Source organism: Vibrio sp. Vb0304 (genome assembly GCF_033338995.1).
GTDB classification, from domain to species: Bacteria; Pseudomonadota; Gammaproteobacteria; order Enterobacterales; family Vibrionaceae; genus Vibrio; species Vibrio alginolyticus.
Window position 1 is genome coordinate 57,672 of record NZ_JAWOTT010000012.1, and the last position, 57,231, is coordinate 114,902.

61 protein-coding genes (1 of these 61 cut by a window edge) are annotated in these 57,231 nt (G+C 44.5%); 41 read left to right on the plus strand and 20 right to left on the minus strand.

What is annotated here, in order from left to right:
• From sctC to R7P35_RS15355, 16 genes are all read left to right on the plus strand, one after another.
• Positions 1-479, plus strand: the 3' end of a protein-coding gene (sctC, locus tag R7P35_RS15280; RefSeq protein ID WP_411978883.1) for a type III secretion system outer membrane ring subunit SctC. It extends 1,396 nt beyond the left edge of the window; only the last 479 of its 1,875 coding nucleotides appear in the window; its start codon lies beyond the left edge, outside the window; it ends in the stop codon at positions 477-479.
• A 5-nt stretch (positions 480-484) separates the two neighbouring features.
• A complete protein-coding gene (sctD, locus tag R7P35_RS15285) occupies positions 485-1,786 on the plus strand; it encodes a type III secretion system inner membrane ring subunit SctD (protein WP_017821344.1) in 1,302 nt (433 codons plus the stop codon).
• Positions 1,773-1,976 carry an EscE/YscE/SsaE family type III secretion system needle protein co-chaperone gene (locus tag R7P35_RS15290; protein ID WP_005377198.1) on the plus strand — a complete coding sequence of 68 codons (204 nt, stop codon included), beginning with the start codon at positions 1,773-1,775 and terminating at the stop codon, positions 1,974-1,976. Before sctD ends, R7P35_RS15290 begins: the two co-directional genes overlap by 14 nt.
• An 18-nt stretch (positions 1,977-1,994) precedes the next feature.
• Positions 1,995-2,243, plus strand: a complete 249-nt coding sequence (gene sctF / locus R7P35_RS15295; RefSeq protein ID WP_005377199.1) for a type III secretion system needle filament subunit SctF — start codon at positions 1,995-1,997, stop codon at positions 2,241-2,243.
• 3 nt (positions 2,244-2,246) lie between these two features.
• On the plus strand, positions 2,247-2,606 hold the full coding sequence (locus R7P35_RS15300) for a YscG family type III secretion system chaperone (RefSeq protein ID WP_005377200.1): 360 nt from the start codon (positions 2,247-2,249) through the stop codon (positions 2,604-2,606).
• On the plus strand, positions 2,603-3,238 hold the full coding sequence (locus R7P35_RS15305) for a YopR family T3SS polymerization control protein (RefSeq protein WP_064353988.1): 636 nt from the start codon (positions 2,603-2,605) through the stop codon (positions 3,236-3,238). Before R7P35_RS15300 ends, R7P35_RS15305 begins: the two co-directional genes overlap by 4 nt.
• An 8-nt stretch (positions 3,239-3,246) precedes the next feature.
• Positions 3,247-3,591 carry a type III secretion system inner rod subunit SctI gene (gene sctI / locus R7P35_RS15310; RefSeq protein WP_005387149.1) on the plus strand — a complete coding sequence of 115 codons (345 nt, stop codon included), beginning with the start codon at positions 3,247-3,249 and terminating at the stop codon, positions 3,589-3,591.
• The gene (sctJ, locus tag R7P35_RS15315) at positions 3,591-4,337 is read left to right on the plus strand and encodes a type III secretion system inner membrane ring lipoprotein SctJ (protein ID WP_086012989.1); all 747 of its coding nucleotides are present in this window, start codon (positions 3,591-3,593) and stop codon (positions 4,335-4,337) included. Before sctI ends, sctJ begins: the two co-directional genes overlap by 1 nt.
• Positions 4,330-4,995, plus strand: coding sequence for a SctK family type III secretion system sorting platform protein VscK (vscK, locus tag R7P35_RS15320; RefSeq protein WP_054728547.1), 666 nt, complete (start codon positions 4,330-4,332; stop codon positions 4,993-4,995). Before sctJ ends, vscK begins: the two co-directional genes overlap by 8 nt.
• A complete protein-coding gene (locus R7P35_RS15325) occupies positions 4,974-5,612 on the plus strand; it encodes an HrpE/YscL family type III secretion apparatus protein (protein WP_213896123.1) in 639 nt (212 codons plus the stop codon). Before vscK ends, R7P35_RS15325 begins: the two co-directional genes overlap by 22 nt.
• Positions 5,613-5,794: 182 nt before the next feature.
• Positions 5,795-6,226 carry a type III secretion system chaperone gene (locus R7P35_RS15330; protein WP_104979261.1) on the plus strand — a complete coding sequence of 144 codons (432 nt, stop codon included), beginning with the start codon at positions 5,795-5,797 and terminating at the stop codon, positions 6,224-6,226.
• Positions 6,227-6,229: 3 nt separating this feature from the next.
• A complete protein-coding gene (locus R7P35_RS15335; RefSeq protein ID WP_062730560.1) occupies positions 6,230-7,393 on the plus strand; it encodes a VopS family T3SS effector adenosine monophosphate-protein transferase in 1,164 nt (387 codons plus the stop codon).
• A 255-nt stretch (positions 7,394-7,648) separates the two neighbouring features.
• Positions 7,649-8,095, plus strand: a complete 447-nt coding sequence (locus R7P35_RS15340; RefSeq protein ID WP_021707758.1) for a type III secretion system chaperone — start codon at positions 7,649-7,651, stop codon at positions 8,093-8,095.
• A 10-nt stretch (positions 8,096-8,105) separates the two neighbouring features.
• Entirely contained in the window at positions 8,106-9,083 is a 978-nt protein-coding gene (gene vopR / locus R7P35_RS15345; RefSeq protein WP_238972256.1) for a type III secretion system effector VopR, read from the plus strand.
• Between the two features lie 230 nt (positions 9,084-9,313).
• Positions 9,314-9,772, plus strand: a complete 459-nt coding sequence (locus R7P35_RS15350; RefSeq protein WP_005387141.1) for a CesT family type III secretion system chaperone — start codon at positions 9,314-9,316, stop codon at positions 9,770-9,772.
• A gap of 9 nt (positions 9,773-9,781) precedes the next feature.
• Entirely contained in the window at positions 9,782-11,260 is a 1,479-nt protein-coding gene (locus R7P35_RS15355; protein ID WP_151514830.1) for a CesT family type III secretion system chaperone, read from the plus strand.
• A gap of 89 nt (positions 11,261-11,349) precedes the next feature.
• Here R7P35_RS15355 and R7P35_RS15360 read toward each other — a convergent pair whose 3' ends face one another.
• From R7P35_RS15360 to vscN, 10 genes are all read right to left on the minus strand, one after another.
• A complete protein-coding gene (locus R7P35_RS15360; protein ID WP_373417447.1) occupies positions 11,350-12,252 on the minus strand; it encodes a DMT family transporter in 903 nt (300 codons plus the stop codon).
• 106 nt (positions 12,253-12,358) lie between these two features.
• Positions 12,359-13,069 carry a helix-turn-helix domain-containing protein gene (locus R7P35_RS15365; RefSeq protein WP_021707757.1) on the minus strand — a complete coding sequence of 237 codons (711 nt, stop codon included), beginning with the start codon at positions 13,067-13,069 and terminating at the stop codon, positions 12,359-12,361.
• Positions 13,070-13,171: 102 nt separating this feature from the next.
• A complete protein-coding gene (vscU, locus tag R7P35_RS15370; protein ID WP_005387129.1) occupies positions 13,172-14,221 on the minus strand; it encodes a SctU family type III secretion system export apparatus subunit VscU in 1,050 nt (349 codons plus the stop codon).
• A gap of 15 nt (positions 14,222-14,236) precedes the next feature.
• Positions 14,237-15,022, minus strand: a complete 786-nt coding sequence (sctT, locus tag R7P35_RS15375) for a type III secretion system export apparatus subunit SctT (protein ID WP_031778955.1) — start codon at positions 15,020-15,022, stop codon at positions 14,237-14,239.
• A complete protein-coding gene (gene vscS / locus R7P35_RS15380) occupies positions 15,019-15,285 on the minus strand; it encodes a SctS family type III secretion system export apparatus subunit VscS (protein WP_005377227.1) in 267 nt (88 codons plus the stop codon). The genes sctT and vscS overlap by 4 nt, the downstream gene beginning before the upstream one ends.
• A gap of 13 nt (positions 15,286-15,298) precedes the next feature.
• A complete protein-coding gene (vscR, locus tag R7P35_RS15385; protein WP_005377232.1) occupies positions 15,299-15,949 on the minus strand; it encodes a SctR family type III secretion system export apparatus subunit VscR in 651 nt (216 codons plus the stop codon).
• Positions 15,946-16,914, minus strand: a complete 969-nt coding sequence (vscQ, locus tag R7P35_RS15390; RefSeq protein WP_025768125.1) for a SctQ family type III secretion system cytoplasmic ring protein VscQ — start codon at positions 16,912-16,914, stop codon at positions 15,946-15,948. Before vscQ ends, vscR begins: the two co-directional genes overlap by 4 nt.
• Positions 16,911-18,116 (minus strand): type III secretion system needle length determinant, encoded by a 1,206-nt coding sequence (locus tag R7P35_RS15395; protein ID WP_213908120.1) that lies wholly within the window; start codon positions 18,114-18,116, stop codon positions 16,911-16,913. The genes vscQ and R7P35_RS15395 overlap by 4 nt, the downstream gene beginning before the upstream one ends.
• A gap of 9 nt (positions 18,117-18,125) precedes the next feature.
• Positions 18,126-18,587 carry a type III secretion protein gene (locus tag R7P35_RS15400; RefSeq protein WP_025768127.1) on the minus strand — a complete coding sequence of 154 codons (462 nt, stop codon included), beginning with the start codon at positions 18,585-18,587 and terminating at the stop codon, positions 18,126-18,128.
• Positions 18,584-19,906 carry a SctN family type III secretion system ATPase VscN gene (vscN, locus tag R7P35_RS15405; protein ID WP_017821332.1) on the minus strand — a complete coding sequence of 441 codons (1,323 nt, stop codon included), beginning with the start codon at positions 19,904-19,906 and terminating at the stop codon, positions 18,584-18,586. Before vscN ends, R7P35_RS15400 begins: the two co-directional genes overlap by 4 nt.
• Positions 19,907-20,091: 185 nt before the next feature.
• On the opposite strand from vscN, the gene sctW reads away from it, so the two are divergent.
• The 13 genes from sctW (at position 20,092) to R7P35_RS15470 (ending at position 30,931) form a co-directional block, all read left to right on the plus strand.
• Positions 20,092-20,985 (plus strand): type III secretion system gatekeeper subunit SctW, encoded by an 894-nt coding sequence (gene sctW / locus R7P35_RS15410; RefSeq protein WP_017821331.1) that lies wholly within the window; start codon positions 20,092-20,094, stop codon positions 20,983-20,985.
• Entirely contained in the window at positions 20,966-21,250 is a 285-nt protein-coding gene (locus tag R7P35_RS15415; RefSeq protein ID WP_005377239.1) for a TyeA family type III secretion system gatekeeper subunit, read from the plus strand. Before sctW ends, R7P35_RS15415 begins: the two co-directional genes overlap by 20 nt.
• Positions 21,237-21,611 carry a type III secretion chaperone SycN gene (gene sycN, locus R7P35_RS15420; protein WP_005377240.1) on the plus strand — a complete coding sequence of 125 codons (375 nt, stop codon included), beginning with the start codon at positions 21,237-21,239 and terminating at the stop codon, positions 21,609-21,611. Before R7P35_RS15415 ends, sycN begins: the two co-directional genes overlap by 14 nt.
• Complete coding sequence (vscX, locus tag R7P35_RS15425; protein WP_005377246.1) at positions 21,608-21,985, plus strand: type III secretion system protein VscX; 378 nt, start codon at positions 21,608-21,610, stop codon at positions 21,983-21,985. Before sycN ends, vscX begins: the two co-directional genes overlap by 4 nt.
• Positions 21,986-21,990: 5 nt before the next feature.
• On the plus strand, positions 21,991-22,332 hold the full coding sequence (gene vscY, locus R7P35_RS15430) for a type III secretion system chaperone VscY (RefSeq protein ID WP_005377248.1): 342 nt from the start codon (positions 21,991-21,993) through the stop codon (positions 22,330-22,332).
• A complete protein-coding gene (gene vcrD, locus R7P35_RS15435; RefSeq protein WP_086013853.1) occupies positions 22,316-24,442 on the plus strand; it encodes a SctV family type III secretion system export apparatus subunit VcrD in 2,127 nt (708 codons plus the stop codon). Before vscY ends, vcrD begins: the two co-directional genes overlap by 17 nt.
• A complete protein-coding gene (locus R7P35_RS15440) occupies positions 24,442-24,855 on the plus strand; it encodes an LcrR family type III secretion system chaperone (protein ID WP_005377252.1) in 414 nt (137 codons plus the stop codon). The genes vcrD and R7P35_RS15440 overlap by 1 nt, the downstream gene beginning before the upstream one ends.
• Positions 24,856-24,915: 60 nt before the next feature.
• Complete coding sequence (locus tag R7P35_RS15445) at positions 24,916-25,200, plus strand: LcrG family type III secretion system chaperone (protein WP_005377254.1); 285 nt, start codon at positions 24,916-24,918, stop codon at positions 25,198-25,200.
• Positions 25,201-25,210: 10 nt separating this feature from the next.
• Positions 25,211-27,034, plus strand: coding sequence for a virulence-associated V antigen (locus tag R7P35_RS15450; protein WP_272870541.1), 1,824 nt, complete (start codon positions 25,211-25,213; stop codon positions 27,032-27,034).
• 12 nt (positions 27,035-27,046) lie between these two features.
• The gene (gene vcrH / locus R7P35_RS15455) at positions 27,047-27,532 is read left to right on the plus strand and encodes a SycD/LcrH family type III secretion system chaperone VcrH (RefSeq protein WP_005377258.1); all 486 of its coding nucleotides are present in this window, start codon (positions 27,047-27,049) and stop codon (positions 27,530-27,532) included.
• A gap of 7 nt (positions 27,533-27,539) precedes the next feature.
• Positions 27,540-28,739 (plus strand): type III secretion system translocon subunit VopB, encoded by a 1,200-nt coding sequence (vopB, locus tag R7P35_RS15460; protein ID WP_005377260.1) that lies wholly within the window; start codon positions 27,540-27,542, stop codon positions 28,737-28,739.
• Positions 28,740-28,749: 10 nt separating this feature from the next.
• Positions 28,750-29,754, plus strand: a complete 1,005-nt coding sequence (gene vopD, locus R7P35_RS15465; RefSeq protein ID WP_005377262.1) for a type III secretion system translocon subunit VopD — start codon at positions 28,750-28,752, stop codon at positions 29,752-29,754.
• Between the two features lie 205 nt (positions 29,755-29,959).
• On the plus strand, positions 29,960-30,931 hold the full coding sequence (locus tag R7P35_RS15470; protein WP_005388171.1) for a TAXI family TRAP transporter solute-binding subunit: 972 nt from the start codon (positions 29,960-29,962) through the stop codon (positions 30,929-30,931).
• Between the two features lie 293 nt (positions 30,932-31,224).
• On the opposite strand, the gene R7P35_RS15475 is transcribed toward R7P35_RS15470, so the two are convergent.
• The 5 genes from R7P35_RS15475 to R7P35_RS15495 all read right to left on the minus strand — a co-directional run bounded on the left by R7P35_RS15475 (position 31,225) and on the right by R7P35_RS15495 (position 36,122).
• The gene (locus R7P35_RS15475) at positions 31,225-31,995 is read right to left on the minus strand and encodes a sulfite exporter TauE/SafE family protein (RefSeq protein WP_005388172.1); all 771 of its coding nucleotides are present in this window, start codon (positions 31,993-31,995) and stop codon (positions 31,225-31,227) included.
• 81 nt (positions 31,996-32,076) lie between these two features.
• A complete protein-coding gene (locus tag R7P35_RS15480; RefSeq protein WP_042523759.1) occupies positions 32,077-32,592 on the minus strand; it encodes an adenylate kinase in 516 nt (171 codons plus the stop codon).
• A gap of 279 nt (positions 32,593-32,871) precedes the next feature.
• Complete coding sequence (locus R7P35_RS15485; protein ID WP_042523757.1) at positions 32,872-34,398, minus strand: tripartite tricarboxylate transporter permease; 1,527 nt, start codon at positions 34,396-34,398, stop codon at positions 32,872-32,874.
• A 19-nt stretch (positions 34,399-34,417) separates the two neighbouring features.
• Positions 34,418-34,912: a tripartite tricarboxylate transporter TctB family protein gene (locus R7P35_RS15490; protein ID WP_005388179.1), complete on the minus strand. Its 495-nt coding sequence runs from the start codon at positions 34,910-34,912 to the stop codon at positions 34,418-34,420.
• Positions 34,913-35,150: 238 nt separating this feature from the next.
• A complete protein-coding gene (locus R7P35_RS15495; protein WP_213904983.1) occupies positions 35,151-36,122 on the minus strand; it encodes a tripartite tricarboxylate transporter substrate binding protein in 972 nt (323 codons plus the stop codon).
• A 266-nt stretch (positions 36,123-36,388) separates the two neighbouring features.
• Here R7P35_RS15495 and R7P35_RS15500 point away from each other — a divergent pair, with 266 nt between their 5' ends.
• The 10 genes from R7P35_RS15500 (at position 36,389) to R7P35_RS15545 (ending at position 49,881) form a co-directional block, all read left to right on the plus strand.
• Positions 36,389-36,787, plus strand: coding sequence for a GFA family protein (locus R7P35_RS15500; RefSeq protein WP_017633774.1), 399 nt, complete (start codon positions 36,389-36,391; stop codon positions 36,785-36,787).
• Positions 36,788-37,051: 264 nt separating this feature from the next.
• Positions 37,052-37,765, plus strand: coding sequence for a GntR family transcriptional regulator (locus R7P35_RS15505; protein WP_042523755.1), 714 nt, complete (start codon positions 37,052-37,054; stop codon positions 37,763-37,765).
• A gap of 12 nt (positions 37,766-37,777) precedes the next feature.
• Positions 37,778-38,674 (plus strand): methylisocitrate lyase, encoded by an 897-nt coding sequence (prpB, locus tag R7P35_RS15510; protein ID WP_005388185.1) that lies wholly within the window; start codon positions 37,778-37,780, stop codon positions 38,672-38,674.
• A gap of 132 nt (positions 38,675-38,806) precedes the next feature.
• Positions 38,807-39,949 (plus strand): 2-methylcitrate synthase, encoded by a 1,143-nt coding sequence (gene prpC / locus R7P35_RS15515; RefSeq protein WP_033906152.1) that lies wholly within the window; start codon positions 38,807-38,809, stop codon positions 39,947-39,949.
• Positions 39,950-40,105: 156 nt separating this feature from the next.
• Complete coding sequence (gene acnD / locus R7P35_RS15520) at positions 40,106-42,697, plus strand: Fe/S-dependent 2-methylisocitrate dehydratase AcnD (protein ID WP_169629147.1); 2,592 nt, start codon at positions 40,106-40,108, stop codon at positions 42,695-42,697.
• Between the two features lie 9 nt (positions 42,698-42,706).
• On the plus strand, positions 42,707-43,903 hold the full coding sequence (gene prpF / locus R7P35_RS15525; RefSeq protein WP_158159669.1) for a 2-methylaconitate cis-trans isomerase PrpF: 1,197 nt from the start codon (positions 42,707-42,709) through the stop codon (positions 43,901-43,903).
• A gap of 77 nt (positions 43,904-43,980) precedes the next feature.
• Positions 43,981-45,858, plus strand: a complete 1,878-nt coding sequence (locus R7P35_RS15530) for a propionyl-CoA synthetase (RefSeq protein WP_213904985.1) — start codon at positions 43,981-43,983, stop codon at positions 45,856-45,858.
• Between the two features lie 189 nt (positions 45,859-46,047).
• Positions 46,048-46,527, plus strand: a complete 480-nt coding sequence (locus R7P35_RS15535; RefSeq protein WP_005377290.1) for a GNAT family N-acetyltransferase — start codon at positions 46,048-46,050, stop codon at positions 46,525-46,527.
• 191 nt (positions 46,528-46,718) lie between these two features.
• Positions 46,719-48,050: a trypsin-like serine protease gene (locus R7P35_RS15540; protein WP_042523747.1), complete on the plus strand. Its 1,332-nt coding sequence runs from the start codon at positions 46,719-46,721 to the stop codon at positions 48,048-48,050.
• Between the two features lie 385 nt (positions 48,051-48,435).
• A complete protein-coding gene (locus R7P35_RS15545) occupies positions 48,436-49,881 on the plus strand; it encodes a bifunctional NUDIX hydrolase/phosphatase PAP2 family protein (RefSeq protein ID WP_042523745.1) in 1,446 nt (481 codons plus the stop codon).
• 160 nt (positions 49,882-50,041) lie between these two features.
• On the opposite strand, the gene R7P35_RS15550 is transcribed toward R7P35_RS15545, so the two are convergent.
• Positions 50,042-50,851 carry a Cof-type HAD-IIB family hydrolase gene (locus R7P35_RS15550; RefSeq protein WP_017821691.1) on the minus strand — a complete coding sequence of 270 codons (810 nt, stop codon included), beginning with the start codon at positions 50,849-50,851 and terminating at the stop codon, positions 50,042-50,044.
• Between the two features lie 216 nt (positions 50,852-51,067).
• On the opposite strand from R7P35_RS15550, the gene queE reads away from it, so the two are divergent.
• Positions 51,068-51,718, plus strand: a complete 651-nt coding sequence (queE, locus tag R7P35_RS15555) for a 7-carboxy-7-deazaguanine synthase QueE (protein WP_005377296.1) — start codon at positions 51,068-51,070, stop codon at positions 51,716-51,718.
• A 310-nt stretch (positions 51,719-52,028) separates the two neighbouring features.
• Here queE and queC read toward each other — a convergent pair whose 3' ends face one another.
• The 3 genes from queC to eamB all read right to left on the minus strand — a co-directional run bounded on the left by queC (position 52,029) and on the right by eamB (position 53,987).
• Positions 52,029-52,685, minus strand: a complete 657-nt coding sequence (gene queC / locus R7P35_RS15560) for a 7-cyano-7-deazaguanine synthase QueC (protein WP_042523743.1) — start codon at positions 52,683-52,685, stop codon at positions 52,029-52,031.
• Between the two features lie 67 nt (positions 52,686-52,752).
• Positions 52,753-53,094, minus strand: coding sequence for a helix-turn-helix domain-containing protein (locus tag R7P35_RS15565; protein ID WP_025768136.1), 342 nt, complete (start codon positions 53,092-53,094; stop codon positions 52,753-52,755).
• Positions 53,095-53,402: 308 nt separating this feature from the next.
• Positions 53,403-53,987: a cysteine/O-acetylserine transporter gene (gene eamB / locus R7P35_RS15570; RefSeq protein ID WP_318092313.1), complete on the minus strand. Its 585-nt coding sequence runs from the start codon at positions 53,985-53,987 to the stop codon at positions 53,403-53,405.
• Between the two features lie 112 nt (positions 53,988-54,099).
• Here eamB and R7P35_RS15575 point away from each other — a divergent pair, with 112 nt between their 5' ends.
• Entirely contained in the window at positions 54,100-54,999 is a 900-nt protein-coding gene (locus R7P35_RS15575; RefSeq protein WP_318092315.1) for a LysR family transcriptional regulator, read from the plus strand.
• Between the two features lie 1,233 nt (positions 55,000-56,232).
• On the opposite strand, the gene R7P35_RS15580 is transcribed toward R7P35_RS15575, so the two are convergent.
• Positions 56,233-57,162, minus strand: a complete 930-nt coding sequence (locus R7P35_RS15580; RefSeq protein WP_042523739.1) for a LysR family transcriptional regulator — start codon at positions 57,160-57,162, stop codon at positions 56,233-56,235.
• Positions 57,163-57,231: the final 69 nt, after the last annotated feature.

Here is a 57,231-nt window from a genome sequence, read left to right on the forward strand (position 1 = left end):
CCTTAGCGACGGTTAAACAAGGGCAAAGCTTACTTATCGGTGGTGTGTACCGAGATGAAGTGAGCCATCAGTTACGTAAAGTGCCATTGCTAGGAGACATCCCATATTTAGGCGCGCTGTTTAGAAGTAATACCAATACTAAGCGCCGCACAGTACGAATGTTTATTTTAGAACCTCGAATTGTTGTGGATGGTATTGGCGATAGTGTGTTGATTGGCAACGAATATGACTTGCGACCAAGTATAGGCAGGCTTAACAACATCTCCAACAATAGCGCTGAATTTCAATCGGTAGTGGAAGTATATAGCTGCACATCGAGGGTTCAGGCCGAGCGCTATCAACAAGACTTATTGTCCCAGAAAAAGTCGTCTCAATTAACGCAGTGCCAATTACCAACAGGGCAAAAGGGTTGGCGGGTGAAAGTATTGGAATGTGATGACTCACAAAGTGAGTGTGTGCGCCCTTCAGAGGAGTCTTAACCGCGATGCAGCAATGGAAAATTCGTATTTTATCAGGCGTGCATACCGGAGTAGAAGTCACCTTACCTGAAGGTGCTCTCGTGCTTGGCAGTGACGACTTTATTGCTGATCTTGTACTGTCTGATGCTGGGGTCGAAGCGAACCATTTCACCCTCGTTTGCCAGCAAGACTCGGTCATTTTACGAGGTTGCGAAGAGGCAAATATTAACAGTGAAGACATCGCTGTTGCAGGTGATGGTATCGAGTTGTCACGCCATGCTGTTGTCTCGGTCGGCGTTGTGAAGTTCGCTCTGGGATACGCGGAAGATGCGTTAATTGTGAGTAACGTCAGCGACGAATCTAGCCAACAGAATACACCTGTGGTTGCTGTGCAACGCTCTAGCTGGAAAAAAACAACGCTCATCGCTTTGCTTTGTAGTTTTGTCCCGAGTGTCATTTTTGCCGGTATGTGGTACAGCCAAGCTAACGGAAACAACAATGAAATTGTTACAGAAGCAGAACCCATTGTTTTGGTACGTAACATCTTAGGCGAGCTCAAACTTAGCGACGTTCGTGTGGAATGGAATGCCGCCGCACGCCAAGCAGTCCTAGAGGGTTATGTTGAAGACCGAACACAGAAACTCGATCTGCTTGGTCGAATTGATGTATTGGGCATCAATTACAAAAGTGACTTAAGAACGATGGAAGAAATCCGTCGCGGGGTTCGATTTATTTTGCGCAACCTCGGCTATCACCAAGTGAAAGTCGAAAATGGCGATGAGACCGGCACACTGCTGCTGACGGGCTATATCGATGATGCAAGCCGCTGGAACCAAGTTGAACAAATCTTGGAGCGAGACGTGCCTGGTCTTGTTGCGTGGAAGGTTGAACTGCAGCGAGCGGGTGCCTACATGGATACGCTAAAAGCGTTATTAACGGATGCGGAGCTACTGAAGAAAGTCCAGTTGGTCACCAGCGGTGATCGCATCGAAGTGCGTGGTGAGCTTGATGATATCGAAACGACTCGATTTTACGGTGTGACCCGAGACTTCCGGGAACAATATGGTGAGAAACCGTACTTAGTTTTGAAATCCATACCTAAGGTGAGTAAAGGCACTAACATCGATTTCCCGTTTCGTAGCGTTAACTTTGGCCAGGTTCCATATGTGATTCTGACCGATAACGTTCGCTATATGGTCGGTGCAAGAACGCCTCAGGGCTACCGAATATCCAGTGTTACACCTGCTGGTATTGAGTTGGTTAAAGGCGGGCGGGTGATAACAATAGAACTTGGATATGAAGGCGAGACGAACAATGACAAATCTTGAACAAATTTTAAATAACGACACAAACGGTGCGGAAGTGCACAAGATTAAGAGCAAGCTCTTAGAAGCACAAGCGGTGGTGAAACGTCAGTTGGATTTAGGGTGCTCACCACAGCAGTACCAATTGCTACTCAAACAGTATGAAGCTTACACAGCCGCCCATGCGGTCGTTGAATCATACGAAGCTAACTAAAAAATACGAGGAAGTCTTATGTCATTTTACGATGCTAGTAACAGTGTAAACCTTGATGATGTTAAAGCTAAGTTAGAACAACAAGCGAAAGATGCCAACACAGAAGTGACGGCAGCCATCAAGAACCTAGAAACCAATGCCGATGATCCATCAAAGCTTGCCGAGCTTCAGCACGCGATCAACAAATGGTCTGTTGTTTACAATATCAATGCGACCACCACTCGTGCGATTAAAGATGTGATGCAGTCGATTCTCCAGAAGGTGTAAAGCATGGAACGAGAAACGCGCCAACTGCTGGCTGAAATCGCGCTGATGGCAACAGGTATGCATCGTCATCAAGAAGCCAACACGATTGCAGATGGCCTTGAAGCAAGCTCAGGTTCTGAAGAGACCGTTGCGATGATTCGTGCAATGAGCCTCATGAATAAAGGCTTGTATGAAGAGGCTCATCAATTACTCGAACCGCTTTGTAACGCCTATCCAGATCTGATCAGCTTAGCGGCTCTTGCTTCTGCCAAAGCCGGTTTACTGAGCAAAGCGGAAAGCTGGGTAGAACTTGCGTCACAAGGAAGCGAAGAAAGCCAAGCATTTGCTGCGAGCTTTTCTCAGGACATTAGGAATCTTGGATGATCATTGATTCAAGTAACCTAAGTCTTCAACACCAATCTTTGCGTCAGTCGGAGTCGCGCCATTATGAGCGGAGCGATGAAGACAAGATGAAAGCACTCATGGAGCGAAGTGACAAGCAAGAGCAAGTTTCACATGTTTCTCCAAAAGAGACGCTAGAGAAAACAGAAGCCAAACTGGCGGATATTAAAGCGTGGTACGAATCATTAAAAGACGCAGAGGTTGTCAGTAAACAAAGTGTCTTATCATCGTTAAGTGAAGCGTTCTCCGACCCTCAAGTTAAACGAGAGGCAATGTGGTACGCCTTTCATGAGGCGAAGAGTGCAAAAGGCAACGAGCAGCCACAATCTGATTTGTTAAAGGTGTTGAAGCAGGAGTTACTAGGGAATTTTTCGGGACAGCTTATTGCCGAACCACCTGCTGATAAAACAGCACTAAAAGCAATGCTAGCGCAGCATTTTCTACTGGGTGCCCAGAAAGAACAAGCCTTATGGCATTGCTGGGCAGAGTTGAAGTCGTTACCTAATATGGCATCAACACTGGACATGGTTCGTGATGAACTTAGCTTCATGATCCAAAAAAATGCGATGGTGAAAAACATCATGACTCACAGTCACAAGTTAGATTTATCTTAGGAGTACATATGATAAACACGCAGTACACCGAGGTGATGCAAACCAACATTGATAAGTTGCAGGATGCGCAAGTCGAAGACGGTTTAAGCGAACGTTTTGAGCAAGCCATGTCGGTTCCCGAGGCAAGTAATGGCCTGGAGGGCGGTTTGCTAGAAAACATCAGCGAGTTGAAAAACACTATCGATAACGCGAAAAGTAACCTGCAAGACAACATGAAGATGGTGGGTGATGATCCGGCGCAATTACTGCAAATGCAGTGGGCGCTGACACGCATTACTTTTCAAGAAGAGCTGATCGCGAAAACCGTGGGTAAAACCACACAAAACGTAGAAACCTTATTGAAGGCACAATAGTGATGATGAATAAAATGAGAGCAGTTTTCATCATGCTCACGTTGTTTCTGGTAGGTTGTCAGACCGAGTTATACACCAACGTTACTCAGAAAGAGGGTAATGAGATGTTGTCGATCTTACTATCCGAAGGTGTCGTTGCAACAAAAGAACCTGACAAAGACAACACCGTCAAGTTAATGGTAGACAGTTCTCAAATCGCCTTCGCGGTAGATGCGCTAAAGCGAAAAGGTTATCCAAGAGAGCAGTTTTCCACACTGAAAGAAGTGTTTCCCAAAGACGATTTGATCTCGTCACCATTAGCAGAACGAGCACGTTTGGTATACGCGAAATCTCAAGAGCTCTCCTCAACCTTATCTCAGATTGATGGCGTGCTAGTGGCACGTGTTCATGTTGTTTTGGAAGATCAAGATCTGCGTCCAGGAGAGCGTCCAACTCCAGCTTCTGCCTCCGTATTTATTAAACACGCGGCAGATATTGCGCTTGATTCATATGTTCCGCAGATCAAATTATTAGTGAACAACAGTATTGAGGGGTTGAACTACGATCGAATCAGCGTAGTGATGGTACCCTCATCAGAGGTTCGAGTTGCTACTCAAAACAATCAATTTAAAAGCATTTTGTCGGTTCAGGTCACCAAAGAGACGGCGAATAATCTTATCGCCATTTTGGTGTTCTTGGTAGCGGCACTCATCGGCTCGAATATCGCTACTTTTACATGGTGTCGTAGGAACACGAAGCGTGGTTAAACCAGAAACACCACTCGCGCAGGTACAACACCAGTTTAACTATGCGCCTTGCCAGTACATCCATAGAAGTTGGATAGAGCAAAAGCAGCCTTGGTTACTAAATATCGAAGGCTGGAGAGATAACCCCATGTTCAACCAATGGTGTATCAATGAGTGGGCGTTATCTCCCGTTCCTGAGACGGCTTTTAACAGACCTTGTCATAGTTTGGCATTGCTCCCGACAGACGCGTTGAATCAACTCGTATTGATGGTGGGTGGAGCTTTGCATTGTGTTGCGATGCGAAGCGTTGTCTTAAAACACCCGAAACAGGTTCTGAACAACGTTTTTGGTTTGGAAGGCGCTCGGTTCTTAATTCAAAACGGGCCGATGCTGTTATCCAGTTGGCCGCAAGGCTGGCAGCGTTCGTTACCAGAACTACTGGATGAAAGGTCTGTTGAAGCAAGCATGAGGGCGCTGGGATATTTTTGGATGAGGTTTATTTTGATTAACTCACCGGAAGATGTTGTTCTTCGTTGGCAATTCAAATTAGAAAAGCAACTTAGCGAAAACGCGGAAACAGCTAACTGGTTGGAAGCGGATCAACGAGATCTGGCGTATCGACTCACAAAAAAAATCGCAAAACAGGTTATTCCTCAATGGTTTCATTTGTTGAAATAAAAACAGACAATTTGCATCTGGCACCTGGCTTAAAGGTGCTGAAAGCGAAAGATTATGCCAGTTATCTGGATTCGCAACACTTAGTTGAAGCCGCGAACTCCAAAGCTGAAAGCATCATTGCTAATGCCCAACAAGCCTACGAAACCGAAAAACAACGTGGTTATCAAGATGGCCTTGCACAAGCCAAGATTGAAAATGCGCAAACGATGGTTGAAACCTTAGCACGTTGTAATGACTACTATCAGCAAGTCGAAGAAAAAATGACAGGTGTGGTGTTAGAAGCAGTACGTAAGATCATCGATACCTTCGATGATGTCGATACCACGGTGAGTGTAGTTCGAGAAGCGTTGCAACTGGTGAGCAACCAAAAGCAGGTCATTTTACATGTCCACCCAGAGCAGGTTGTTGAGGTGAGGGAAAAGGTGGCTGGTGTATTAAGTGATTTCCCTGAAGTCGGTTACGTTGACGTGGTAGCAGATGCGCGCTTGAAAAATGGAGGCTGCATTTTGGAAACAGAAGTTGGGATCATCGACGCCAGTATTGATGGACAGCTGCATGCATTAAAGCAAGCCATGGTGAAGCAGCTCAGCGAGCGTAAAATTACGATTCATGAATAAACCTCAAAAACTCAGCACTTGCTGAGTTTTTTCATTTTAATGCCTTTAAACAAAAAAAATCCGACCATTTCTAAAATATTCACTGCCATAAATCCTTAAGAATACACCTAAGAAAGCTGCTTAGTTGATAAGTGTTGCAACCAAGCAGCGCCTCTAAAACAAAAATAGGATTATTTAGTCGAATGGCTAATGGATTTATAACTTCTTTACTGACAGATTTTGCCAGCCGCTGCCAATTGGAGCCGTTGGTTTTTGATGAAGATGATTGTTGCCATCTACTCGTTGAGCAAAACACAGCAATCACAATTCGTGCACAAGAAGATCGTGTGACGCTTATCGGGCTGATTTCAGGTGATGAACCGAGTGCTGATATTTTGCATCAACATATGAAAGATGCCTTAACGCAAGGCTCTCCAACGGTATGCTGGGAGGAAGAGACCGGATATATCGGTTTCATACACCTGCCTCAGCAACTGCTAACTGCATCTTTTTTCGATGAGTCATTTGCGAATTTCATCGAGTGGTTAAAAAGTGCGAATACACAAGAAGTAACCAATAAAACAACCGAAGTACCGGAAACGAATACCACTCATTTTTCCACATTAAGGGTTTAAAACATGATCAGTTTTGGAAGTGTTAGCGCGTTGCAGGCCGCCATGCCGCAAGCTCGTAACGAGATACTTAACGAAGGTAAGCTGAGTATTGGTGGCAAAGAATACCAAATCAACGCAGCGACCCAAGAATTTACTCGCGCCAATCCTACGAATGGTGCAGTAGCGCGATTTTTTGAAGCGACAGGAAAACTGTTTCGCGAAGGTAGCCCACAATCGGTAGCGAAAGCCCTTACAAAAGCCGTATTTGATAATGAGCAAGGACAAGCTCAGCGTTTACAAGCTGCTTCTTCTGTTGAGCATGGACAAATGTTCTTCAAAGATGGAAGCATAAAAACCGCATCAGATGTCTTAAATGCCTTTGCGAAGTTAGACAGTAAATCAGTTCAGTCGAACTCTGCTGAGCTAAACCAGTTAGCAGAGCGAGCGATGACAGAGGCTATGTTAGAAACCGATTCTGGTAAAAACCTCACATCACTGATTGGCGAAAGTGCAGCGAAGTTGCTTGCTGGACGTGTAGTAAAAGACTACGGCGGTGGTGTATCTGCAGCGCAGAAAAACCCGGCAGGTAGCATTAATCAAATGCAAGCGGTGTTTGATATGGAGGTGATGCATCTTAAATCGGCGCAACGTCATATCGAAGGTCTAGCAAGCACCGATCTAAGCCAAGGTGTATACGCTGAAGGACTGGCAGAGGACGCGTTTAACAAAAGTGGCGTAACCAATAATGTTGAAAGAGCTGCAGCGTGGATCATTAATGCTTCTAACTCTAAAGGAAACGATGCCGAAAATATTACGTCTTTACTGAAAGAATACGCGTCTAATGGTAAAGATTTATTGAATATGGAAAACCTAAAAGAGCTACACGCTCGATTGGTGCCTAATGTTGAGCGTGATTACCGAGGGCCAAATATTTCGGGTGGCACTTTGCCTTCAAGTATTGGCGGTGAGGGCATGTTAAAGCAGCACATTGAAGGCTTTTTGAAAGAGAACCCTGTAGAAGATAAAGACTTAGGTAAGCATTTGTTCGCCGGAGTTATCGGGTACCATGGCTTTACCGATGGAAATGGTCGCATGGGTCGCATGCTATACGCGATAGCAGAACTTCGTAACGACTCGTTCAATCCTTTAGCTATGGATGCAGAAAATAGCCTTCACGGTATTAAGTGATTTTTTACTTCTATTTAATTTTTGGAGCGGCGATTGCCGCTCTTTTATTTTCCAGCTTAACCTTAATTTTTCTTCTCAATAAAACGGCTAATAGCAATAAAAATGAGACGTTGAAATAAAGTGTCGGTTTCTATCTCGCCATAAAATCTCTTTTATCCTTATTCGCTTATTTAAATGAGCCGTTATACCCAAGTGGCTTCGCTGCAATAAATATATCGATGTCACTTAGTTATAATAAATTAGACAGGACACAACATGGATACAGGAAAGATTAATATGCTTCTCTCTGAGCTAGGAGAAGTGCTGAACCTTGAGCGCGTGACAGCGTATGACAATCAAATGTGGTCACTGCATTTTGCTGAAAACAACAGTGTCGATGTTCTGCTCGTAGAGGAAAAAGGCGAGTTATTGATTTCCAAAAACCTGCTTATAGAACAAGATGATATTACGCTAGATAAACTTCAAGTTTTACTTGAATACAACTTCTTGTATCGAGAAACAGGTGGTGTGCAGTTTTGTGTGAATCCAACACGCAAAGACGTTGTTCTTCAAGTTGCTATCGCGGCTGGAAGTGAACTCACCAACATTGCTAACTTAATCATTCAGTTGAACGAATTAGTTGATACTTGGGGACAGTTATTTCAAAACAACACGGTTGTAGATTTTAGCCAAACAGACGTACACGCATTTATTCAAGTTTAAGGCATCACACATGGTCAATATTAATACATCGCAAATGCACTCGTTGAGTCAGTTAACGTCACATTTGGCGACACAAAATCAAGCTGACGACAAAGAGGTTCGAGCACACAACGGTAAAGATATTTTTGTTAAAGAGGGCGCACCAAAAAATAAAAGTATCAGCGCGCGTATTAGCCACCAGAATAAAGCGAAAGATATTGTAGTGAACCTGCTTACTAAGCAGGGTATTCCTAAAGATGTTGCGAAGCTGATGCTGAAAAATGTGTTGAACGGTGAAAACAAGTTAACGCTTGGGAGCCTGAAAAATCTTGAGAGATTGTCGTCTGGTCCTAGCTCAAATTGGCCCACTGCACAAACGGCAGCCTCTTCTTCCAAAACCAATAAAGCCTCATCGAGTGTCGCGCTTATCAACGAACATAAAGCCAACCTTCAAAAGCTTGGTGATTTTGCCTGTACGGACTTAAATACGTTCGGTGTTAAGGGGTCACAGTTTTATGAAACAAAAGGAAAGCCACGACTAAAAGAGCTTCACGCGGATCAAGCGCGAATCATGCAAGATCACAGAGCGACGATGTCCGCAAACGGAATTCAAGCTGCAGCACAAAGAGGAACCGCACCGCAATTAAGCACTCTACAGAACATTGCTAAGGCAGTACAAACCGCGAAAGCCGGCTGCTGTACTACATTTGCCTTTGCTGCCGCCGCTGAGATGATTCAAGGCATGTCAGGAACACCTGAAAGTGAACCCAAAGTAGAAGTGGTTGCGTTTAAAAAGGGTCATTCAGGTACACACCTTTATGTACTGGTTGGTCGACAAGAGGGGAGCGACATAAAAGATCCATCAACGTGGAGTAAGGATGTGAAAATTGTTGACCCGTGGGCGACATCTGCATTCGGTGCACCAATGTTTGGAGATGCACAACGACCACCTGTTTCGAATATGTTCCCGCCAACAGAAGTCATTTTTGATAGCCATAAACTGGGTTAGTCACTCTGCAAAAGAAGTGAGCAAATACACCATGCTAAGCATCTAACCTTTATTGAAAGAGCAGCTCTGAGCTGCTCTTTTTTATTACTCTGGCAACTCGTTTTTAGAGCGAGGTTTCTGCGGAAAACCTCACAATGAAGGCGAAAAAGTGACAAAAATAAAGCCATTACCGACATCGTTCAATCTGCAATCGTTGTTCAATAGAGTTATTGAAACAAAAGGAAAAAGTTATGAACACGATTCAACAACTGCTCTTGGAGTTTTGCCAACTCAATGAGTTGCCCGAACTGAATTTTGAAGAAAATGAACGTTGTCAGCTACTGGTCGATGATCGCTACATGTTGTATTTCATCGCGACAGATACGGATGATTTGATGTTGTCTGTAACGTTCGGAGGGTTAGAAAAATCCGGTGAACAACGACTAAAAGGTTTAGAGCTTCTTGCTCATGCTAACTATCAAGGAATAGGTAGTGGCAGCCTCGCACTTGCTTTGGCTCCAAACGGTCGACAGCTTGTCTTAGCAGGACGTAAACCCGTTGAGCATCTAAATACGACGAACCTTACCGCTTGGTTTCACGAAGTTATTGAACAGGCCGAGCTGTGGCAAGCGCGTTTCGCAATGTTGGATCAAGCGATTCCAACCACCTCTAATCATGAACAAGCTCATGTTCAATCACTTCGTGTGTAGGAGAGAAAAATGGTTAATACAACACAAAAAATCAGCCAAAGCCCAGTACCTGATCTAGAACAGTTTCGTGCAGTTGCTGCACAAAAAGATGACCGAGTGATCAGTAAAAGAGGTGAAGTAAAAGAACCTTCCACATTCCACAAAGGTCATAAGTTTGCTTCTATTCACGAAGGCGTATTGAGAAGCAAATACACTAAGTTTTTCCAAGAAAACATCAAAACTCACCTTGATTTAAAGCAGGCGCTACTTAAGCAAGAAAAACCTGAGGTTGCGCTGTTGGCATACTCCCTAGTGAGTCCTTCAGGCTATCGCGGTGAGCCACTTACTGAGCGTAAAATCTTAGAAGTTGTCAGCCTATTGGATGAAATAAAAGTGAGCAGCGATGCGTACCAGCAGCTTAAAAATACGTTTGATGCGATCAGCAAAGATCCGCGTATGCAGGTGAGTTTAGAAGCCCAGTATCCAGGAAAAATGGATGGCTTCGCTGCTGAACTGTTACAGATGGGCAAAGAAAAGCTAAAAGGTTCTGGTGTGAACGCCGTTATTAACTTGGCATTACCTGGTGTTGGCTTATTGATTTCTACAGGTCGAGAGCTGCACAAAGCGGCCGTAAATGGTGATGCTGAGGCTTACCATCATCAGTTAGAACAAATTTCACAGCTGCCAGGGCGAGATCAACGTCTTTCTATGCCGATGCAGCAAACCTTGGCTCAAGGTCATGCGATACTGTCGGCTGAAGGTGGCATTGGAGCTACGTTAGGTATGGCGACGGGGAGCCTGGGCACGTTCGGTGTTAGCTCTGTAGCAACGGTGGGCGTCACACCGATAGCAAAAGAGGCAATCGGTTCTGCGGCAACGACTGCTATCATGAGCGGCGGTGGCTTTGTGGCGAACCAAGCTGGGGCATACGGGTTAAATACGGAAGTAAAAGAGCAACTTATGCAAGGCGAAATGTCTGGTGTTTTACCTAGACTTGAAGTTTCCAATGCAAAAGGAGACTTTACCTTCAGTATGCAAGATCCGGCTTCTGTCCGCGCATTAATGGCGTACCTTGGCCCTAAGGAGGATACTGCAATGACTTCTCCTCAAGCGCCTAAAGAGGCACAAGAGATGGAAGCCGCTCGATTAACACTGAAAAAGATGTTGGGTTCAGAGCCAAGTGAGCACTTGGTTCCTGACGTAGATTCTATCTTGAAGCTAAGCCCAGAGGATGCACCAAGTAAAACCGAGTCTATTGCTAACGGGGCGTTTAAAAAACTGTTAGGAGAAGATTGGGATTGGCTCATGCCAGCTGTTCGAGCGATTGATAAAGGGGAAGCAAGTAAAATAAACGAAAAGCTAACCTACAAGCTCCCCCTAGATGCAGCAAACGGACGAGTTTATCTTGATAAATGCCCAAACCTGAGTGACGTCCAATTAGATGCGCTAGAAAAACTAGGCTCACCAAGTCAATTGCGATTGATGTACTTGGCAGAAGGCTGGGTGTAATTTCAAATGGTAAAGTAGGGAGTAGGTGCTGCTCCTTACTTTATCTACCGTCAGCGTTCCTTTTTGGGGCTGGCTAATATCGGTTTAATTTAACTTTTCGACTGAAGAAACAAACACACAAGTGTCAACGTTATACCAACCCAACCAATGAAAGAAATTTCTTCCCCAACAATCGCAACTGCTAGTGCTGCTGCGATAACAGGTTCAAATAGCGTGAGTATGCTAGCTCCACTGGCTGTAACAAACCGTAGCCCAAACCCAAAAGCGACGTAACCTAACCCCATTGGAATCAAGGCCATGTAGAGCATGACCGCCGTATTAGTTGACGATGCAAATAGATTATCACCCGTGATGAAAAGTGTTGGTAGAAGCAAAACTCCACCAATACCAAAAACACTTCCCATGGCCGTTTGCGATTCAATGCCGTGGTCAATCATAGCCTTTACTCCCCATGAGTAAATGGCGTACGTCAAACCTGCCAATAGGCCAAGTAATACACCCCAATGCTTCATATCCTGATCAAATAAGCTATTTGCGGATGACTCAGAAGCCAGCAACAAGGTAATGCCAATGACCCCGATTGCGAAACTCATCATCCAGCGCTTGGTTATGGTCTGATTTCGGCTAAAGAGACACTCTAACAAAGCAGAAAAGAAAGGAGCAGTGGAGATAGAAATAACCGTACCAATAGCCACACCAGCGAATCGCATTGATGAATAAAAAGCCAGTGGGTAGGTGGCTAAGGCGATAATACTAATCAGTAACGTTTTCTTCTTATGTACGACTTTTCGAAAATCTCTCTTCAGTGACTTCGCAGATAGACATGCTTGCATAAACCCACCAATACCCATAGAAAATGCGCCAATGGCGAGAGCACTGACATCCGGTGCCAAGCTGGCAGCGGTGCCCGTCGTTCCCCACAGGGTTGAAGCAAAAAGTATGGATAAAGTTCCTAATTGATAGTCGGTGAAATGTTTTTTTAACACTGTAATTTCTACCTAGTGAATGGCTGTTTTAGGGTAGAAAGAATAAAAGAAAGCGATAGAGATTTTTGTGCTGAAAAGACGGAATACTTGTTCCAGAAGACTATTTTAGTGACTATCGGGAAAACTCTCTAGGAGACATACCAAAATGCATTGAAAACCGTCGACTAAACGCGGAAAGGTCACTATAACCAACTCGTTCAGCTATCAACTGAACTGGAAGGTCTGTATGAGTCAGTAGTGCTTTGGCTTTTTCCATACGTTGTAGTGTAATGTACTTATGGACGCTCACTTTTAGCTGCTCTTTAAAAAGCTTTTTAAACTGCGTCGGACTCAAGCAAGCGGCATTCGCTAATGAGGCAATGGTGAGTGGCTGATCAAGCTGCTCCGCGATCACAACCTGTACATCTCGAATACGCAAATCCACGGAGCGAGACCGCTTTTGCTGCTCCAGCAACAGATAGAAGGTTGCAACCATTGAGTTTTCAATTTCATCATTAACCTGATACTCAAGTTGCTTTTCGACAAACTGGATAAAGCTCAGTAGAGGCGGGCTAATCGAAAACACAGCCACACTATTATCCATCAAATGAGTGGGCAAAGTGGTCATATCCGCAACAATAAAGCGTGATGACTCTTCGGCATTAAACCCGTGAGCACAACTTTTGGGGATGACTATGCAGTCGCCAACCGCCACCTTTCCGACATAGCTATCCATATCAATATGTATGTTGCCCTGGAGAGGAAGCACCAGTTGATGATAATCACTATGAGTATGTCGGCTCATACGTTTCGTGTAGGAGCGAATGCTTAAGCTAGATTTCATAAAAACAACATACAGTTAAAGGATACCGCATTATAGCGTTGAAAGTATCGAGGTTGAAAGCTGGGCAGTTGTAAGCCCAGATCTTGAATGGGATGTGGTTTGTTAGTCCGCCTCGGACTCTAACGAAGCCAACCAACGAAGCACTTCCGCAGTTGCCTCAATAAGATCGCTTGGGATGTACTGGTCGACGTTACCGTCGGCGTATAGTGCACGAGCAAGAGGGACTTTTTGCATCACAGGCACGCCTTCCTCTTTAGCGATTGCGACCATACGTTTGGCTACCGCATCGGTTTCCATCAAAGTGATGACGGGCAGGGGCGTTTCGCCTTTCTTGTAATAAAGGCCAACCGCGATATGTGTTGGGTTTGTAACTAATACATTAGAACGTTTAACGTTTTCACGTTGATTAGAGGCTTGTAGCTCTTGGTGTAACTGACGACGTTTGCTTTTTATTTCTGGACTGCCTTCCATCTCTTTGTATTCGCGCTTCACTTCGTCCTTGCTCATTTTGAGCTTTTTCGTGTGATCAAACTTCTGGTACGCAAAATCTGCGGCAGCGATGACGATGAAGCCTACCGAAGAGATAATCATTAATTGTTTAATCATGACGCCAGTAATGGTCGGGACACATTCTAGCCCACAAGTTGGAATTTGCATTAAAGCGTTGATGTTACCGCGTAATGTCACCCAGATAATGCAGGAAAGAAGAGAGACTTTAAGGATCGACTTGATAAACTCAATCACACTCTTGAGGGAAAAAATGCGTTTGGCCCCTTCGACGGGATTGATCTTTTTGATGTCGGGTTTAACGGATTCACCACTAAATAGGAACCCGAACTGCCCCATATTGGAAAAGATGGCGACGAGTGCAGCAACCAGAATAATCGGAGCGAGTAGATAGGCAATTTCTTTTGCGATGGCGATAGCGACATCGACTAGCGCATCTTGGAAACCCTGATAAGCAAGCTTACTTGGTAGGAGAATAAGCGCTGAGATGTGCGACATGTAATAATCGGCGAACGCAAACAGTACAATTATGAGCGCCAAAATTAATGCAGACGATACGATTTCTTGGCTTTTGGCAACCTGACCTTTCTGCCGAGCATCGCGTAACTTTTTTGCGGTGGGTTGCTCTGTTTTTTCTGCACTCATAAAGAATCCTAAGCGTTATTGCCAAATGGTATTGAGTTGTTCTGCGAATCGGGTAATGCCGTAAAACTGTACTTCAAAGTGATCCATCATTATTCCGAGATACACGATCAGTAAAACACTCGCGATGGCACTTTTTATTGGCATGGCAAGGAAAAAAACATTCAATTGCGGTGCAAAACGACTGATAAGCGCTAGACCAAACTCAGCAAGAAACATTGCCAACACTAATGGAGCGGACATCAACACACCAAGCCACATAAGCTGTTCAAATTGCGCGTAGAAGAAGCTCACCCATGCGTCGCTAACGGTTGGGAAAAAGTCCACGATCGGCCAAGATGTATAGCTTTTGAATAACGCATAGATAAAAGTGACAAAGCCCCCGCCAGAGAAGAACAGGGTAATCAACGTTTGGGTCAGTAATACCGCTGTTGGTGTGGATTGTGAGCCTAGCGTTGGGTTAAACATACTTGCCATGGCAGCCCCACGTTGGTTGTCGACCAGAAAACCGGCCGCTTCTATCGCCCAAAAAGGGATAGCAGCAACAAACCCTATCAATAGCCCAATTAATACCTCCTTACCCAAAATCATTATCAGCCAAATGCCGTCGGTTTCTGCGGGCAAGCTTTGCTGATTAATCATCGGAAATATAAACAGTGCGAGTGAGCAAAGCACACCATTTCTCACCATGGTGCCGCCTAACATTTGCTTGCTCAAAATAGGCAAAAAGATGAAGCATGCCATTAACCTAGGTAACGTCAGGCTGTACAAAAATAAAGCCTGGTGTAAGTCGTGATAACTCATCGTATTTGAGGAATTTTATCCATAGCAAGCGAGGCGAAGGCGTGGAGCTCTGCCCCTAGCCATTGCGTTGTGACGAACAGCGTAATAATGACCGCGATAAGCTTGACCACAAAGCCTAACGTTTGTTCTTGGACCTGAGTTAACGCCTGAATAAGCGACACCAATGTACCAACCAATGCTGCGACTAAAATCGGCGGTAATGACAAGTACAACACTAGGGTTAATGCTTGAGTCGTGAAATGAATGATTTCAGCAGAATGCATACTTTCTCCGTGATTAACCGTAACTCAACACTAAGCCGTGGGTGAGCTTTGTCCAGCCGTCAAGCAAGACAAAAAGCAACAATTTGAAGGGGAGGGAAATCGTCATTGGCGATACCATCATCATCCCCATCGCGAGTAGGATATTCGACACAATTAGGTCAATAGCTATGAACGGTAAGTACAACAGAAAGCCAATTTCAAAAGCGCGAGTAAGCTCGCTGACGGTAAATGCGGGCAGTAAGAGCAATAAGCTGTCCGACTCTAAACGGTCTACGTACTTCTGTGGCCACAATGTGCGTGCAGCATCAGTGAAGAATATGGCTTCGGTTTCCCGAATATGCTTTTTCAAAAATTCTCGATAAGGCTGTAAACCGCTTTCAATGAGGCCTTCTACACTTGCAGAATCTTCAAGGGAGATATCATGCTGCTTTACGTAGTCGTAGGTTTCAAACCCGACGGGAGCCATGATGAAAATTGACAGAATGATAGCCAATCCGTAAAGCGCCATATTCGGCGGAATTTGCTGTACACCGAGAGCGTTACGCAGCAGTGAGAATACAACGGCGAGTTTCACAAACGACGTCGCCATCATGGCGATAAATGGGATCAGTGCCAGCAGTGCTAAGCTGACAATGAGATTGAGCTCGTCGGGTAACTGGATCATGCTGGCTCCTGCGTGCCACCGAACAGCTCCAGTACGCGCACACCTAAATGTTCGTTAACATTAACCAGTTCACACTCACCAATGATTTTGCCGTTGGCACGCAATGTTACCGGCTTAGATACAGGCTGGTTTAGCTCGAATACGTACCCTGGCTGAAGCTGGTTAAGCTGCTCTAGCGTGATGGTTTGATGGCCGATATCAAACGTGAGTTCCACAGGCAGTTGCTGGTGGTCGGTTAACATTTCTGAAGTGTTTACGTCATTCATATTGGTTTCTTTTTCAATAATGTGAAGAGTTTGGTCATCTAGCTGGCAGCGCCAGAGATTCTGGTTAGATACTTGAAAAATGGCTTGTTGCTTGGCGATGTAACCATCGTCAAAAAAGATGACATCTCCCAGCTCGAGCGAATTAAATTCGCTTAACGTCAAATGGGTCCTTCCAAGACTTAACCACACAGGTAAAGCGAGGTGTCGAGCTTGTAGAGCAGCGCTGTTTGGTAGCGCATCCAACAACACGTCTGATCCTTCGCTAACCCACAAACAAAGAGAGCCGTTAGGCTTATTGAGGGTTAACATTAAAGTATGCTCTTGGGCCTGGCTCGCCTCTAACGGCTGTAGTTGACTAAGAATGGGTAACTGACCAAATAGCGCTTTGATTGCCTCACTATGCGGTTCTATCTGTGAGCTCAAAAGTGCTAACTGGAGGGAGTTAGGCAGGGACTCAAACGCAGTAGCATTTAAGGTCGATTTCAGCCAATGTTGGAGCTGCGCACGAGAAAAGTCTACTTGTAGGGTTTGCCCTCCAATCAACGTGGTTAAACGGAACCCTTCAAATGAAGGGATTTGAGCAACAGTAATCGATACGCTCTGACCATCAGTCCCTTGGAAGTGGCACTGTTTTGCACAAAGTTGATTGCTGAGCGCGATACTTTCTGCATCCACTTTGGGTATTATTAACGGTGTCATAGGTCATTCTCCGCTTGCCATTCTTCATACACGCTGCGTTGTTGGCGTGAGTGTTGTTGTTCATGTTGTTGTTGATCGAGCTGTTGAGTTTGTTCGCTGATCGCTAAGCGAAGTGGCTGCTCACCACCGAATCGGTTTAGCCGTTCAGCAAGATCTTGTCTAGCTTGCTGGCTAATAATGGAAAGGGCATGCTCTTGTCGAATCGTCACGCTATACCCTTGAGCGTCCAACTTGATGTGGATTTCGCCACCTTTTAATTGTCCTTCACTTAGAAACAGCCGAACCTCTTTGTTGTCCGATGCGGTTGGCAGAGCAACATAGATTTTATCCACCAATTGCTGGAGTAATTGGTTTACGTCTCGCGTTGGGCTCGGTTGAGCCTGCGAAGCAACACTTTTTAGGATGACATCGCCTTGTGTTACCGCACTTGCAAAGGGCTGAGAAGGTACTTTTTCTTCATCCGTTTTAACGGTGACTAGTGCGCTTTTCGTCTCGATTTTTTCAAGAGGCTTGGTTTCAGGCAGGCCATCAGTTTGGTCTAATCGTTTGCCTGTATTCTGTAGCGAATGAGTTGCGCGTTTATTGTGCGCTGTTTCAGTTTGCTTTTCTGTTAAGCCAACAATGTTAATCCCATCTTGAGCGAGCTCTGTCGCTGTCGCACTTTGGGGGAGCAAGCCAGATTCAAGCGTAGAGAGACAATCCGGTGAGATACGTTTATCCATCGGCGTCGGTTTGTCATCTTTCAAATGAGCTTGAAAGTGAGGATCAACAAGCTCGGTAGAAGGGGAGCTTAGAACTGTGTCGCCATCGCTTTTTCCGTCATTTTTAAGCAGTTTATTGTTTTCGCTAATTATTTCTTCGCTATTTGCTGCGTCGTCTTGCGATTTCTCTACGTCTCTCTTAGTAACGACGTCACTTTTGCCTTTTAAAGTGGAGATGTTTTTGTCAGCGTTGGCTTCTTGGTTCGATAGGTTATGTTTCTTATCTAGACTTTGAGATGTCTTATGCCTTAGCGGTATGTCTTCTTCGCCAGTATGATTTTTTTGGGGATTCCCAACGATAGACTCCTTTCCCTTGCTAGGCTTCTTCGTCATTGCATGCTCGAATTGTGATTGAAGCTCGGCCTCCTTCTCGAGAGGCACTTGTTCCGGCGTTGATTTGTGCAGCGTATTCGATGTTTCAGTTGTTGGGGTAATGCGCATAGTGAACCTTTAGATAATGTCGACAGTGCGAAACTCTTCCTGTTCGAGTTCTTCTTTGTATTGCCTTTCTCGCGATTTTTCCGCGACTTCTTGTTGCTGCAACTGAACGAATTTTTCTTTGGTTTTATGGGCTTGTCGCGCCTCTTTTTGCTTTTCTTTAAGTGCCGAGCGTTCGATTTCAAGCGCTTTTTTTGACTCGGCCACACGTTGTTTAAGTTCGGCTTCTCTCTCTCTTAACAACGCGATTTCTTGTCTTAATGTTTCTAGCTCTTTGAGAACGAGTGTTTGTTGTTTTGCTTTAGCAAAACGTCGCTCTTCTTCTTCCTGGCGCCAAACGTGATAGTCCGCGACAGAACGTTCGGCCTTTTGAACCTGTGCTGCGGCGTTTGACACTCGGTATTCTTGACGCTTGACGGCTTTATCCGCACGTTCAGCGCGAATTTTTTTGATTTCTAATAAGCGTTCTATCATTGTTTCGCCATCCCTTTAAGTTGAGCGATAGCGCCATCAAGATCGCTTGGTTCATGAGTGCCTTGGCGTAAAAAGGCGCGTATATCATCACTTTGTGCAATGGCCAAATCCGCTCGACTATCTGCGCCATGTTGGTATTCGCCAATTTTGATTAGCAGCTCAACTTCTTCATACTTAGCTAACATTTCGCGAATATGAGCAGCAGACGCCTGATGATCGGGTTCAACGATTTGATTCATCACTCGGCTTGCTGACCGAAGTACATCAATGGCGGGGTAATGGTTCATTGCCGCAAGTTTGCGCGAGAGAATGATGTGCCCGTCTAGAATTGAGCGAGTTTCATCCGCGACAGGCTCCGTCATGTCGTCACCTTCCACCAACACGGTGTACAGTGCTGTAATTGATCCTTTGTCTGATTGTCCAGCTCGTTCCATCAGCTTTGGCAAAGCGGCAAAAACAGAAGGCGGATAGCCACGTCGTGTTGGTGGCTCGCCTGCGGCTAGTCCAATCTCCCTCTGTGCGCGGGCGAAACGCGTTACAGAATCCATCAGCAGTAGCACGCGTTTACCTTGATCACGAAAATATTCTGCGATAGAAGTGGCAACAAAAGCGGCTTTGGCACGCTCCATTGCTGGGCGATCAGAGGTAGCGACCACTAAAACCGATTTGGCCATTCCTTCTTCGCCTAGGTCATGCTCAATAAACTCGCGCACTTCGCGTCCGCGTTCACCAATTAAGGCGAGAACGGTCACGTCAACTTCTGCGGAGCGAATCAGTTTTGCCAGTAGGGTACTTTTACCCCCGCCAGCCGCTGCAAAAATACCCATGCGCTGACCTTCACCACAGGTCAGTAGCCCATCAATGGATCGAACGCCAAGAGAGATTGGCTTTTCAATTAGTTTACGTTGCATTGGTGGTGGCGCATCGCGATAAACAGGATACCAAGCACTTGGTTCCTGACTTTGCGTACCATCGAAAGGACGTCCAAGCCCGTCAAGCGTTGTACCTAACAGGTGGTCGCCAACACCCACTTCGTGCATTTTGCCCATTGGGCTTACTTCTGTATTTGAGGAAATCCCAAACATATTTCCTAACGGGGTGAGCAAAGCGTGATGCTGCTGGAAGCCAACCACTTCCGCTAACAAAGACAGAGTTTGATCGGGATTGCGCAACTCACACAGTTCACCTACACGAACGCCAGGGACGACAGCTTTGATAATGGTGCCGGTGACTTGTGTAACGCGCCCGCGAATTTGGATCAAACGCGTGTGTTTAATCGCAGATTGTTGGATATCAGTGATGTATGAGAAATCGTTCAAGGTAAAAATATGCGCAATGATTGATGCTGAGAGGATAGAAAGTATAAGAATCAATTTATAGTGAATATCAGTCGGGAGTTTTTAGAAAACTGAAAGCGCACTAAAAAAACACGTCTGATTTTGACAGCTTCAACAAAGCGCACTTTCTATAATTCGCCTGTATTGTGCGGAAGGAGTGCAAGTGAATGAGTATTATCAACAATCATATCGCAACAAATCCAAAGTTTGATGCGTCTATCCAAAACGGGTTGGAATCGTCTCGCCCCGACGTTTCACAAAAAGGCAATTATCGCGGTGAAACCGTCCGTGTTCACAATGCTACACAATCACTTTTTGATGCGATGGAAGAACTCACTTCACTCGGTTCCGAAAAAGCAGAGAAAGATCTGACTAAGCGCAAAGTGAAAGACAGTGGTGTTCGAGTTAATGAAGCACATGAACTCGTTTCGGACTATTTAAGAAAAGTCCCTGATCTTGAAAAGAATCAAAAGATCAAAGATTTGGCTACAAAAATGGCGGGAGGAAATATCTCGACCATCGCGCAATTACAAGCCTACTTGAATGGGTTTTCCGAGGAGAAAAGCCATCAATACCTCGCGCTAAAAGCCGTTAAAAAGTTTTTGAGTGCGAGTCCAGAAAGTAAACACCTACTAGCGCTGATTGACCAAGCACTTCTAAGAATCGAGCAAAACCCAGATACATGGTCTCAAATTGATACGGAAATCCGTGTCTCAAATTTTGCTGATGAATATAGCCAAGAGCAAGAGTTTAGCTCTTTGCATCAGCTGCGCGGCTTCTACCGCGATACCGTTCATAGTTATCAAGGGCTCGGCGCTGCTTATCAAGATGTGGTGGCGCGCTTTGGTGAGCAGGAGGTATCGACCGCTGTTGACTTTATGCTGCAAGGCATGAGTGCAGATCTTAGTGTTCAAGGTAGCAGTATCGATTCGGTTAAGTTGCAGTGGTTGATGTCCGATATGCAAAAACTCAAAACTCTAAATACGTTGCAAGATCGTGTGAGTCAGCTGTTCCAAATGTTTAAACCGGAAAGGACGAATTATGGCTTATCAAGTTTCTAATTTGATGGCTGATGTGATTGCGTTGGTAGAGCAGCGATGGGTAAGCAGTGATGAGATATGGAAAGTCGCCAACGCAATGGAATTGACGGCGGTAGAACAAAAAATCGATTTTTTTCGAGAGTTCCATAAGTTAGTTCGCGCAATCCCAATTGACGTATTCGCCGATGAAGAACAACGACAGAATTTAATCCAAGCGGTACAAAAGGCGCTAGACGAAGCCATTGATATAGAAGAAGAGGAAGCGTGGGAAGATGAGTTGGATTGATGCATCCGTCGATGAATTTTGCCGAGGAATGGGGCTCGATGCCGTCGATTTCTCATCAGCTGGACGGGTGCAGCTGGATTTTGAGCAAAGTGGTACGCTGCATATTGAGCGACAGGGTGAGCAGTTATTCTTGATGTTGTCTCGAGCGTTATCTTGGCATCAAACCAGTGACATTATTCAAAGTGCACTGTGTTTGTGTCATGCCGATCAAGGCTGGCCTTTCGAAATTAAAACCGGCTTGTTAGATGAACAAACTCTGGTTTTTTCAGCAAGGCTAAAAGGAGAAGAAGTAACACTTCCGACCTTAGAGCAAGCGTTTACGCTTTTGGCTCGTCTACATAACGATGTGGCAGGCTCATGACTCGAGTCAGCACTTTAAACGTAGGCATCGAAGCCTTTACGCATGTTACTCATAGTGAAGTTAAGGCCGATTTCCCAGAGCGATTTCAATTGCTTCCTGATGGTCAGGCGGTCGCTACACATTTAGAGAAGCTCTATGACCTCCGGCCTTCAGACCAATATCTCATCGCGTTAACTAAGCCCAAGCTGCTGCACTCAGAGTTGTTGCGTCCAGAAAAATACCGTCAACAATTTGATGAAACGTTAGCTCAGCTGCAAGTTCTTGCACAGGATTCAGGCTCCGCTTCTTTTATCAAAGCATCTGAAACGCTACAAAGTACACAACTTGATCAGCGTTACCTCACTATGGCGCTCAATCTCCTTATCCAGGTCTAACCAACATGTTGAGATCCAAAGACATTGAACTCTTACTTGTTCACGCTGCGCTACAAGTTCAATACCAAAAGCCAGAGCATGCCATTTCTATTCTCGATGCGGTTCTAGAAATAGAACCGCAGCACAAAGAGGCGATGCAAACACTTGCTGTGGCGTGTTTACAAAGTGGTCGATATACCCGGGCGATTGAGGTGTGTGAGCACTTATTAAAATCCGACCTTCATCCTGACTCGGCAGGACTCTGGTTTTGTTTAAGCCAAGCGCGTTGGAAACAAAATGACGTCGATGGGGCACGCCAAGCGCACCGACGCTATCTGCAATCTTTAAATAGTGAATCACATGAATAAGTTGATCGATATTCTAAACAAAGTAGGGCAACGCAAAGACATCATGCTTGCGGTGATGTTACTCGCGATCGTCTTTATGATGATATTGCCACTTCCTACCGCACTGGTGGATGTACTGATTGGCACCAACATGAGCATTGCGGTGGTGCTGCTTATGTTAGCGATTTACATCACCACGCCACTTGAGTTCTCTGCATTTCCTGCGGTGCTATTGATCACGACATTGTTTCGTCTGTCTTTATCTATCACGACAACCCGCTTGATCTTGCTACAAGGCGATGCAGGTCAAATCGTTTATACATTCGGTAACTTCGTTGTGGGCGGTAACTTAGTGGTCGGTATTGTTGTGTTCCTGATCATTACCATTGTTCAGTTTATGGTGATCACCAAAGGCTCAGAGAGGGTAGCAGAAGTTAGTGCGCGCTTCTCACTCGATGCGATGCCTGGTAAGCAGATGAGTATTGACGGTGACATGCGTGCCGGAGTAATTGACGTACACGAAGCTAGGCACCGACGATCACTGATTGAAAAAGAAAGCCAAATGTATGGCTCGATGGATGGCGCGATGAAGTTCGTTAAAGGCGACTCCATTGCGGGTCTGGTCATCATTGTGGTCAACATCTTAGGTGGCGTCACGATCGGGGTAACGCAAAAAGGCATGAGTGCTTCTGAAGCACTTGAATTGTTTGCGATTTTGACCGTTGGTGATGGTTTGGTATCGCAGATCCCGGCACTCTTTATCGCGATTACCGCCGGTATTATCGTGACGCGTGTTTCTCATGAAGACTCTTCTGATCTTGGATCGGATATTGGTGGGCAGGTGATTGCTCAGCCACGAGCACTTCTTATTGGTGGTGTGCTTTTGGTGCTGTTCGCACTCATCCCTGGGTTTCCAAAAATCACTTTTCTGGTCTTGGCCGCCGTGGTTGGTGGTGGTGGTTTCTTCCTTTTCTATCAACAGAAAAAACAAGCTGAATCAGATAGCACCGACTTATCAAGCTTTGTTTCGCAAGGGGCCGGTTCGCCAGCAGCGAAGCCAAACAAACCCACTCCATCTAGAAACAGTAAAGGCAAATTAGGTGAGCAAGAAGAGTTTGCCATGACGGTCCCACTCTTGATCGATCTTGACGCGAGCCTTCAGGAAAGCTTGGAAGCGGTCGCATTAAATGAAGAGCTAGCAAGGGTTAGACGCGCACTATATCTCGACCTAGGCGTGCCTTTCCCAGGCATCCACCTGCGCTTTAACGAGGGGATGCAAAATGGCGAGTACTTAATTCAGTTACAAGAAGTCCCGGTTGCACGAGGACGAATTGTTAAAGATCAACTCTTGGTGACAGAAGGGAATGAACAGATCGATTTATTAGGCGTGCCTTATGAGCAAGATGAAGATTTTCTACCCGGTATTTCTAGCATTTGGGTGGCACAGAGTTATGAGCAAAAACTCGTAGCCAGTCATGTCGGTTTTCTCACACCCGACAGGATTTTAACGTACCACTTGTCTCATGTTCTTAAGGAGTACGCACAAGACTTTATTGGTATTCAGGAGACGCGTTATCTGTTGGAGCAGATGGAAGGCAGTTATTCGGAGCTAGTCAAAGAGGCCCAGCGTATTGTTCCGTTGCAAAAAATGACGGAAATCTTGCAACGCTTGGTTTCTGAAGACATTTCTATCCGAAACCTTCGCGTGATCTTGGAAGCGATGGTTGAGTGGGGCCAAAAAGAGAAAGATGTTGTACAGCTGACGGAGTACATTCGTTCCAGCTTAAAACGTTACATTTGCTACAAATACGCGAGCGGACAAAACATGTTGCCCGCTTACTTATTGGATCAAAATCTCGAAGACACAATACGCAGCGGTATTCGTCAAACCTCAGCAGGGAGTTACTTGGCGTTAGATCCGTCAGTAACGCAACAATTTGTCAGTGATGTGAAACAGACCATTGGTGACTTAAGCCGCATGCCGAATAAACCTGTGCTAGTTGTGTCTATGGATGTACGCCGATATGTGCGAAAGCTTATTGAATCGGAATACTACGATCTGCCCGTTTTGTCATTTCAAGAACTAACCCAGCAAATCAATATTCAGCCACTTGGAAGGGTGGGGATGTAATGAAAACAAAACTAATACTCTCGCTGGCGCAAGCGGGGATCGAAGTGACGCCATACTTTTGGCAACAAAGTGAAATTCAACTTGGTTATCGAATTGAAGTTGAAGGCTTAGAGCTCGTTTTTCGGGTGGAGGACGGTGAAATCATCATCGTTCTTCTGAAACGCGTTCGTCCAAAATTGGGGTTGAGTAACCCCTTTGCCGGCTTATTTCTCTTGGCTGAACATGCCATTCAACTTTATCCCTCCGATTGGGTCATTCGCGGCAACGTCGATGTGTTACGTGGTAGCAACATGAGCAGCCAGCGATTGGCACAGTTCTATCTAAAAGCATGCGGTGCAAGCCATGATGAGCTAGAAGACTGGTACTGTTTACGCCTAGCAGATTATAGACCTTTGAAAAAGTTGAAAAAGTAAAAACTCACGACTGTTACTGACAGCACCGATGAGATGACCCGCTTTAAGATAGGAATCAAGATGAAGCAACCGTTTACCGATGCGATTGAGAACGCTGAGCTTGCCATTAGAAAAGCTGAAGACAGAACCGATATTTTTAACGAGCTATTGGAAGGCTTAGGTGTTGGTCCTGTTGCGGGGGATGTTTTACTTGGCGGCATAAAAGCGCCAGTAGATACCATGAAACGTGCAGAGCAAGAGCTAATAGACGAAGTCCAGCGCCGCCGGCAGCAACAAACTCAGCTACAAGGTACGTCAGGTAAACGCAGAAAGCGTCCCACAGTGATGCGCGGCATGATGATTTAGAGGTTTGGAAATGACGAATATGAAAACGACTGGCTCTACGACAGGAGCAACAGACACAGCTGCGAGTAGTGCACCATTACCCACTTTCCAACAAAACTTGATAGAGGCATTTACCCCTGTACTGGGTGAAGCAGAGACTCAGCAACTTGCCTCGATAATCTCTTCATTGCCAACTATCTCGGGACAAACGGAATCACAAAGCATCGCGCTTTATGTTGATACGCTTGAAAACCTAAAAGCGAAAAATAACGCGTTTGCTGGTATATCATTGACCGACACCGCATCTGTTTGGATAAAGTCGCTACAAAGTGCTAACTCAGATGGCGAATTAACCGCAGCCGAGTTTAATGCTCAAACAAACCAAACGCTATCAAATCAGTTTCAGGCTTGGTTTAGTAAGCTACTGACGGAAAACGTAGATAGCTCGTTATCTACTGAGTTTGTTAGTCAATTTAATCTGGGCACCCAGAGTAACCAAGCGGAGCAGATCGCCAACCTCTCCGAGACAGAACTGGCTAATGCCACCAAAGAAATTTCTCTTTTTGTTGCAGAGCTTGCTAATCAAATGGGCTCCCGTGAAGTGAGAGATGCTTCTATTTCTTTTCTTCGCAATGCCTTTAGTAGCTTAGGTTCCGTTAATCTCGCGCAACTGAAGAGCTCGGACTTTCTGTTGACTAAAGAGAGTTTCGCCCTTCAAGTCTCAGCTCAATTAAAAAGTAGTTTTCAAGGCATTGGTATTACTTTAAGCACCGATGACGCAAGTGCGCTAGCTAGCAGAATTACCTGGACTCCTGGTATTTCTAAACAGCAGCTTAAAGAAGCGTTAGATGAAATGGCCGCTCAAGTGAAAGGCCAATATAGCGCAGCTTATGGTGAGGCGAGTGGAACGAACAATCTAAAAGCAACACTTAATACTGTCATTGGTGGAACTGAGCCTTTGACCCTTTCTAGTCTGTTCGCCAACTTCGCGGTGAGTTTAACAAATATAGAAATCGATGACTTTTACCAGGACAGCGCGATAGCCGATGTCCAAAAGACACAAATAACGGCAGCTCAAGTTAATTTGATCAAAGAAAACACCGAACGAGATATCCGATTACAGTTTGAAAAAATAGTAAAAGGTGAATCTACCGGGGCTTCATTTACTGAGCGATACGAGGCATTGCGCAAAAACTTAGGGGCATTGAAAGAGCGTCTACTCAATATCACCGATAAAGAGAAAGCGGATCGCGAGGTGAGAGCAGAGCACTCTCTAACGGCTCGTGATTTGTTGGCCGTTGTTGAGTCCAGCATTGGAGACCGTTTTGATGAGCAAGTGCTGCTTGCGCTAAATGAGCGTCGTGTTAACCGTTTAGAGAAACGTAATGACCAGAAAGAGGCATTAGAGGATCTCACAATACAGCTTAAAGTTTTTGGTGTTGTGCAATCAAAAATTCACTCTACGCAAAGTGTTGATGGGGTTTATAAACCGGGATATCCAGAAAGTAACTTCAAAGCGAGTGACTTTAACTACAGCAATCAAACGGATTTTGAAGCTTCACCTGAGTACAAGTATTTGACGGATAATAAAATAACAAACCATCGAGACTTCCTTCAAACACAAGGTATTACTATCGGTGATGGTGCGTCGTACCAAGACGAAGAGAAGTCGAAAAAACTGTCTAATTTTTCTAGTTCTGTCAGTGCTAAATCCAAGTTGCTTAACGATGAAGTGCAAATCAAAACCACTGAGCTGAACGACACCAGTTCTCAATACAACTCGACCGTTGAAGCGATGAACAAGTTTGTTCAGAAGTACCACAGTATTTTACAAGAAATCCTACGAGCCATTTAAGGATAACCAACCATGACTAAAACAAACGCGACCGATCCATCCCAAATGCAAGCAGAAGAGCTGCTGTCTTTTCTGGAAGAGGGAGGCACGCTAAAAATGTTGCACGATGTGTCTCAGGACACCATCGAACATATTTATGCCGTAGGTTACAACTTTTTCCAATCGGGAAAGATTGAGCAAGCAGCGAAAGTATTTCAATTACTCAGCATGCTTGATCATTATCAGGCGCGATTTTTCATTGGCCTTGGCGCGGCTCGTCAGGAGTTGGGTGAGTATCTGCAGGCAATAGACGCCTACAGCTACGCAGCGCTAGTGGACGTAAATGATCCACGCCCACCTTTTCACTCTGCTGAATGTCACCTGAAACTGGAACAACTGACAGAAGCAGAGAGTGGGTTTTATAGCGCGAAGGAGATGTCTGCCGGAAAATCACAATATGCAGATTTGCATGAGCGTGCAGGCATCATGTTAGAAGCGGTGAGAAATAAAAAGGAGTAATTAGACTATGAGTTCTATTGCACTTGACCGCATCCAGACACAGGTTTATAGCCCTGAATCTGGCCAAGCCACGTTAGATAACGTGCAGAAAACGGCGTCTACAGCGACGCCTTCTGTGACGGTAGAAAACGTGAAGAGTAAAGATGCAGATGTACTGAACACCGGAAAAGTAAAAGTTCAGTTAGATGCACCTAACGCAGCTGTTAGTGACAAAGTGAATGATTTGACGCTAAAAGCCATGGCACAGCTGCAAAAGATCGTCGATACCATTGCAAAATCTCTCCATGCAGTTGCAGACCAAACAGGTTCGATTGCCGTCAAAATAATCGCAGGATCTGCTGATGATTTTGAAGTAGAGCTTGCTGCTATCACGGATAAACTGAAAAGTGCTCAAAACGAGCTGAAAATTCAGGAAGTGAAGGTCGCAAAAGCTAAGCACGAAAAAGAGATGGTGGAAAACCAAGACAAAATCAAAGAATCGGAAGCCGCTGCAAAAGAAGCCCAAAAATCAGGCTTAGCAGCGAAGATCTTTGGTTGGATCAGTGCGGTGGTTTCTATTGTTGTTGGTGCCGTAATGGTGGCAACGGGTGTTGGTGCAGCAGCCGGTGCACTTATGATCGCTGGTGGCGTCATGGGAGCAGTGAGCATGGCGTTGCAAGAGCCAGCCGTTCAAGATGCGCTAAAAGAAGCGGGCGTAAATGTCGATGTGCTAAACAAAGTCGTAATGGCATTAGAAATCGCCGTCGCGGTTATCGGAGCTGTTGTGACGTTTGGTGGTGCAGCTGCTGGCGGTATCGCGAAACTTGCAGCAAAAGGTGCTGGTAAGGTAGCTCAAAAGGTCACGGAAATCGCTACGAAAGCCGCTGCAAACATGGCGAAAGTGGCGGATATGGGCACAAAAGCTGCGACAACAACAGCGAAAGCGATTCGTTATGGCGCAGAAACCGTCGATCTTGCCGTCAACGTGGGTAAAGGCGCAACGGACAGTGTCCACGCTGCTAACAATGCTCACGTGACAGAGATTCAGGCTGATATCACAGACCTTCGAGCCAAAATGACGTTAAGCCAGGCTGTCATTGATAAGCTCAAAGAAGAGATTGGTAAGTTGATGGAAGACTTCCAAGAGCTGATGAGTCTCATCATGCAAATGATTCAAGCGAAAAGTGAAACTATGCAAACGGTGTTAAGCCGTCCTGCAACGGTATAAGGAGTTTATTATGCTAGATAAAGTAGGCGGAACGGGTCGTGGTGAACTATACGGTTTAGGCGACACCATTAAAACCAACAAAGCAGAAAAAGCGCCGGAAACAAAGCTTGAAGCGGGCGCCGTTAAAAGCCAAAGTGAGTCAGGTGTTTCTGGTGCAGCACGCTACCAGTTAGAGACACCTAAAGCTCCTACAGTGAGTAACCAAGCTCAAGTTGTTGCAAACCTAATGAGCGCTCTTGCACCGACGGTGAGCTCATTAATGAGCACAACGATGAAAGCGCTTAACGGTGAGGAGGTGATCAAGTCACCATCAGATGCGGTATCACAATCGTTGACGCTATTAACATTGTTGTATCAAGTATCAAAGCTGAGCCGTGAGCAGCAAGTGCTACAACGTGAAATTGCTGTTGAAGCAAACGTCGCGAGTTTAGAAAGCCAAGCGGCAGAACTAAACAACTCGGCAAGCGCGATGATCGCGATGGCAGTCGTTTCGGGTGTACTAGCGGGTGCTACCGCAATTATTGGTGCCCTTGGTTCTTTCAAAGCAGGGAAAGAAATCAAGAATGAAATGGCGAGCAATAATGTACTTAAAACGCAAAAAGCTGGCTTCGATCAAGCAGAAGAGTTATTAAATAACAATAGCTTGTCTAAAACGCAGCAAGATCAGGTTAAGCGTGCGCACTCACTAGCGAAAGACAATATCGCAGACACGACAGCGCAGCTGACAAGTGGTGGCCGTAAGTTCGATAAGTTGATGAGCTCAAACCAAGCGAAGAACGCGATTCTTCAAGCTTTGGGCCAGATGGCAAACTCAGCATCGAATGTAGAGCAAACCAAAGCGCAAGCGCGCAGCAAAGATGATGAAGTACAAGCGACTCGCGCACAAGCAGCCAAACAGAAAGCCGATGAAAACATTGGTTTCCAAGAAGGCTTATTGAAAGAGCTACGTGACTTGTTCCGATCTATCTCAGATAGCCAGAACCAAGCGTGGCGAGCATCAGTCCCAACGGTGTAACCATCCGTTTCACTAACTACAAAGCGTTGTTTATACAACGCTTTTTTTATGGGATTCAAGTCTAAATGCTATTTATCAGTAGGTTAAGTTGATAAAAAAGTATATATCTATAAATCAACCTCCAAGGATGAGAACTTAAACGTTATCAAATTGTTAACGATTGCTATACTTAAACGGTCATCAACACAAGTAAAAGGGATGTTCAATGTTTAAGTTTAAGCAAATCGCACTTGCGGCTTCTTTGGCGGCACTCACAACAGGCTTTTCTGCGTCTGCGGAGGAAACGTTTGTCACGATTGGTACCGGTGGAGTAACAGGGGTTTATTATCCGACTGGTGGCGCTATTTGTCGCTTGGTTAACAAATCGCGAGAAGATCACGGTATCCGTTGTTCGGTAGAAAGTACTGGGGGATCGATTTATAACATCAACACTATTCGTGCTGGTGAATTGGACCTCGGTATCGCGCAATCAGACTGGCAGTATCATGCTTACAAAGGAACCAGTAAGTTTGAAGAAAGCGGGCCTTTTAAAGAGCTACGCGCCGTATTCTCCGTTCATCCAGAACCGTTTACTGTCGTTGCACGTAAAGACGCGAACATCAAAACTTTTGATGATTTGAAAGGTAAGCGCGTTAACATTGGTAATCCTGGTTCTGGTCAGCGAGGTACTATGGAAGTGCTAATGAACCAGTATGGTTGGAGTAACGACGACTTTAAGCTTGTCTCTGAGTTAAAAGCAGCAGAGCAATCAAAAGCACTTTGTGATAACAAAATTGATGCGATGATTTATACCGTTGGTCACCCAAGTGGAGCGATTAAAGAAGCCACTACGTCGTGTGATAGTAATATCGTAACGGTAGCTGGACCTAATGTAGAAAAACTGGTTGCAGACAACAGCTTCTATCGTGTTGCAAATGTCCCGGGTGGTATGTATCGTGGCACAGATAGTGATGTTCAAACCTTTGGTGTGGGCGCGACGTTTGTTTCTTCTACTGCGGTACCAGAAGATGTGGTTTATAACGTGGTTAAAGCGGTATTTGAAAACTTCGATGATTTCCGCCGTCTCCACCCAGCGTTTGCAAACTTGAAGAAAGAGGAAATGGTAAAAGACGGTTTATCTGCGCCTCTTCACCCAGGTGCGCTCAAATACTACAAAGAAGTAGGGCTGATTAAGTAAGCGTTACTTTCTCTTATTATTGATGTAAAACGCCATCTTTCTCGAACAATGCCACTTGTTTAACTGCGAGTGGCATATTTCTATTTCTCGTCATCCTGTACAGCGACGAAGGAGCGTGATATAGGATCTTCCATCCGAGCACTTTGTGATCAAAATGGTTTCATTAGCCGCTCAGTGTAGTGTTATTAGATTCCTAACCTCGCTGGAGTGACACAAAAAATCGTTAAGCTACCTGCATTAATCTTTCGCGCTGGTGTTTTTGTAGGATTGTTATCCACTTGTACAAGTTTTGCTTAAACATAAACATCAATGAAAAAGTAGATAGTGATGAGAATAGAAGAAAGAGCAACAAACCCTTTAACATGATTGGGATTCAGTTGACGAGAGACACGAGCTGCAAGATACCCACCTACCAACGTACCGACCAAAACAACACTACCTGTGTGCCAGTCAATGGAGCCATTGGCAACAAAAATCACGATAGCAATGAGTGAAACACACGTAGATACGAGCAATTTCAAACCGTTCATTAAATTAATGTCTTGGTGGCCCGCTACTACCAGATAGCTCAGAACAATAACCCCTAAACCTGCGTTGAAAAAACCACCGTAAGCAGAGACACCAACAAGTAGTAAACCCAACGCGATTGCTCCGAGTATGCCAGCATGTTTGTGCTCTTTCGCGACAGTTTTGATTAGCATTGTTAAACGAGAACCGGTGAGAAAAAGCACGGTGGCAAATAAGAGTAACCAAGGGATAGCTTCCATAAATAGCGATTCTGGCGTGTTGAGCAACAGATATGCTCCGACAGCGCCGCCGACTAAACTGAATGAGACTGTGAACAGCAGTTCATGCTTGTTCTTCATGATCTCTTCTCTGAACCCGACGGCTCCGCTAATGTAACCCGCACATGAAGCATACGTGTTTGTTGCGTTAGCCATAATAGGAGGAACACCAACTGCCAATAGAGCCGGAAAAGTAATAAAGCTTCCGCCTCCCGCTATGGAGTTAATGATCCCACCAATTACGCCAGCAACGAATAAAAGTGCTAGTTCTAAAAGCATAAACAATCCTTGTTATGTTCTTTTTCATTGTTAGAGCTTCAGAAGCTCTAACCTACATGCTCTAATGTTCTGATATGAGGTTTACTTTACCCGCTCCAAAACAAAATTGTTCAGTTCTGTAACGTTTTTGATGACATGAACGGCTTTAGTTTGAGAGTACCCCTCGAGGCGAGACATAAAGTCATCATTCCAGAATGCAGGGCATTGCTGAAGAACTTTGTAGCTTTGTAACGTTCCTTTCAGTACCGAACTACCATCAGGCCAACCTTCAGGTTTAATGAAAAGTCCTTTAAGGAGACGTTTCGTCACAAACCAATAGCTTACTGAGTATGGTAGATCAATATAAATGAGAGTATCGGCTGCATCTAAACGAGCGTTGAAAGAGCTGAGCGGTCCAAGGCCATCTATAATCCAACGATCTGAGCTTAGTATATTGCTATGGGCTTCATCAAAAACGTTACGCTCAACGGGATCACCGTTTGGTTTATAGACTATTGAATCTAATTGATGAAGAGGAAGACCGGTAGCCGACGCGATTACTTTACTTACCGTCGATTTTCCACTGCCGGGTTTACCAAAAACTGCTATTTTTTGCATTGTGACCGCCTCCAAGAGAGCTTTTCCCATACGGTAGAGACAGAAAACCCACCGCTATGGGTGGGTTCGATAAATACTGAGCGCATCAAAAAATCCCACCATTCCTATGGAATGATGATAATTCGTTGGTTAAGTTGCGCTAAGTGTGTGTTCATACAATCACCTTTATATAACGACAGTGATTTGTCAATACCATCTGCACAATAAGCGAACGATTTGGAGGGCGGAAGATAAAGCCATCACGATGGATGGCTTTATCTAGGTTGAAAGAGACAGCGATTACTGCTCAACGCTGACTGGCTGTGCTTTAAACTTTTGAATCAGCTTTACGATTAGTGGACTTGCCAATACCAATACAGCTAAAACAGTAAAGGTAAGGGTAATAGGACGCTCCCATAGGAAACTCAGTTCTCCATCTGAAATCATTAATGCGCGGCGTAAGTTCTCTTCCATTAATCCTCCAAGGATGAAGCCCAGCAATAAAGGTGCGAGCGGGAAGTTAGCGAGCCGAAGTGCAATGGCAGCTATAGCCACAATCAGCATCACGAACACATCCATAGTGTTAAAGGAGACCAAATAAACCCCGGTGATTGAGAAGAATAAAATCATCGGTAGAAGCACCGTTCTTGGAACCGCCAAAAGCTTTGAAATATACGGAATCAACGGTAAGTTCAGGATCACAAGTACGATGTTGCCGAAGTACATGGAAATGATCACTGACCAGAACACATCTGGGTGTTCAACAAATAGGCGAGGGCCAGGCTGGATACCATAAGCGATCAGCGCACCGAGCATTATTGCTGTTGTACCAGAACCCGGAATACCAAGCGTTAATAGCGGTACAAATGAACCACTAGATGCTGCATTGTTCGCAGACTCTGGCGCAACCAAGCCACGGATACTGCCTTTACCGAACTCATCCTTTTTCTCTTTAGGTGCGAGGTTGCGCTCCATACCATAGCTTAAAAAAGCAGCAATAGTTGCCCCTGCGCCAGGAAGAACGCCAGTGAAGAAACCTAATATTGAAGAGCGAATTGAAACAGGCGCAACATCTTTGATTTCTTCCTTGGTCACTTTCATTGAGCCAATGTTGCTCAGCTTTTCTTGTTCTTCATCGCTGGTGTCTTTTGATGGTTTAAGAATGCCCATCAGTGTCTCACCCAGTGCGAATGTCGCCATTGCAAGCAACAAGAAGCTAAAGCCATCCATTAAATCCGTTAAACCGAAGGTAAAGCGTTCAACGCCTACGCCTTTATCGATTCCAACTGTAGATAGCATCAAACCAAGAATGGTCATCATCCACGCTTTGATTACCTGACCTTTCCCCGCAAAAGCCGCGACTGCTGATAACCCAAGTAGCATCAACGCAAAATAGTCCGACGATTGGAAGCTAAGGGAGACGCTAGCCAATGCTGGTGCGGCAACAAGCAACATAATGGCAGATAGCGTACCGCCAGTGAAAGACGAATAAGCTGCCAAAGCTAATGCTTTACCTGCCTGGCCTTTTTGAGCCATTGGGTAGCCGTCGAATGCTGTGACCACGGTTGAAGAACAACCCGGCGCGTTAATTAAAATCGACGATGTAGAACCACCAAATACCGCACCGTAATAAACACCCGCCATTAAAATAAGGCCAGAGGAGGGCTCTAGGCCATAAGTAATTGGGATCATCAAAGCAATGGCTGAGATCGGCCCAAGTCCAGGTAACATGCCGATAAATGTACCGACGAAGCAACCAACGATCACCATCATAATGTTCATTGGCATTACTGCGGTGGATAAACCTTGTAGAATTCCATCTAACATAATTCAGTCCTTTCTTTGACTACCAGATGGTGAAAATCAAACCCGGTTCGAGATAGATGTCCAAACCTTGAGTGAGTAATAAGTAGAACGCGATCACGAATGGAAACGACGCGCCAAACAGAACGGGTTTACGTCTTTCCCCGAGCAGATAAAAGCCAGCCAATAAAAAGAAACCAGTAGCTATCACAAAACCTAGATAAGTCAGGCCCACTCCGTAGAGCGCCATTAAAATTAAAAAGGCAATCAGTAACTTCCAATTGAAGGTCAGCACTGCGCCACTTTGTTTGTCTGGTTGTCCTGTCACCAGCAATAGCAAAGAAAGGCCGACACCAACGTAAGTCAGGATGGTTGGCAGAGTACGTGCGGTGAATGGTTCATACTCATCACCTGGAAACAATGGAATTTGCGAGGTTTGATAACCGTAGCAAAGACAGAAGAGTAGAAAGATCATTGCGCCGACGCGGTCACGACAGAGCAAATACTCTTTGGTGAAAAAGTTGGTTGAACGAGGCATATTCAACTCCTAACAAAAGTAAAAAAGACCGCATATGGACGTCAATGAATAAACTAAACCATTAACAATTAAGCATTTCGCTGCTAGTCGATCCGCTTTGGGTATATAAACAAAGGAGTGTGCATGCCGATTGTCGACAATGTCCATATGCGGTGAAACTTAGAGTGCAAATACAATGGGGAAATACCAACCTACGTTATTCATTGAGGTTGGTATCTGAGGGACCCCAATTCGACTGTTACTTCAGGAAGCCTAACTCGCGCATTAAGTCACCCATCTGTTGCTCTTGATCTTCAAGAAACGCGAAGAATGCTTTATCCGCTTTATAGTTGTCGATCCAACCATTGCGGTCTCGAACGACTTGCCATTCGTCGGTGTTATACATTTTAGTAAATGCGGCATTCCATTCATCTAGCTTTTCTTGGCTTGTGCCTGGTGCTGCAAAGAATCCACGCCAGTTAGCAAAGACAGTTTCATTACCATATTCGGTGAGAGTTGGAATGTTAGGCGCAGCTTCTAAACGTTTTGGCGCTGTAATCGCTAACACTTTCACTTGCCCAGACTTAGACATTTCGAGTACTTCACCTAGCCCTGTAGAGAGCAGTTGTGTTTCGCCTGAAAGTAGGGCAGCCATGGCTTTTCCACCTGCATCATAGGCAATGTAACGAACTTTGCGCGCATCAAAACCTTCACCTTTGAAAGCTGCTGCTATAACCAAATGATCCATAGAACCACGAGCAGAGCCACCAGCAACCTTCACCTTACGTGGGTTTTCTTTAAAAGCTTTAACGACATCTTCCCAAGAGCTGTAAGGAGAATCGGCTGATGTAACAATGGCGCCATAATCGGCAACCGTTGCGGCAACAGGAGTCAAGTCGCGGAAAGATTGTGGGAAGATCCCACTGAGCGAGCGAACGACGATCGGTGTTGAGTTCACCATGAGTGTATCTTCTTGACGATCAGTCGTTTCAATCAAATGTGCGATTGCTTTGCCACCGCCGCCACCAGATAGGTTTTGAAATGATACGGTTTCGACGATGTCTGACTTTATTAATACATCACCAGTACCTCGGGCGGTCATGTCCCAACCGCCACCGGCACCTCCAGGGATAAGAAAGTGCATTTTTTCAATATCTGCAGCAAGAGCGTTGAATGAAAATGAAGCTGCGATGATTGAAGCGGCGAGCGTTGGTTTGAGTACCTTTAACATGTTCACGTTCCTTATGTTAGCGACTCTATTTAGTTGAGCCTTATTGTTTTTGCTCAGTTGTAATGCCTTGTAAGCGTTAAAGCTGAACTTGGTGTAAAGGTTAATTAAGTGTTAAATATCTGTCTGTAAAAGAGATATAAAGAGAATATTGAGCATTTCGGTTATTTTGTTCATAAAGTTCACGGCGAGAAGTTGGTGTTAGGTCACGCGGCTTTACGCTTTGGTAGGCCATAATAAAATGACGGAAAATGAACGAGGAAAAGAGAATGAAAGGGACGTGTTTGTGCGGCGCAATTGAAGTCATCGCTGAGGTTAAAAATGAGGTTAGCCTGTGCCATTGCTCTATGTGTCGAAAATGGTCGAGTGGCGCACTTCATGCGGTGCATTGTGGGCCTAACGTGACGTTTAAAGGTGGCGAACCTAAACGTTATCAGTCGTCAGACTGGGGAGTGAGGGGGTTTTGCGGTGAGTGTGGCACAAACCTTTTCTACCATTTGTTGCCGACAGGTGAGTACATTCTTTCCGCTGGTTTGTTCGATAACCCAGATTTCAAACTCACTTTAGAGATTTTTACCGATGAAAAGCCAGCTTATTATGACCTCAATTCCGCTTCACAAAAGATGACTTCGCAACAAGTCTTTGATCAATTTGTACCTAAAGAATAGTTTTTTATCCGATTATTGTTCGACAGCTGAGCTTTTAGTTTTTAGATCATAAGCTTAAAGGTTTATAAGTTGTCGACAATATGAACTCACCATTCTTTATTTCTGCTAAAAAAGGCACTTAATGGGCATTTTAGGCCCATTTAAATTACGACCTTAGTCTAAATTGTCGACAATTTACTTGATTGTCGACACTTTGATCGACTACTTTATATTCAGGTTAAGAAATTGTAGACATTTCGATGTCGGTAACAAGAGTATCTGAATATGAACTCTGAGTTGAAAGCTCGTTGTAAAGTGCTGGGTTCTGAGAAAGAACACACCAAATCCGAAACGCTGACCGAAACACTGATTGAAGTCATTGTTAATGGCGATGTGAAGCCTGGCCATAAGATATCAGAGCCTGAGCTAGCAAAGAAATATCAAGTCAGTCGTGGGCCTTTGCGTGAAGCATTGATGCGCTTAGAGGGGCTAGGGCTCATCGAGCGAATTCCTCATGTTGGGGCCAGAGTGACCACTTTTTCTCCGGAAAAGCTGATAGAACTTTATGCCGTTCGAGAAGCATTGGAAGGCATGGCAGCAAGGTTAGCTGCGCGACACATTACGCAAGAAGAGCTCTTAAGCTTGGAAATGCTATTGTCGACACATTCCAAGCATATAGACCAAATGGAAGGCGCGTCTTACTTCCATCAACATGGTGACTTTGATTTTCACTATCGCATCATCCAAGCGAGCAGAAACAGTAAGTTAATATCTCTGCTGTGTGATGAACTCTATCACTTATTGCGGATGTATCGTTACCAGTCGCCACGTGCGCAATCTCGCCCGAATGAGGCGCTCACCGAACACAAATTCATTTTGGAAGCCATTCGCAATCGCGATGAAGAGCTTGCAGAAATGTTGATGAGAAGACACATATCAGGAAGTCGAAAGCTCATCCAATCTCAAATTATACATACAGAAAGTTTAGACAAAGACTAGAAGGAATTCGTCATGAGCTTAACACCGGGAGCGAAATTCAGACTCGCCATTGAACAAAATAATCCACTACAAATTGTCGGCACTATAAACCCGTATTGCGCCATGATGGCAAAAAACTTGGGTCACCAAGCGATTTACTTGTCTGGTGGCGGTATCGCAAATGCGTCATACGGATTGCCGGATCTCGGTATCACAACATTAAACGACGTTTTGGTTGATGTTGACCGCATCACTAACGCATGTGATTTGCCTCTTTTGGTTGATATCGACACGGGTTTTGGCGGTGCATTTAACATTGCTCGCACGATCAAAGCGATGGAAAAAGCGGGCGCGGCAGCGGTGCACATGGAAGACCAAGTCGCACAGAAACGTTGTGGTCATCGTCCGAACAAAGCAATAGTCAGCCAGCAAGAGATGGTTGATCGTGTAAAAGCCGCGGTTGATGCACGCAATGATGAAAGTTTCGTGATTATGGCTCGTACTGACGCGTTAGCTGTTGAAGGCATGGACAGCGCAATCGAGCGTGCGATTGCGTGTGTGGAAGCTGGCGCAGACATGATCTTCCCCGAAGCGATGAACAAGCTGGACCAGTACCTTCAGTTTTCAAATGCGCTTGAGCAAGCGACCGGAAAGCACGTTCCTATTCTGGCGAATATTACAGAATTTGGCGCGACACCGCTGTATGGCTGTGATGAGCTAGCGAAAGCAAAAGTGGACATGGTGCTTTATCCATTAAGTGCGTTCCGTGCCATGAACAAAGCTGCTGAAACGGTCTACAAACATTTGCTAGAAGTGGGTAATCAGGAAGCACTGGTTGATTCGATGCAAACACGTAAAGAGTTGTATCAGCACCTGAATTACCACGACTACGAAGACAAACTTGACCAGTTATTCTCTGAAGGGAAATAGCGGGGGAAAAGCAAAAATAAACGGAAGCCCAAGAAAAAGATAATCGGAATTTATCTCATCTAATAACGTGAAATTCGTTTGGCTAAAAACACCCCAGAGAGGGAAAAGTCAGACAGAAAAGGAGTTCAAACAATGTCTCAAACTGCAGAAAAGAAAGCAGAATTAGGTGGCGCAGGCCTTCGTGGTCAAAGCGCAGGAAGCACAGCTTTATGTACTGTCGGAAAAACGGGAACTGGTTTAACTTATCGTGGATACGATATTACTGATCTTGCGAACAACGCACAGTTTGAAGAAGTGGCTCACCTTCTGTTACGCGGTCACTTGCCGAATCAACAAGAACTTGATGCGTACAAGACACACCTACTCAGCTTTAGAGGTTTGCCAGCCGAGCTAAAACAAGCTTTAGAGTTGATTCCTGCAAGCGCACACCCAATGGACGTAATGCGCACGGGTTGTTCTGTATTGGGTAACCTAGAGCAGGAAATGAGCTTCGAGGAGCAACTGAAAGCAACCGAACGTATGCTAGCCTTGTTCCCTGCCATCATCTGTTACTGGTACCGCTTTAGTCATGATGGCGTGCGTATCAACACCGAGGATCAGACTGAAGATTGCATCGGTGGTTACTTTTTGCGATTACTTACAGACAAAGCGCCATCTGCGCTGCACAAACAAGTGATGCATTGCTCGCTTATTCTTTATGCTGAACATGAGTTTAATGCTTCTACATTCGCAGCACGCGTTTGTGCATCAACGTTGTCAGACATCCATTCTTGTATCACGGCAGCAATCGGTACGCTTCGTGGACCACTTCACGGAGGTGCGAACGAAGCGGCGATGGAAATGATTGAAGATTGGCAAACGCCCGACGAGGCGGAAGCGAACATCATGAAAATGCTAGCCAATAAAGACAAGATCATGGGCTTTGGTCATGCGATTTATCGTGAAAGTGACCCTCGCAACGCCTTAATAAAACGCTGGTCCAAAGAGTTATCGAAGCAAGTTGGTGATACACATCTATATGCGGTTTCTGAGCGTGTTGAATCAGTGATGAAGCGAGAGAAAGGTCTGTTCTGTAATGCGGACTTCTTCCATGCATCGGCTTACCACTTCATGGACATTCCAACCAAACTATTTACCCCAATCTTTGTGATGAGTCGTTTAACGGGCTGGGCTGCACACGTTTATGAACAGCGTGCCAATAACCGTATTATTCGCCCAAGTGCTGATTACACGGGCCCAGATCATCAAGAATGGGTGCCTATCGAGAATCGCTAGCGCGAAGGTCAACGAGGGCATTATATGCTTTGGTTGACCACCTCCTTCCTTTGTCATTCTCTCTAACAGAGGAAGGAGATCCTCTCATCACTGTGTTTCTGGAGCAATGGAAAACCTTGATGAAGGCAAGATGTAAAGACTGAATGGAAGCAAACCATGAACACAAATATTAATACTCAATATCGTAAGCCGCTTCCGGGAACTCAACTGGATTATTTTGATGCACGCGAAGCCGTCAATGCCATTTCTCCTGGAGCCTATGAAACACTCCCTTATACCTCTCGCGTGCTAGCTGAGCAACTGGTCCGTCGCTGTGACCCGAACACATTGACAGATAGCCTGAAACAGTTAATTGAACGCAAACGCGATCTTGATTTTCCTTGGTATCCAGCACGCGTTGTTTGTCATGACATTCTTGGTCAGACCGCTCTAGTCGATTTAGCGGGTCTACGCGATGCCATTTCAGATCAGGGCGGCGATCCTGCAAAAGTGAACCCAGTGGTTGAGACACAATTGATCGTTGACCACTCTTTAGCGGTTGAACATGCGGGCTTTGACCCTGATGCCTTCGACAAAAACCGCGCGATTGAAGAGCGCCGTAATGAAGACCGATTTCACTTTATCGAGTGGTGTAAAACAGCGTTTGAAAACGTCAGCGTGATTCCAGCTGGGAATGGCATCATGCACCAAATCAACTTGGAAAAAATGTCTCCTGTGGTACAAGCAAAGCAGGGCATTGCCTACCCTGACACCTGTGTGGGTACGGACAGTCACACGCCTCACGTAGACGCTCTTGGTGTTATTGCGATAGGTGTCGGTGGTCTGGAAGCAGAAACCGTCATGCTTGGCCGACCATCAATGATGCGTCTACCAGATATTGTCGGTGTCAAACTGACGGGTAAACGTCAACCGGGCATTACCGCAACGGATATTGTCCTCGCGATTACTGAGTTTCTTCGTAATGAGCGTGTGGTATCTTCATATCTTGAATTCTTCGGAGAAGGCGCACGTGATCTAACGATCGGAGACCGCGCAACGATTTCAAACATGACACCAGAATACGGCGCAACAGCTGGCATGTTTTATATTGATGAGCAGACCATCAATTACTTGAAACTAACTGGTCGAGATGAAGAACAAGTTGCTTTAGTAGAAAATTACGCAAAACAAACCGGTCTTTGGGCAGACGATCTTGATAGCGCCGTTTACGAGCGTGTACTTGAGTTCGATTTATCATCAGTTAGCCGTAACTTGGCTGGTCCGTCAAACCCTCATCGTCGTTTACCAACTTCTGAGTTGGCACAGCGCGGTATTTCTGGAGCGTGGGAAGAGAAAGAAGGCGAGTTGCCAGATGGTGCAGTGATCATCGCTGCTATTACCTCATGTACGAATACTAGTAACCCAAGAAATGTGGTTGCTGCTGGCCTTGTGGCGAAGAAAGCCAACGAACTTGGTCTTGTACGTAAACCTTGGGTGAAATCGTCTTTTGCTCCGGGTTCTAAAGTTGCACGCTTGTATCTGGAAGAAGCGGGCTTATTACCAGAGCTAGAGAAGCTTGGCTTTGGCATTGTTGGTTACGCATGTACAACTTGTAACGGTATGAGTGGTGCGCTGGATCCAAAAATCCAACAAGAGATCATCGACCGTGATTTATATGCAACAGCGGTGCTTTCTGGTAACCGTAACTTTGATGGTCGAATCCATCCGTACGCCAAACAAGCTTTCTTGGCTTCACCACCATTGGTTGTCGCTTATGCGCTAGCGGGTACCATTCGTTTTGATATCGAGCGCGATGCATTGGGCTCGGACCAACACGGCAAACCAATTTATCTCAATGATTTGTGGCCAAGCGATGAAGAGATCGATGCAGTTGTCGGTACTCATGTTAAACCTGAGCAGTTTAAGCAAGTTTACATTCAGATGTTTAAGCTGAATGATCAAGAGCAAAATCCCAACCCGCTGTACGACTGGCGTCCGATGAGTACCTATATCCGCCGACCACCGTACTGGGAAGGTGCGCTAGCGGGAGAAAGAACATTGTCTGGTATGCGTCCATTGGCGATTCTGGGCGACAACATCACCACTGATCACTTATCACCATCCAACGCGATTCTCGCAAGCAGCGCTGCAGGTGAATACTTAGCGAAAATGGGTGTGCCAGAAGAAGATTTCAACTCTTACGCGACTCACCGTGGTGACCACTTAACGGCGCAACGCGCGACCTTCGCTAACCCAAAGTTGTTCAATGAAATGGTGAAGGAAAACGGCGAAGTCGTGCAGGGATCTCTGGCGCGTGTAGAGCCAGAAGGGCAGGTGGTTCGTATGTGGGAAGCGATTGAAACCTACATGAATCGTAAACAACCATTGATCGTGGTGGCTGGCGCGGATTACGGTCAGGGGTCATCCCGTGACTGGGCAGCAAAAGGCGTTCGACTGGCGGGCGTAGAAGCCATTGTTGCTGAAGGCTTTGAGCGTATTCACCGTACTAACTTGGTTGGCATGGGCGTACTACCACTGCAATTTAAGTCGGGCGTTAACCGCAATACGCTAGAGCTGGATGGTACGGAACTTTACGACGTGGTTGGAGAAATCAAGCCGGGCGCTGATTTAGCGCTGGTTATCACACGCAGCAACGGCGATAAAGTCGATGTTCCGGTTACTTGTCGCTTAGATACCGCTGACGAAGTTCACGTGTACAACGCGGGCGGTGTTCTGCAGCGTTTCGCGCAAGATTTCTTGGCACAATAAGGAGTGCGTATGGCAAATAATACTCCGAATCAAACAAGCCAAATAAAAGTGCCCGCGACGTACATGCGTGGCGGCACGAGTAAAGGTGTCTTTTTCAACCTAGAGGATTTACCTCAAGAAGCGCAAATGGCTGGAGCCGCGCGTGACAAGCTGTTGTTACGTGTTATCGGCAGCCCGGATCCTTACGCGAAGCAAATCGACGGTATGGGTGGTGCAACCTCCAGCACCAGTAAAACAGTGATTGTTTCGCGCAGTAGCCAAGACGGTCATGACGTTGACTATTTGTTTGGACAAGTGTCGATCGACAAACCATTCGTCGATTGGAGTGGTAACTGCGGCAACTTGTCTGCGGCAGTTGGTCCCTTCGCCATTCATGCTGGGCTGATTCCACAAGACCGCATTCCAGAAAATGGAATTGTGACGGTGCGTGTTTGGCAAGTGAACATAAGCAAAACGATTTTGATTCACGTGCCAATCGTCAATGGTTTCGTCCAAGAAACCGGAGAGTTTGAGCTCGATGGTGTCACGTTTCCAGCGGCAGAAATTCAAGTGGATTTTGTTGATCCTTCCGATGGCGAAGGAAGTATGTTCCCAACGGGTAACTTAGTTGATGATTTGGTGGTGCCGGATGTGGGTACGTTCAACGCGACCTTTATTAACGCGGGCATACCAACCATTTTTATTGATGCTGAATCGATAGGATATCAGGGCACCGAGCTGCAAGACGATATCAACAACGATGACACAGCATTAGCGATGTTCGAATCCATCCGTGCATATGGCGCGTTAAAAATGGGCCTGATTTCTGATTTAGAAGAAGCTCAAACACGCCAACATACGCCGAAAATAGCGTTTGTTTCTAAACCGAAAAGTTACTTGTCTTCAAGTGGTAAAGCCGTTAATGAGTCGGATATTGATGTGCTCGTTCGCGCGCTGTCGATGGGCAAGCTACATCATGCAATGATGGGAACAGCAGCCGTTGCTATTGCTTCTGCTGCGTGTGTGCCCGGAACGTTAGTGAATTTAGCCGCTGGTGGCGGTGAAAAAGAGTCCGTGACTTTTGGTCACCCGTCAGGAACGTTAAAAGTTGGGGCACAAGCGAAGCAAACTGAGCAGGGCTGGGTGGTGCAAAAAGCCATTATGAGCCGAAGTGCGAGAATACTGATGGAGGGATTTGTGCGTGTACCCTTCTATGTCTTCGATTAAAAGAGACGATCTTTGGATTAAAAGAGCGATCTTTGAGTAGAACGAGAGCAATGTCAGGACATACTGGAGGAAGCAATATGTCTTCATACGAAAAAGAATACTTATGGGCGAAGAATGAACCGGAGAGTTTTTGGCGCGCTCAAGCGGAGAATCTCGATTGGTTTGAATCTCCTAAAACTATCTTGAAATCTGATGAAAACGGCATAGAACGTTGGTTTCCAGATGGTGTAATGAATACGTGCTGGTTAGCATTAGATTACCATTGCGAGCAAGGACGCGGTGATAATACTGCACTCATTTATGACTCGCCAGTGACAGGTCGTAAAGCCACGTACACCTATAGCGATCTACGTGACCAAGTAGCAAAAATTGCTGGCATGCTGTCTGCTCAAGGTGTTGAAAAAGGCGACCGAGTCGTTATTTATATGCCGATGATCCCAGAAGCCGCAATGGCGATGCTTGCCTGCGCGCGTTTGGGGGCGATTCATTCCGTAGTATTCGGTGGTTTTGCACCTAATGAGCTTGCTGTACGAATTGAAGATGCAGAGCCGAAAGTGATCATGACGGCGTCGTGCGGGATTGAGATCAACAAAGTCATTCCATACAAACCAATGGTAGACAAAGCCATTATGGACAGCCGTTGGAAGCCTGAGAAAGTGTTTGTTTTCCAACGTCCAGAGTGCGACGCTGAGCTAAACCAAGAAAGAGACTTAGATTGGCAGCGAGAGTACAAACAAGCGCTGCCACATGGTTGTGTTCCGGTGTTAGCAACCGATCCGCTCTACATACTTTATACATCGGGCACGACAGGTAAGCCGAAAGGCGTTGTGCGTGATAACGGTGGCCATGCTGTCGCGATGAAGTACTCCATGAGCGCAATCTATAACATTCCTCAAGATGGCGTCTTTTGGGCGGCATCTGATGTGGGCTGGGTAGTAGGGCACTCTTACATTGTTTACGCTCCACTGATTCACGGTTGCACTACTATCCTATTCGAAGGCAAGCCTGTTCGAACACCGGATCCTGGCGCATTTTGGCGAGTGTGTGATGAATATAAAGTAGATGCGTTGTTCTCTGCACCAACGGCGTTTCGTGCGATTAAGAAAGAAGATCCGGAAGGCGAGCACTTAAAACAGTACGACTTGTCGAATCTGAAAACCATCTTTATGGCGGGAGAACGCCTTGACCCTCCGACACTGGAGTGGGTTCAGAGCAAAGCGGACAAGCCCGTTATTGACCACTGGTGGCAAACCGAGACGGGCTGGGCCATCGCTGGCAACCCGACAGGTGTCGAAATTATGCCAGTTAAAGCTGGTTCTTCGACGAAGCCCATTCCGGGTTATCAGGTCGAAATTCTGAATGAACTTGGAGAGGCTGTCGGGCCTAACCAACAAGGCTTTGTCGCATTAAAACGTCCGCTACCACCAAGTTGTCTGCCAACGGTTTGGCGTAATCATGACCGTTTTGAAACTGGTTATCTTAGCCAGTTCCCAGGCTACTACGTGTCAGGTGATGGTGGCTATCTGGATGAAGACGGTTACCTGTTTATTATGGGACGTATTGATGACGTGATTAATGTCGCGGGACACCGATTGTCGACAGGTGAAATGGAAGAAATAGTAGGAGGCCACCCAGCGATTGCAGAATGTGCGGTGGTTGGTATCCACGATGATCTAAAAGGTCAGCTTCCACTTGGCTTTGTGGTACTAAAAGACGGCGTCAAAGTGGATGAGCTAGACCTTGAAGGTGAGCTTGTTGGCAAAGTGCGTAGTGAGATAGGTGCAGTTGCTTGCTTCAAGCATGCGTTGGTTGTAGACCGTTTACCGAAAACACGTTCAGGTAAAATTTTGCGTCGAACTATACGTCAAATAGCTGATGGTGAAAAATACACCGTTCCGTCAACGATTGATGACCCAAGTAGCTTGAACGAAATTGAGCGAGTGCTACGACGCTGAGAAAAACTCAATTCTAACTAACCCCTGATCCTCGAACTCTGTTGGTTGGTTCTGCCTCTGTACGTTTATTAAGTGCAGGGGCCTTTTTGTTGTTCAAACAGTACAAACGTATCGTGAAAGCATTTGTGACTTGCCAATACGACGTTTTCCTCACAAACTACAGCCATTCCATTTTTAGTGACCCTTTGTATGACCACGTTTGCGATTAAACCTGCGTGTTTTAGCGACCTAGAGTTGCTCAACGATCTTATGTTCGAGCTTCATGATGAGCATCATCTTCAATCTCCTGAGCTTTTCAAAACGGCAGAGGAGATAGAACAAGAAAAAAGCATTGCTCGATATATTGACGACCCTGAGTGCCTTGTTTACGTAGCAAAACAAGGAGATGAAATTATTGGCTTTATCTCTGGTCACTTCTGTGAACTTATTTCTACCGTCAGCCAGCCAGTTATGATGGGAAGTGTGGATGAGCTCTATGTGCTGCCTGAATATCGAAAACAAGGTACGGCGCAGGCATTGATTAATAAAATTGAGTCAACGTTCTCTGATTACGGTGCAAAACAGATGTTTGTTGAAGTATGGCATTTTAACCAGGGCGCAATATCTTTGTATGAAAAACAAGGATTTGCACATCATATCCACTATTTAAGAAAACCGCTGAACGAATAATCGTATTTAACTTTAATATTGTGATTTAGGTTCTATCGAATTGAAATCATTCAGTTCGTCAATAGACTTTTCTCTATAAGTTGCTCGCAATGTTAACAAATTGATATGCACCCACATTGGTATCGGCGTTTTTGTCTGCTTGTTTATTAGTAGCACGAGGATCGTGCTTACAAAAACAAGAGGACAATATTTTGAAACTAACAAAATCGTTACTTGCTTTAGCCGTTTTGCCAATGTTCGCAAGTGCTGATGATTTGTCTCAGACGCAAAATCACACTATCCAACCCCAGATCGTAGGCGGAGTAACTGCCGACCCACGTGACTGGAAATTCTACACCCAAATTGTTAGTCGTTATGGTAACCGATCGTATTGTGGGGCCAGTTATATCGGGAATGGTTACGTCCTGACTGCTGCACATTGTGTTGAGGGTGATTCTCCGAGTCAGATTGCGGTTAAAATCGGTGGCGTTGTTTATAACGGTAGTGATGGTGTTCGTGCAAACGTCAGTGAGATCCATATGCACCCGGCATATCGCCGCGCGACGCTTTCTCATGACCTCGCGGTATTGAAGCTCGACTCTGTGCCTCAAGGTGTTTCTTCAGTTGAGATTGCGAATGGTAGTCTAACGCAATACGCGAGCATCGGAGATTGGCTTAGTGTTGCTGGCTTAGGGCGAACTTCTGAAGGAGGAAGCTCTCCGTCTCGATTGCAGGAGGTTGACGTCCCACTTGTGTCGGATATGACTTGCCGTCAAGCCGGTGGCAACTACACAACGGTTGGAGAAGTGTCATTCTGTGCGGGTATTCCTCAAGGTGGGATAGATTCTTGTCAGGGAGATAGTGGTGGTCCAATCGTTATTAATCGCAGTGGTGTAATTACTCAACTTGGTGTGGTCAGTTGGGGAATAGGTTGTGCTCGTCCTGGTATGTATGGGGTTTATAGCGATATCGCTGCTATGCGCAATTTTGTCGATGGTGTTATCGGAACAGCAACACCACCAAAAGAAAATGTTTCTGTTGGATACACCACCGAACAGACACTGGCATCATTTAATGTTGGGGAGTTACAGCAACATAGCTTTGTTATCCAGAATTCAGGGAACACCACGTTCACTGTGGAAAATGTTCGCGCGTTTGCTTCGGGTGTTACTGATGCAGCTGTTATTGCCAATGATCAGTGCTCTCAGGCGACGTTAGCAATGAATGCAAGTTGTCGTGTTGATGTTGAATTTGGTGCTACTCAGAGCGGAGAAGCAAGAGTGGCTTTGAACTTCAACGTTGATAAGACCAGCACACAATACCAAGCGTTAGTATCCGCTCAAGCGAAAACGGTGACAACGCCTCCCACAGATAGCTGTAAAACTGTATGGCAAGCCAGCTTAGTGTATCTCAAAGGAGATACGGTTACTTGGAATGGTAAAGTTTGGCAAGCGCAGTGGTGGACTCAAGGTGATAATCCAGCAGACTCAGGGCCTTGGGGTGTTTGGCAAAAAGTCGGCGATGCGAATTGCACGTCTAACTAACGATCGGGCCAGTGAATTTGATTCGTTGACCATGAGATAAGATTCATTCTTGGTTTCAACGATCAGTACATAGTTACCATAACTGGGGTTTATTGTTTGCGAATAATAAGCCCTTTTTTATTGTGTCAACTATGAGAACCCACAAAATGTGTATGACTTTGTCCTGACGTTATCTTTATATAACTGGCAGAATTGCGATCAACATTTTATGTTTTGTCTGATTTTTGTCAGGTTTGCATTAAATTATTCTCCAGTGAGCGTTGAGATCAGGTTTTACGCGATCAACTCAGTTTGGCATAACTCGTTACTTAATTTTTGTCGAAAAAGATAAGATTAACTGCCATGATTCATTGGTTATCATTATGTTTATTTAAGGTCATATTTTGTGTTGAGACAGCTGTTATTACTCATCCTTTGTTTTATTTTGTTACCTGTTTCACCGATTTCTACGGCTAAAGCCACTGCGAGCGAAGTTAAAGGAGCGCTCTGTATTGTTCGCGCTGATGACAAGTTAGTGCTAGTTCATGAAGTATTAACGGATAAGATTTCTCTACCTGGCGGAACCATTATTGATGGTGAGTCTCCACAAGTTGCTGCTCAACGAGAAACGTGGGAAGAAACCGGTATAGTGGTTACGGTTGGAGAGGAGCTTGGCAGAACGGACACTGCGGTTTTTTACGACTGTATATCAGACTCTGACATTATCGCTTTTTCTATGAATAATTCTTTAGGTGGAAATGAACTGCCTATTTGGTTTGCCCCTCATTATGGAGTAGAAGTTGCGTCAGCGATGTTGCTTAGCCCATCTGAATTACCATCATCTTTATATCGTTATCCTGAGCAATGGCCACAAGCCACTCAGTTTTTTGATCAAGCTACCAAGCAATCAGTATCTTATGTGACTCAGTTGATCGAATCCGCGCCTTCATTTCGTCAGGTTGAATTGGCGTGGCTGATAGATTTACAGAGTTGGGTAGGGGCGTTGTCAGAAACGAGTTACGAGGTAGCTAGTCAGATCTCGAAACTCGTTATAGATCTGATAGAACCGACGGTACTACTCTTTCTATTTCCTTTTGCCATGATGCGCTTTGGTAGCCGGTTTGTGTACCGACTCTTTTTCGCAATTAGTACAACGTCGCTTATGGTGCTTGTCGCTCAACAAGGCTTTTCGCTACCGCGCCCACATGTCTATATACCAATGATGGAGTTAACGCACAGCTTTGGCTTTAGTTTTCCTAGCTTGCCTATCGCTGTGTGGTTTTGTGTGCTGACGTTCTTGTTTCATAGAACCCAGTATTTTGGTTTGAATGGAACAACGGCAGTCTTCGTGTTCATCACTCTTACTGTGGTGTTAGGTAAGTTTTTCCTCGGCAGTGCCTTTATTTTAGATATGTTATTTGGCGCGCTGTTAGGCAGCTTGGTGGCTTGGCATGTTCTTCGACTGGAAACAAATCAAGATGTGAACGTTGATCAAGTTCTAAGCTCAAAAGGCGTCTGGTTAATTATGACTGCGGCAACAGCGGTCATCTCCGTCATCTGGCCATTACCTGTGTTTGGTCGCTGGCTAGCAATTTTAATCACTGCATCAGCGTTGGTCATGACATTTAAAGAGTCGAAAGCACATTTAGATACTCGGCAGATGATCTTTGTGACGCTGGCATTGTTGCTTGTTGATCAACTCTATTTGTACTCGGCTAATATCGTATCGTTTAGCGGTTTGTGGTCATTAGTCTTGTCGACGTTACATTATCCATTATTAATGTTGTTATTTATGCTGCTTGCAAGGAAGCTGACTTGTGAAAACCAACCGAGCAAAACGTTGCTAGATTGATGGCTGTATTTGTTATCTATTAGTATTTAAGTAAAAACAAAGCCTTGCATTACAGCAAGGCTTTTACACGTTTAGTCCACGAACAACGCCGCTTGCCTATCTTGGACGGCTAGGGATGTTAAACGTAAGAAGCTTAACGCAACAGACATGGCGGAAAGGGCTATGCATTGAGCACGAACTTTTCTATAGCTTTAGCGACACCGTGCTCATCATTACTTGCCGTAATGTAGTCAGCGATTTGCTTGGTTTCTTCCATTGCATTTGCCATCGCGATACCAAGGCCAGCGTATTTCAGCATGTGGTGGTCATTTTCTGCGTCACCCATACAGATAACTTCTTCCGGTTTAATTCCCAGATACTCGGCAATTGCGGCAACACCAATACCTTTGTTGCTCGCAGGGTTAAGAAACTCAAGGAAAAACGGAGCGCTTTGAACAACCGTAAACGCTTCGCGCATTTCAGCTGGCAGTGCTGCTATAACTTCTGTTAGTTTGCTTGGCTCTGCAACCATCATAGCTTTGATGATTGGATGATCGTCTTCTAGTGATTCGAAGTTCATCTCGGTGACATTTAAGCCATTTATCTTTGCTTCAATATCGGTGTAAGGGTTGTGTTCGTTGGTGATTAAACCATGAACTTGACTAAAAGCATGGACGTACGCACCTAGCTCTTCGGCTTTTCGCGCCACCAATTTTGCAGCTTTACCATCTATGATTTGCTGGTGGATGATGTCGTTTGTGCCTACGTTCTTGACCATCGAACCGTTGTAGTAAAGAACAAAATCTCGATCGGAATGGATATTCAGTTCGTCGAGCTTGTCTTGCATTCCTTCTAATGGGCGACCAGAAGCGAGAACGACAGTAACGCCTGCTTCTCGAGCTTTTGCGATCGCTTGTTTGTTTTCTTCAGAAATGGCTTTATCACTATTGAGTAGCGTGCCATCCATATCTAGTGCGATCAGTTTATACATCATTTCTTACCTTAAAGTTTTTTGGGAGCTGTCAGTGAATAAGGCTTGGTTTAACGTTAACCAGAAACCTATATTCATTACGCTATGAAAATACAAAATGGTCTATTTTAACAATTAATTTTTGGTTTAAATTGACCTAGACACGCGTGTCCATTATGGTCTTCGCCTCGAAATGTTATGAGTTGAGTGAGTTCTGCGTTGTATAAGCTAAATGAGATGTTTGAAACCATCCAAGGGGAAGGGGTTTTCACTGGAGTCCCTGCTGTTTTTGTTCGGCTTCAAGAGTGTCCGGTTGGTTGCTCATGGTGCGATACCAAACAAACGTGGTATGCAGATGAGAATGATCAACGTCAAATAGGCGATATTCTGGTGAAAACGGAAGACTCTCCGACGTGGTGTGTTGCATCTGCCGAGAACATCGTAGAGCAATATCAACAGCAAGGCTTTAATGCTAAGCATATCGTGATTACTGGTGGAGAGCCTTGTATTTATGATCTGCGCCCTTTAACAAAGGCGTTTGAAGATATGGGGTGCCAATGCCAAATTGAAACCAGTGGCACATCAGAAGTGATTACTTCAGAAAATACGTGGGTGACAGTGTCACCAAAAGTAGCAATGAAAGGTAAATTACCAGTGCTTAATAGCGCGTTAGAGCGGGCAAATGAGATTAAGCATCCAGTCGGTACCCAGAAAGACATCGACCACCTTGATGATCTTTTAGCAAATGCGAACGTAGCGGCTGAGACTATCATTGCACTACAACCAATTAGCCAGAAGCCTCGTGCTACGCAATTGTGTATTGATACGTGTATTGCCCGCAATTGGCGTTTGTCTGTTCAAACTCATAAATATTTGAGTATTGCTTAGACGAGAGACTCGTCATCATTCGAGGTAGCTTTTCTATCTAATCCCGGTTTCGCGAGTAATGCCGTTGGTAGCTTTGCTATCGAAACATTGTCGATATATCTAAGCAATTTATAGCGTTGTAAAAGCTAAGCAGTGTTGGCTGTTGTGGTGTAGTGCTATCTTTGGTTCGACAATCGTTTCGCATTTAATTGATGCCACCAATCTGGCGGCATCAAAATAAAGCTCTGTTGGCTGGAGTTTCACGCTGAGATAAAACGTTTAGAAGCTAACGCAAAAGGTTTTATCCCAGCGCTATTACCGCTAACAAAGACTATTTGCTCGCTAAGTATTCTTCTAAGCCGCTTTGTCGCAGTAGGCACGCTGGGCATTCACCACAGCCTTTACCAACGATTCCGTTGTAACATGTTAACGTATTGTTTTGGACAAACTCCAACATATTGTGCTTATCAGCTAGAGCCCAGGTCTCTGCTTTAGTAAGCCACATTAAAGGAGCCTTAATATTGAAGGCTTTATCCATACCTAAATTGCAAGAGAGATTTAGAGAGCGAATAAAGTTGTCTCGGCAGTCAGGGTAACCACTAAAGTCTGTTTCGCAAACTCCCGTAATGATGTCTTGAATACCAAGCTGGTAAGCATGGATACATGCGTAAGTAAGAAAGAGGATGTTTCTCCCTGGAACGAATGTATTGGGTACGTTAGCGTCGCTTAAGTCATTAGATACCGGAATGTTGTCTCTTGTCAGCGAGCTTATCGCTAACTCATTAATTGATTTTACATCCAGGACTTTGTGGCTTTTGATGTTAAGTTGCTTACCTAATTCGATAGCGATATCTATTTCATCTGAATGACGCTGGCCATAATCAAACGTTATAGCATGAACCTCATCATATGTATTTAATGCATCGATTAAGCAGGTCGTAGAGTCCTGCCCACCGGAAAAAACCACAAGTGCTTTTGTTGTAGCCATGTTGAACCCTTAGTTATGCTCTTTGATTCTTTGGTATTGATACGTATTCTTAGGCGTTTAATCCCAATTACGTACTCGACTTGTTCGTAGCGATTGCGTCCGCAATCAACTGGGCTGTGCTCTCAAGCACTCTTTGCTTGTCATCATTTGACAGCTTGTGGAGATTCACAGCAAGTTCAGCGGTGATTTCATCTTCACAAAAAAAATAGTTTAGAGGTACGTTTAGCTCATCTGCGATAAGTTTGAGCGTTTTTACGTCGGGAGTATGGCGCTCCCTTTCGTATTGGTTCATCCTTGCACTTGCAGAACTATCATCCATGCCGATACGGATGCCCAGTGCTTTTTGGGACAGATTCGCTTGTTTACGCGCATGCTTAAGGCGGGCTGGGAGTGGGTTATTAAACAACACTTAAAGTTCATACGAAGGACTTGGATGACTAAGATTATCTTAGTTTTTCTGATTTGTGTATACTAAGTAATGCTTAGTTATTGCCGAGGTCGCCAAGGCCGTGTATGTATAGCTAAACAAGATTTCGTATCTTTAGGTTGATTAAGTGACGTTGAATCTACTTCTTCAAAAACTGCCGTATGGAGGCGCGGGAGGAGCGAGTAAGGGCACGAGAAACCGCAGCGATTTGTAGAGCAGAATTTGCTCTTCACATAAACGTAGTCGTCTAAGTTGAAGAGCAATATTGTTCTTGATGATCAACTATATACTTAAGTAAATAACTGTGTCGCACAATAGATCAGAGCTGCTGCTAAGCTCATATTGATGACTTTACCATATCTCTGGAATTGCGATTGAAGTAGCTTTCCTGCAACGGCCCAAACTACGTTGCTAAGAAGTGCGATCAAAGCAAGAATGAGGCTAGTCGCTAAGATCCAGTAGATATTCTGAGTGTGGGGCAGTACGAACGTAGAAATAGAGGTAATTCCATAAAGAATGATTTTCACATTAACGAACTGCAAACCGAAACCTGTTAAGAAACTGATACCTTTAGAATTATCCGATGAAGTTTTGATCTCACTCGTAGCAAGCCCCCAAGCCAACCAAACAATATAAGCTGCTCCAATCCATGTTAGCCAAGGTGTAATCACGGGCAAGAGGCTGATCATGTTATACGTGAAAGCGCCACAAAGTAGCATCAAAACAACATAGCCACAAAACATCCCCGAAATCATTTTTGTTGAGCGTTTTAGTCCATATTGCGTCGCGATGCTGAGCGATAAAATGTTGTTTGGCCCTGGTGTAATTGAAGTAATGATTACGTAAGTAAAAAATGCGGTGTAGATGGCTGTCATCTCTATCTCTCCTGTTTTTACTGCACTATACTTCGCTACAATTGATTAAAAAATTGAATAAATTAAAACTTAGACTTTTAATTTATTGAACTGTTGGTTGTGGAGTCTAGTCATGAATCTAAAACGCTTTCTTACTTTTAAAGCTATTGTTGAAGAAGGATCGTTTCTAAAAGCGTCACAGAAGCTTTATTGCACGCAATCAACCGTCACCTTTCAAATCAAGCAGTTGGAACAAGATCTGTCTTTGCAGCTGTTCGAAAAAATAGGGCGTAAGATGGTTTTGACTCAAGCAGGAGAAAAGATACTGCCTTACGTCTATGAACTGGCGCGAGTGATGGAAAATATTGAGGGAACAGCACAGCAAGAAAACTCGGAGCCGACCGGTGAATTGAAAGTGCTGGTTGCTGAGACTCAACTTGCTTATAAGATGGCTAATGTTTTAAAAGAGTTCAGGATCAGAGCGCCCGATGTCAGACTCTCTCTGCAATCACAAAATTGCTATCAGATTCGAGATGAGTTGATAGCGGATAAAGCTGATTTAGGTGTGTTTTATCGAGTAGGTAATGACGATACGCTCAAGGTCCACGAGTTTGAGCAGGAGCCACTGGTATTGGTTGCTTCACCGCTTTTAAAAGGGCTAGATTTAAAGAAGAGAGAGCAACATATTGATTTAGGGTTTATAAGCAATGGCCCTAAGTGCCTTTTTCGACAGATGTTTGAGAGCATTATTCAGGAGCGTGATATTAGCATCGACAACATGATCGAACTTAGCAGTATTAATACGATCAAAAACTGCGTTGAGAGTAATATTGGTATCTCTTATTTACCTCGTTTTACGGTTGAAAAAGAGTTGCAAGAGGGCAGTTTACAAGAGCTTGAGTTCACCGAATTTTCACAGATGATCAAGCCACTTTGTGCTTATCATGCTGGGAAGTGTGTGACGCCGGCGATGGAAGTCTTTATTGATTGTATGCGTAACGAGTATGAACGGTTTTCTACTCAGAGCCGGTGATCTTTAATATGTTCTATCTGACATAGTTTCGTTTTTACTCCTTTTTACTTTTTAAGTGGCTACTTCTAATTTATTGATTTTTATTGCTTTGTTGTGAATCCGACTGTTGTGGGATGATAAATGGGATCTGATGTGAAGAGCTATTTATTGACGGAAAGAGATAAGATATAAAAACGACGGCGTGTGATAACTAGATTAGATAAGGTTACATAATTAACAGTGTAATAAATGCCATTCTTTATGGATTATTTTCAACGAGACTTAATTGTTACGGTTCGTTGTTATTAACTCGTTAACGCATCCATTGCTAGGAAGTTAACTTACGCATATTGTTTTTTTCATCATTTGCAGCAAATATAATTTGCTGCTTTTTTTTAGCCAAAAAAGTTCAAAGCTTGAACTACAAGCTCTGAACTCTTATTTATACTTAGTGATTTTCTACTTTAATAAGTAAAACACCGTTTAAAAGTATCGCGTAACCTAGTAACTCTAAGCTTTCTTCAACCAAGTTTTTCACGTCTCTATTGTATGAGTTCCCCATGAACTCGACCCAAAAATCACCATACCCTGCAAATCGTGAGAATAAGAAAACAATAAAAAATCCAATCGTTAATGTCGTGAAGCTAGAATGAGAAATGAAAAGTTTTACCTCATTTTTTATGTTAACTATATTATTAAAACAAAAATAACAGACCGAGACTATTATAATCCAAGCAGGATACTTCCATGAACCGTGAGGGAAATACTGCTCTATGTGGTAGTCCATTTCTCTAACGAATATAACCATAAAAAATGAAGACATTATTACTAATATGTGTTTGAGTTCAAGATATTCCTTAGATTTATACAAACACATTAACGATGAAAAAAGCACAAATGCTATTTGAGTCATTTCTATTAGAGAGTTCTCCGATGTGCTTTTGTCCATTTTTACGCTAAAATAAATCGTTGCTAACGTATAAATAACTAAAAAAATAAGATAAGATATTTTATATACTAACAAACTAGTGACCGAGGTGTGTTTTTCTTTAATATACATCGTAACTTGTATAGGTGATGGATTTGTTAGTATTATAAATAAAGAATTTTTTATATTTAGTGAATTAAGCGCCATTTAGAATGGAACTTAATTCACCTAACGTTAAACTTCGATGAATATTAAACATTCCTGGTTTAATTTATTGATTTTATTTGATGTTTTATTTTATGTTTATTTTGGTTAAATAGAATCACCTAGCTTTTATTGAAATGCTTTTCCCATATTGGTGGTATGCCAATTTCTTCTTGAACGATATCAATGAATGCCCTAACCAATGGTGATTGCTGACGGTGTGAGTACATGGCATAAATATCACCAAAATCTTGAGTTTCATATTCTGGTAAAAGTTGAACTAAATTAGAAGACTCTAGGTTGTTAGGGAGCATAAATTGACCTATAAGTGCTGCGCCCAGACCTGACTTTACGCTTTCAATTATTAGCTCAGCTTCATTGACCATGTATGATCCTGATATTGGGTATGTATCTAAACCATCTGATTTTTCTTTGTCGTAGAATTTAAGTTTATCGACAATAAAATTACCATTTGAATAAATAATAAAAGGTAGCTTAACTAACTCATCAGGCGTTTCTGGGTTACCATGTTTTTCAATTAAATTTCGAGAAGCAATGATTGCAGTCGTATTTTTTGCTAATTTTCTTGCTACCATTGATGAATCCCTCATAGGTCCGATTCGAAAAGCAATATCAAAATTACTTCTAATCACGTCTACATGAAGATCATCTAGCATTAGTTCAACACTTGCTTTTGGGTACTTATGTAAAAACTTCTCTATCGAAGGTTGTAGATAGAGTTTTCCAAATAATGTTGAGCTTGAAATTCGTACTTTCCCTGAAGGCTCAGTCTGAAAGTTCTCCGCTATTTGTTGAGTATCATCAAGGAGTTGAGATATTTGGTCTGCTTTTTCAACTATTTGCTTGCCGACTTGCGTTAATGAAAGAGAGCGAGTTGTTCTGTTTAATAGCCTAACGCCTAAGTGCTCTTCTAACTGCTTGATGTGTTTAGATAAAACAGAGCGGTCGATATTCATCCCATCTGCTGCTTTTGCAAAAGATCCAGCTTTAGAGACTTCTAAAAGCAGGTGTAGTTTATTTGCTAAATCCACAATGTTTATCCAAGTTAGATATTAGCGTATTAGTTTCATGTATAACTACTGCTCTGTCTAGAAATTATT

Excerpts from the sequence above, each read along its gene's own strand:
- sctD (WP_017821344.1), top strand. The coding sequence starts at position 485 with ATGCAGCAATGGAAAATTCGTATTTTATCAGGCGTGCATACCGGAGTA.
- R7P35_RS15290 (WP_005377198.1), top strand. The coding sequence starts at position 1,773 with ATGACAAATCTTGAACAAATTTTAAATAACGACACAAACGGTGCGGAA.
- sctF (WP_005377199.1), top strand. The coding sequence starts at position 1,995 with ATGTCATTTTACGATGCTAGTAACAGTGTAAACCTTGATGATGTTAAA.
- R7P35_RS15300 (WP_005377200.1), top strand. The coding sequence starts at position 2,247 with ATGGAACGAGAAACGCGCCAACTGCTGGCTGAAATCGCGCTGATGGCA.
- R7P35_RS15305 (WP_064353988.1), top strand. The coding sequence starts at position 2,603 with ATGATCATTGATTCAAGTAACCTAAGTCTTCAACACCAATCTTTGCGT.
- sctI (WP_005387149.1), top strand. The coding sequence starts at position 3,247 with ATGATAAACACGCAGTACACCGAGGTGATGCAAACCAACATTGATAAG.
- R7P35_RS15325 (WP_213896123.1), top strand. The coding sequence starts at position 4,974 with ATGGTTTCATTTGTTGAAATAAAAACAGACAATTTGCATCTGGCACCT.
- R7P35_RS15330 (WP_104979261.1), top strand. The coding sequence starts at position 5,795 with ATGGCTAATGGATTTATAACTTCTTTACTGACAGATTTTGCCAGCCGC.
- R7P35_RS15335 (WP_062730560.1), top strand. The coding sequence starts at position 6,230 with ATGATCAGTTTTGGAAGTGTTAGCGCGTTGCAGGCCGCCATGCCGCAA.
- R7P35_RS15340 (WP_021707758.1), top strand. The coding sequence starts at position 7,649 with ATGGATACAGGAAAGATTAATATGCTTCTCTCTGAGCTAGGAGAAGTG.
- vopR (WP_238972256.1), top strand. The coding sequence starts at position 8,106 with ATGGTCAATATTAATACATCGCAAATGCACTCGTTGAGTCAGTTAACG.
- R7P35_RS15350 (WP_005387141.1), top strand. The coding sequence starts at position 9,314 with ATGAACACGATTCAACAACTGCTCTTGGAGTTTTGCCAACTCAATGAG.
- R7P35_RS15355 (WP_151514830.1), top strand. The coding sequence starts at position 9,782 with ATGGTTAATACAACACAAAAAATCAGCCAAAGCCCAGTACCTGATCTA.
- R7P35_RS15365 (WP_021707757.1), bottom strand. The coding sequence starts at position 13,069 with ATGAAATCTAGCTTAAGCATTCGCTCCTACACGAAACGTATGAGCCGA.
- vscU (WP_005387129.1), bottom strand. The coding sequence starts at position 14,221 with ATGAGTGCAGAAAAAACAGAGCAACCCACCGCAAAAAAGTTACGCGAT.
- sctT (WP_031778955.1), bottom strand. The coding sequence starts at position 15,022 with ATGAGTTATCACGACTTACACCAGGCTTTATTTTTGTACAGCCTGACG.
- vscS (WP_005377227.1), bottom strand. The coding sequence starts at position 15,285 with ATGCATTCTGCTGAAATCATTCATTTCACGACTCAAGCATTAACCCTA.
- vscR (WP_005377232.1), bottom strand. The coding sequence starts at position 15,949 with ATGATCCAGTTACCCGACGAGCTCAATCTCATTGTCAGCTTAGCACTG.
- vscQ (WP_025768125.1), bottom strand. The coding sequence starts at position 16,914 with ATGACACCGTTAATAATACCCAAAGTGGATGCAGAAAGTATCGCGCTC.
- R7P35_RS15395 (WP_213908120.1), bottom strand. The coding sequence starts at position 18,116 with ATGCGCATTACCCCAACAACTGAAACATCGAATACGCTGCACAAATCA.
- R7P35_RS15400 (WP_025768127.1), bottom strand. The coding sequence starts at position 18,587 with ATGATAGAACGCTTATTAGAAATCAAAAAAATTCGCGCTGAACGTGCG.
- sctW (WP_017821331.1), top strand. The coding sequence starts at position 20,092 with ATGAGTATTATCAACAATCATATCGCAACAAATCCAAAGTTTGATGCG.
- R7P35_RS15415 (WP_005377239.1), top strand. The coding sequence starts at position 20,966 with ATGGCTTATCAAGTTTCTAATTTGATGGCTGATGTGATTGCGTTGGTA.
- sycN (WP_005377240.1), top strand. The coding sequence starts at position 21,237 with ATGAGTTGGATTGATGCATCCGTCGATGAATTTTGCCGAGGAATGGGG.
- vscX (WP_005377246.1), top strand. The coding sequence starts at position 21,608 with ATGACTCGAGTCAGCACTTTAAACGTAGGCATCGAAGCCTTTACGCAT.
- vscY (WP_005377248.1), top strand. The coding sequence starts at position 21,991 with ATGTTGAGATCCAAAGACATTGAACTCTTACTTGTTCACGCTGCGCTA.
- R7P35_RS15440 (WP_005377252.1), top strand. The coding sequence starts at position 24,442 with ATGAAAACAAAACTAATACTCTCGCTGGCGCAAGCGGGGATCGAAGTG.
- R7P35_RS15445 (WP_005377254.1), top strand. The coding sequence starts at position 24,916 with ATGAAGCAACCGTTTACCGATGCGATTGAGAACGCTGAGCTTGCCATT.
- R7P35_RS15450 (WP_272870541.1), top strand. The coding sequence starts at position 25,211 with ATGACGAATATGAAAACGACTGGCTCTACGACAGGAGCAACAGACACA.
- vcrH (WP_005377258.1), top strand. The coding sequence starts at position 27,047 with ATGACTAAAACAAACGCGACCGATCCATCCCAAATGCAAGCAGAAGAG.
- vopB (WP_005377260.1), top strand. The coding sequence starts at position 27,540 with ATGAGTTCTATTGCACTTGACCGCATCCAGACACAGGTTTATAGCCCT.
- vopD (WP_005377262.1), top strand. The coding sequence starts at position 28,750 with ATGCTAGATAAAGTAGGCGGAACGGGTCGTGGTGAACTATACGGTTTA.
- R7P35_RS15470 (WP_005388171.1), top strand. The coding sequence starts at position 29,960 with ATGTTTAAGTTTAAGCAAATCGCACTTGCGGCTTCTTTGGCGGCACTC.
- R7P35_RS15475 (WP_005388172.1), bottom strand. The coding sequence starts at position 31,995 with ATGCTTTTAGAACTAGCACTTTTATTCGTTGCTGGCGTAATTGGTGGG.
- R7P35_RS15480 (WP_042523759.1), bottom strand. The coding sequence starts at position 32,592 with ATGCAAAAAATAGCAGTTTTTGGTAAACCCGGCAGTGGAAAATCGACG.
- R7P35_RS15485 (WP_042523757.1), bottom strand. The coding sequence starts at position 34,398 with ATGTTAGATGGAATTCTACAAGGTTTATCCACCGCAGTAATGCCAATG.
- R7P35_RS15490 (WP_005388179.1), bottom strand. The coding sequence starts at position 34,912 with ATGCCTCGTTCAACCAACTTTTTCACCAAAGAGTATTTGCTCTGTCGT.
- R7P35_RS15495 (WP_213904983.1), bottom strand. The coding sequence starts at position 36,122 with ATGTTAAAGGTACTCAAACCAACGCTCGCCGCTTCAATCATCGCAGCT.
- R7P35_RS15500 (WP_017633774.1), top strand. The coding sequence starts at position 36,389 with ATGAAAGGGACGTGTTTGTGCGGCGCAATTGAAGTCATCGCTGAGGTT.
- R7P35_RS15505 (WP_042523755.1), top strand. The coding sequence starts at position 37,052 with ATGAACTCTGAGTTGAAAGCTCGTTGTAAAGTGCTGGGTTCTGAGAAA.
- prpB (WP_005388185.1), top strand. The coding sequence starts at position 37,778 with ATGAGCTTAACACCGGGAGCGAAATTCAGACTCGCCATTGAACAAAAT.
- prpC (WP_033906152.1), top strand. The coding sequence starts at position 38,807 with ATGTCTCAAACTGCAGAAAAGAAAGCAGAATTAGGTGGCGCAGGCCTT.
- acnD (WP_169629147.1), top strand. The coding sequence starts at position 40,106 with ATGAACACAAATATTAATACTCAATATCGTAAGCCGCTTCCGGGAACT.
- prpF (WP_158159669.1), top strand. The coding sequence starts at position 42,707 with ATGGCAAATAATACTCCGAATCAAACAAGCCAAATAAAAGTGCCCGCG.
- R7P35_RS15530 (WP_213904985.1), top strand. The coding sequence starts at position 43,981 with ATGTCTTCATACGAAAAAGAATACTTATGGGCGAAGAATGAACCGGAG.
- R7P35_RS15535 (WP_005377290.1), top strand. The coding sequence starts at position 46,048 with ATGACCACGTTTGCGATTAAACCTGCGTGTTTTAGCGACCTAGAGTTG.
- R7P35_RS15550 (WP_017821691.1), bottom strand. The coding sequence starts at position 50,851 with ATGTATAAACTGATCGCACTAGATATGGATGGCACGCTACTCAATAGT.
- queE (WP_005377296.1), top strand. The coding sequence starts at position 51,068 with ATGTTTGAAACCATCCAAGGGGAAGGGGTTTTCACTGGAGTCCCTGCT.
- queC (WP_042523743.1), bottom strand. The coding sequence starts at position 52,685 with ATGGCTACAACAAAAGCACTTGTGGTTTTTTCCGGTGGGCAGGACTCT.
- eamB (WP_318092313.1), bottom strand. The coding sequence starts at position 53,987 with ATGACAGCCATCTACACCGCATTTTTTACTTACGTAATCATTACTTCA.
- R7P35_RS15575 (WP_318092315.1), top strand. The coding sequence starts at position 54,100 with ATGAATCTAAAACGCTTTCTTACTTTTAAAGCTATTGTTGAAGAAGGA.